52 protein-coding genes and 1 tRNA gene (2 of these 53 only partly in view) are annotated in these 57671 nt (G+C 68.8%); 42 read left to right on the forward strand and 11 right to left on the reverse strand.

Annotated elements, in window-relative coordinates; all coding sequences use genetic code 11:
* The 10 genes from ACWGKS_RS04590 to ACWGKS_RS04635 form a co-directional block, all read left to right on the forward strand.
* Positions 1 to 444, forward strand: the end of a protein-coding gene (locus tag ACWGKS_RS04590) for a histidinol-phosphate transaminase (RefSeq protein ID WP_452521724.1). Its footprint begins 639 nt before the window's first position; 444 of the gene's 1083 nt are visible here — the last part of the coding sequence; its start codon lies off the left edge, out of view; its stop codon occupies positions 442 to 444.
* A 41-nt stretch (positions 445 to 485) separates the two neighbouring features.
* The gene (gene hisB, locus ACWGKS_RS04595; RefSeq protein WP_358510799.1) at positions 486 to 1079 is read left to right on the forward strand and encodes an imidazoleglycerol-phosphate dehydratase HisB; all 594 of its coding nucleotides are present in this window, start codon (positions 486 to 488) and stop codon (positions 1077 to 1079) included.
* Positions 1080 to 1241, forward strand: a complete 162-nt coding sequence (locus ACWGKS_RS04600) for a hypothetical protein (protein WP_358510796.1) — start codon at positions 1080 to 1082, stop codon at positions 1239 to 1241.
* Between the two features lie 16 nt (positions 1242 to 1257).
* Positions 1258 to 1911, forward strand: a complete 654-nt coding sequence (gene hisH, locus ACWGKS_RS04605; protein ID WP_358510793.1) for an imidazole glycerol phosphate synthase subunit HisH — start codon at positions 1258 to 1260, stop codon at positions 1909 to 1911.
* A gap of 43 nt (positions 1912 to 1954) precedes the next feature.
* Positions 1955 to 2713 (forward strand): bifunctional 1-(5-phosphoribosyl)-5-((5-phosphoribosylamino)methylideneamino)imidazole-4-carboxamide isomerase/phosphoribosylanthranilate isomerase PriA, encoded by a 759-nt coding sequence (priA, locus tag ACWGKS_RS04610; protein ID WP_358510832.1) that lies wholly within the window; start codon positions 1955 to 1957, stop codon positions 2711 to 2713.
* Positions 2710 to 3483 carry an imidazole glycerol phosphate synthase subunit HisF gene (hisF, locus tag ACWGKS_RS04615; protein WP_358510790.1) on the forward strand — a complete coding sequence of 258 codons (774 nt, stop codon included), beginning with the start codon at positions 2710 to 2712 and terminating at the stop codon, positions 3481 to 3483. The genes priA and hisF overlap by 4 nt, the downstream gene beginning before the upstream one ends.
* A gap of 152 nt (positions 3484 to 3635) precedes the next feature.
* Entirely contained in the window at positions 3636 to 4370 is a 735-nt protein-coding gene (locus tag ACWGKS_RS04620) for a peptidoglycan-binding protein (RefSeq protein ID WP_358510787.1), read from the forward strand.
* A 203-nt stretch (positions 4371 to 4573) separates the two neighbouring features.
* Entirely contained in the window at positions 4574 to 5311 is a 738-nt protein-coding gene (locus ACWGKS_RS04625) for a peptidoglycan-binding protein (protein ID WP_358510784.1), read from the forward strand.
* A 269-nt stretch (positions 5312 to 5580) separates the two neighbouring features.
* Positions 5581 to 7596: an ABC transporter ATP-binding protein gene (locus ACWGKS_RS04630; RefSeq protein ID WP_358510781.1), complete on the forward strand. Its 2016-nt coding sequence runs from the start codon at positions 5581 to 5583 to the stop codon at positions 7594 to 7596.
* Positions 7593 to 9443: an ABC transporter ATP-binding protein gene (locus ACWGKS_RS04635; protein WP_452456844.1), complete on the forward strand. Its 1851-nt coding sequence runs from the start codon at positions 7593 to 7595 to the stop codon at positions 9441 to 9443. Before ACWGKS_RS04630 ends, ACWGKS_RS04635 begins: the two co-directional genes overlap by 4 nt.
* 26 nt (positions 9444 to 9469) lie before the next feature.
* Here ACWGKS_RS04635 and ACWGKS_RS04640 read toward each other — a convergent pair whose 3' ends face one another.
* Positions 9470 to 10474, reverse strand: coding sequence for a sugar isomerase (locus tag ACWGKS_RS04640; protein ID WP_452521728.1), 1005 nt, complete (start codon positions 10472 to 10474; stop codon positions 9470 to 9472).
* 130 nt (positions 10475 to 10604) lie between these two features.
* Here ACWGKS_RS04640 and hisI point away from each other — a divergent pair, with 130 nt between their 5' ends.
* The 13 genes from hisI to ACWGKS_RS04705 all read left to right on the forward strand — a co-directional run bounded on the left by hisI (position 10605) and on the right by ACWGKS_RS04705 (position 22028).
* On the forward strand, positions 10605 to 10949 hold the full coding sequence (hisI, locus tag ACWGKS_RS04645) for a phosphoribosyl-AMP cyclohydrolase (protein ID WP_067602948.1): 345 nt from the start codon (positions 10605 to 10607) through the stop codon (positions 10947 to 10949).
* Between the two features lie 65 nt (positions 10950 to 11014).
* A complete protein-coding gene (locus ACWGKS_RS04650; protein ID WP_452521854.1) occupies positions 11015 to 11674 on the forward strand; it encodes a Trp biosynthesis-associated membrane protein in 660 nt (219 codons plus the stop codon).
* Entirely contained in the window at positions 11674 to 11961 is a 288-nt protein-coding gene (locus ACWGKS_RS04655) for an HGxxPAAW family protein (protein WP_358510769.1), read from the forward strand. Before ACWGKS_RS04650 ends, ACWGKS_RS04655 begins: the two co-directional genes overlap by 1 nt.
* A gap of 276 nt (positions 11962 to 12237) precedes the next feature.
* Entirely contained in the window at positions 12238 to 12642 is a 405-nt protein-coding gene (locus tag ACWGKS_RS04660; RefSeq protein WP_358510766.1) for a CD225/dispanin family protein, read from the forward strand.
* A 91-nt stretch (positions 12643 to 12733) separates the two neighbouring features.
* Entirely contained in the window at positions 12734 to 13234 is a 501-nt protein-coding gene (locus ACWGKS_RS04665; protein ID WP_358510764.1) for a DUF2752 domain-containing protein, read from the forward strand.
* A gap of 171 nt (positions 13235 to 13405) precedes the next feature.
* The gene (gene trpC, locus ACWGKS_RS04670; RefSeq protein ID WP_358510761.1) at positions 13406 to 14212 is read left to right on the forward strand and encodes an indole-3-glycerol phosphate synthase TrpC; all 807 of its coding nucleotides are present in this window, start codon (positions 13406 to 13408) and stop codon (positions 14210 to 14212) included.
* A 248-nt stretch (positions 14213 to 14460) separates the two neighbouring features.
* On the forward strand, positions 14461 to 15678 hold the full coding sequence (gene trpB / locus ACWGKS_RS04675; RefSeq protein WP_452521732.1) for a tryptophan synthase subunit beta: 1218 nt from the start codon (positions 14461 to 14463) through the stop codon (positions 15676 to 15678).
* The gene (gene trpA / locus ACWGKS_RS04680; RefSeq protein WP_452456851.1) at positions 15678 to 16490 is read left to right on the forward strand and encodes a tryptophan synthase subunit alpha; all 813 of its coding nucleotides are present in this window, start codon (positions 15678 to 15680) and stop codon (positions 16488 to 16490) included. Before trpB ends, trpA begins: the two co-directional genes overlap by 1 nt.
* A gap of 348 nt (positions 16491 to 16838) precedes the next feature.
* A complete protein-coding gene (locus ACWGKS_RS04685) occupies positions 16839 to 17342 on the forward strand; it encodes a MauE/DoxX family redox-associated membrane protein (RefSeq protein WP_358510752.1) in 504 nt (167 codons plus the stop codon).
* Positions 17343 to 17399: 57 nt separating this feature from the next.
* Positions 17400 to 18377, forward strand: a complete 978-nt coding sequence (locus ACWGKS_RS04690; RefSeq protein WP_358510749.1) for a DsbA family protein — start codon at positions 17400 to 17402, stop codon at positions 18375 to 18377.
* Positions 18378 to 18432: 55 nt separating this feature from the next.
* On the forward strand, positions 18433 to 19542 hold the full coding sequence (gene lgt, locus ACWGKS_RS04695; protein WP_452521735.1) for a prolipoprotein diacylglyceryl transferase: 1110 nt from the start codon (positions 18433 to 18435) through the stop codon (positions 19540 to 19542).
* A gap of 102 nt (positions 19543 to 19644) precedes the next feature.
* On the forward strand, positions 19645 to 20817 hold the full coding sequence (locus ACWGKS_RS04700; RefSeq protein ID WP_452456855.1) for a hypothetical protein: 1173 nt from the start codon (positions 19645 to 19647) through the stop codon (positions 20815 to 20817).
* A 176-nt stretch (positions 20818 to 20993) separates the two neighbouring features.
* Positions 20994 to 22028: a hypothetical protein gene (locus ACWGKS_RS04705; RefSeq protein WP_452456856.1), complete on the forward strand. Its 1035-nt coding sequence runs from the start codon at positions 20994 to 20996 to the stop codon at positions 22026 to 22028.
* Positions 22029 to 22131: 103 nt separating this feature from the next.
* Here the strand turns inward: ACWGKS_RS04705 and ACWGKS_RS04710 are convergent, their stop codons facing one another.
* Positions 22132 to 23901: a bis-aminopropyl spermidine synthase family protein gene (locus ACWGKS_RS04710; protein WP_452521738.1), complete on the reverse strand. Its 1770-nt coding sequence runs from the start codon at positions 23899 to 23901 to the stop codon at positions 22132 to 22134.
* A gap of 530 nt (positions 23902 to 24431) precedes the next feature.
* Here ACWGKS_RS04710 and gltB point away from each other — a divergent pair.
* From gltB to pyk, 5 genes are all read left to right on the forward strand, one after another.
* Entirely contained in the window at positions 24432 to 28988 is a 4557-nt protein-coding gene (gene gltB / locus ACWGKS_RS04715; RefSeq protein ID WP_358510735.1) for a glutamate synthase large subunit, read from the forward strand.
* A 29-nt stretch (positions 28989 to 29017) separates the two neighbouring features.
* Positions 29018 to 30472: a glutamate synthase subunit beta gene (locus ACWGKS_RS04720; protein WP_358510732.1), complete on the forward strand. Its 1455-nt coding sequence runs from the start codon at positions 29018 to 29020 to the stop codon at positions 30470 to 30472.
* Positions 30473 to 30544: 72 nt separating this feature from the next.
* On the forward strand, positions 30545 to 30928 hold the full coding sequence (locus tag ACWGKS_RS04725) for a DUF2784 domain-containing protein (protein ID WP_358510729.1): 384 nt from the start codon (positions 30545 to 30547) through the stop codon (positions 30926 to 30928).
* A gap of 72 nt (positions 30929 to 31000) precedes the next feature.
* The gene (locus ACWGKS_RS04730) at positions 31001 to 31894 is read left to right on the forward strand and encodes a prenyltransferase (protein WP_358510830.1); all 894 of its coding nucleotides are present in this window, start codon (positions 31001 to 31003) and stop codon (positions 31892 to 31894) included.
* Positions 31895 to 32493: 599 nt separating this feature from the next.
* A complete protein-coding gene (gene pyk, locus ACWGKS_RS04735) occupies positions 32494 to 33927 on the forward strand; it encodes a pyruvate kinase (RefSeq protein ID WP_358510726.1) in 1434 nt (477 codons plus the stop codon).
* 128 nt (positions 33928 to 34055) lie between these two features.
* On the opposite strand, the gene ACWGKS_RS04740 is transcribed toward pyk, so the two are convergent.
* Both ACWGKS_RS04740 and bla read right to left on the reverse strand, forming a co-directional pair.
* Positions 34056 to 35003 carry a DUF1266 domain-containing protein gene (locus tag ACWGKS_RS04740; protein ID WP_358510723.1) on the reverse strand — a complete coding sequence of 316 codons (948 nt, stop codon included), beginning with the start codon at positions 35001 to 35003 and terminating at the stop codon, positions 34056 to 34058.
* 259 nt (positions 35004 to 35262) lie between these two features.
* The gene (bla, locus tag ACWGKS_RS04745) at positions 35263 to 36195 is read right to left on the reverse strand and encodes a class A beta-lactamase (protein ID WP_358510720.1); all 933 of its coding nucleotides are present in this window, start codon (positions 36193 to 36195) and stop codon (positions 35263 to 35265) included.
* A gap of 139 nt (positions 36196 to 36334) precedes the next feature.
* Here bla and ACWGKS_RS04750 point away from each other — a divergent pair, with 139 nt between their 5' ends.
* Both ACWGKS_RS04750 and ACWGKS_RS04755 read left to right on the forward strand, forming a co-directional pair.
* Positions 36335 to 37201, forward strand: coding sequence for a LysR family transcriptional regulator (locus tag ACWGKS_RS04750; protein WP_358510717.1), 867 nt, complete (start codon positions 36335 to 36337; stop codon positions 37199 to 37201).
* Positions 37198 to 38100, forward strand: coding sequence for a serine hydrolase (locus tag ACWGKS_RS04755; protein ID WP_358510714.1), 903 nt, complete (start codon positions 37198 to 37200; stop codon positions 38098 to 38100). The genes ACWGKS_RS04750 and ACWGKS_RS04755 overlap by 4 nt, the downstream gene beginning before the upstream one ends.
* A gap of 544 nt (positions 38101 to 38644) precedes the next feature.
* Here ACWGKS_RS04755 and ACWGKS_RS04760 read toward each other — a convergent pair.
* On the reverse strand, positions 38645 to 39454 hold the full coding sequence (locus ACWGKS_RS04760; protein ID WP_358510712.1) for a transcriptional regulator: 810 nt from the start codon (positions 39452 to 39454) through the stop codon (positions 38645 to 38647).
* A gap of 84 nt (positions 39455 to 39538) precedes the next feature.
* Positions 39539 to 39614, reverse strand: a tRNA-Leu gene (locus ACWGKS_RS04765).
* Between the two features lie 159 nt (positions 39615 to 39773).
* Between ACWGKS_RS04765 and ACWGKS_RS04770 the strand changes: the two genes are divergently transcribed.
* From ACWGKS_RS04770 to ACWGKS_RS04790, 5 genes are all read left to right on the forward strand, one after another.
* Complete coding sequence (locus tag ACWGKS_RS04770) at positions 39774 to 40343, forward strand: ANTAR domain-containing response regulator (protein WP_358510827.1); 570 nt, start codon at positions 39774 to 39776, stop codon at positions 40341 to 40343.
* Positions 40344 to 40706: 363 nt separating this feature from the next.
* On the forward strand, positions 40707 to 42275 hold the full coding sequence (locus ACWGKS_RS04775; protein WP_358510709.1) for a branched-chain amino acid ABC transporter permease: 1569 nt from the start codon (positions 40707 to 40709) through the stop codon (positions 42273 to 42275).
* An 11-nt stretch (positions 42276 to 42286) separates the two neighbouring features.
* Positions 42287 to 43276 (forward strand): branched-chain amino acid ABC transporter permease, encoded by a 990-nt coding sequence (locus tag ACWGKS_RS04780; RefSeq protein ID WP_358510706.1) that lies wholly within the window; start codon positions 42287 to 42289, stop codon positions 43274 to 43276.
* Positions 43266 to 44144 carry an ABC transporter ATP-binding protein gene (locus ACWGKS_RS04785; protein WP_358510703.1) on the forward strand — a complete coding sequence of 293 codons (879 nt, stop codon included), beginning with the start codon at positions 43266 to 43268 and terminating at the stop codon, positions 44142 to 44144. Before ACWGKS_RS04780 ends, ACWGKS_RS04785 begins: the two co-directional genes overlap by 11 nt.
* Positions 44137 to 44994 (forward strand): ABC transporter ATP-binding protein, encoded by an 858-nt coding sequence (locus ACWGKS_RS04790; RefSeq protein ID WP_358510700.1) that lies wholly within the window; start codon positions 44137 to 44139, stop codon positions 44992 to 44994. The genes ACWGKS_RS04785 and ACWGKS_RS04790 overlap by 8 nt, the downstream gene beginning before the upstream one ends.
* Positions 44995 to 45075: 81 nt before the next feature.
* Here the strand turns inward: ACWGKS_RS04790 and ACWGKS_RS04795 are convergent, their stop codons facing one another.
* The 3 genes from ACWGKS_RS04795 to ACWGKS_RS04805 all read right to left on the reverse strand — a co-directional run bounded on the left by ACWGKS_RS04795 (position 45076) and on the right by ACWGKS_RS04805 (position 48695).
* A complete protein-coding gene (locus ACWGKS_RS04795; RefSeq protein ID WP_358510697.1) occupies positions 45076 to 46308 on the reverse strand; it encodes an ABC transporter substrate-binding protein in 1233 nt (410 codons plus the stop codon).
* Between the two features lie 327 nt (positions 46309 to 46635).
* On the reverse strand, positions 46636 to 47883 hold the full coding sequence (locus ACWGKS_RS04800; protein ID WP_358510694.1) for an ABC transporter substrate-binding protein: 1248 nt from the start codon (positions 47881 to 47883) through the stop codon (positions 46636 to 46638).
* A gap of 383 nt (positions 47884 to 48266) precedes the next feature.
* Entirely contained in the window at positions 48267 to 48695 is a 429-nt protein-coding gene (locus ACWGKS_RS04805; protein WP_358510691.1) for a PaaI family thioesterase, read from the reverse strand.
* A 74-nt stretch (positions 48696 to 48769) separates the two neighbouring features.
* Between ACWGKS_RS04805 and polA the strand changes: the two genes are divergently transcribed.
* The 5 genes from polA to coaE all read left to right on the forward strand — a co-directional run bounded on the left by polA (position 48770) and on the right by coaE (position 55157).
* On the forward strand, positions 48770 to 51532 hold the full coding sequence (polA, locus tag ACWGKS_RS04810; protein ID WP_358510688.1) for a DNA polymerase I: 2763 nt from the start codon (positions 48770 to 48772) through the stop codon (positions 51530 to 51532).
* Positions 51533 to 51558: 26 nt separating this feature from the next.
* Positions 51559 to 52002, forward strand: coding sequence for an alternative ribosome rescue aminoacyl-tRNA hydrolase ArfB (gene arfB / locus ACWGKS_RS04815; protein WP_358510685.1), 444 nt, complete (start codon positions 51559 to 51561; stop codon positions 52000 to 52002).
* A 415-nt stretch (positions 52003 to 52417) separates the two neighbouring features.
* Positions 52418 to 53917: a 30S ribosomal protein S1 gene (rpsA, locus tag ACWGKS_RS04820; protein ID WP_452456859.1), complete on the forward strand. Its 1500-nt coding sequence runs from the start codon at positions 52418 to 52420 to the stop codon at positions 53915 to 53917.
* 106 nt (positions 53918 to 54023) lie between these two features.
* Entirely contained in the window at positions 54024 to 54521 is a 498-nt protein-coding gene (locus tag ACWGKS_RS04825; RefSeq protein ID WP_358510681.1) for a GNAT family N-acetyltransferase, read from the forward strand.
* Between the two features lie 33 nt (positions 54522 to 54554).
* Positions 54555 to 55157 carry a dephospho-CoA kinase gene (gene coaE, locus ACWGKS_RS04830; RefSeq protein WP_358510678.1) on the forward strand — a complete coding sequence of 201 codons (603 nt, stop codon included), beginning with the start codon at positions 54555 to 54557 and terminating at the stop codon, positions 55155 to 55157.
* A 92-nt stretch (positions 55158 to 55249) separates the two neighbouring features.
* Here the strand turns inward: coaE and ACWGKS_RS04835 are convergent, their stop codons facing one another.
* A complete protein-coding gene (locus tag ACWGKS_RS04835; RefSeq protein WP_358510675.1) occupies positions 55250 to 55606 on the reverse strand; it encodes a hypothetical protein in 357 nt (118 codons plus the stop codon).
* 143 nt (positions 55607 to 55749) lie between these two features.
* Between ACWGKS_RS04835 and ACWGKS_RS04840 the strand changes: the two genes are divergently transcribed.
* A complete protein-coding gene (locus ACWGKS_RS04840; RefSeq protein ID WP_358510672.1) occupies positions 55750 to 56187 on the forward strand; it encodes a MarR family winged helix-turn-helix transcriptional regulator in 438 nt (145 codons plus the stop codon).
* Positions 56188 to 56190: 3 nt separating this feature from the next.
* On the opposite strand, the gene ACWGKS_RS04845 is transcribed toward ACWGKS_RS04840, so the two are convergent.
* Positions 56191 to 57282 (reverse strand): hypothetical protein, encoded by a 1092-nt coding sequence (locus ACWGKS_RS04845; RefSeq protein WP_358510669.1) that lies wholly within the window; start codon positions 57280 to 57282, stop codon positions 56191 to 56193.
* Positions 57283 to 57415: 133 nt separating this feature from the next.
* Between ACWGKS_RS04845 and uvrB the strand changes: the two genes are divergently transcribed.
* Positions 57416 to 57671 carry the beginning of an excinuclease ABC subunit UvrB gene (gene uvrB, locus ACWGKS_RS04850; protein ID WP_452456860.1) on the forward strand. Its footprint extends 1838 nt past the window's final position, so 256 of the gene's 2094 nt are visible here — the first part of the coding sequence; it begins with the start codon at positions 57416 to 57418; its stop codon lies beyond the right edge, outside the window.

Genomic DNA, 57671 nt, shown 5'->3' on the forward strand with positions numbered 1-57671 from the left:
CCCCGGATCATCGTCTCGCGCACCATGTCCAAGGCCTTCGCCCTGGCCGGCGCGCGGGTGGGCTACCTCGCCGCGCACCCCGCGGTGGTCGACGCCCTCCAACTGGTCCGCCTGCCCTACCACCTGTCGGCCGTCACCCAGGCGGTCGCCGTCACCGCCCTGGAGTACGCCGACGAACTCCTCGGCGCCGTCGCCGACCTGCGCGCCGAACGCGACGCCCTCGTCGCCTGGCTGCGCGAACACGGCTTCCGGGTCGCCGACTCCGACGCCAACTTCGTCCTGTTCGGGGAGTTCGAGGACCGCACGCGCGTGTGGCAGGACATGCTCGACCGCCGGGTCCTCATCCGCGAGGTCGGACCCCCCGGGTGGCTTCGCGTCACGGTCGGCACCTCGAAGGAGATGGCCGTCTTCCGCGAGACCCTCCTACAGGTCACCGGCCGCTGACCTCGCCCCGACTTCCCACCGCACCACCGAAGAGAGTGACCATGAGCCGCACCGGACGCATCGAACGCGCAACCAAGGAAACCAAGGTCCTGGTCGAGGTCGACCTGGACGGCACCGGCGTCGCCGACATCTCCACCGGTGTCGGCTTCTTCGACCACATGCTCGACCAGCTCGCCAAGCACGGCCTGTTCGACCTGACCGTGCGCACCGAGGGCGACCTGCACATCGACTCGCACCACACCATGGAGGACACCGCCCTGGCCCTGGGTGCCGCCTTCCGCGAGGCCCTCGGCGATCGTGCCGGCATCCGCCGCTTCGCCGACGCCAAGGTGCCCCTCGACGAGGCGCTGGCCGAGGTCACCGTCGACGTGTCCGGCCGCCCCTACCTGGTGCACAGCGAACCCGAGGGCATGGCCCCGACCATCGGCCGCGACTACGACACCACCATGACCCGGCACATCTTCGAGTCCTTCGTCGCCCAGGCCCGCGTGGCCCTGCACATCCACGTGCCCTACGGCCGTAACGCCCACCACATCGTCGAGGCCCAGTTCAAGGCGTTCGCCCGGGCGCTGCGCTTCGCCACCGAGGACGACCCGCGCGTGAACTGGGTGCCCTCCACCAAGGGCGTCCTGTAGATGGACACCGACCTTTGGGGGCTGCTCCTGATCATCCTGGGCGGGTTCCTCGCGGGTGGCGTCTACGCGATGTGGCACAGGAGCCGCTCGGTCGCCATCGGCCTGGCCGTCTGCGTCGTGCTCGCGATCGCCTTCGGCGCGTTGCGGCTCGGCTACCTCTAAGAAAGGCACACACCCGATGTCCTCACGTGTGGTCGTCCTCGACTACGGGTCGGGCAACCTGCGCTCGGCCCAACGCGCCATGGAACGAACCGGAGCCGACGTCACCGTCACCTCCGACCCCCATGTCGCGCTGGAGGCCGACGGGCTGGTCGTGCCCGGAGTCGGGGCCTTCAGCGCCTGCATGGCCAGCCTGAGGGCCGCCGGTGGGGACCGCGTCATCGACCGCCGTGTCGCCGGTGGGCGCCCGGTCCTGGGCATCTGCGTGGGCATGCAGGTCCTCTTCGACCGAGGGATCGAACAGGCCGACGTCAACGCCGCGGACAGCGCCACCGAGGGCTGCGGGGAGTGGCCCGGCACCGTCGAACGCATCAAGGCGCCCGTGGTGCCCCACATGGGGTGGAACACGGTCACCCCACCGGAGGGCACGCGCCTGTTCGCCGGGATCGACCCCGAGGAACGCTTCTACTTCGTGCACTCCTACGGGGTGCGCAACTGGGAGTTCGTCGCGGCCAGTGACCGCATCCCGGCGCCACTGGTGACCTGGTCCGAACACGGGGAGCCGTTCGTGGCCGCCGTGGAGAACGGGCCGCTGAGCGCCACCCAGTTCCACCCGGAGAAGTCCGGTGACGCCGGCGCCCGGGTCCTGGCCAACTGGGTCGAAGGACTCTGAGCAGACATATTTCGTGAACAGAACCGAGAACGAGAAGGCGAGTATGACCGGCGAGCAGATCACGTCCACCCCCGCACTCGAACTGCTGCCGGCGGTGGACGTCTCCGGCGGGCAGGCCGTCCAGCTCGTCCAGGGCAAGGCCGACACCGGCGGTAAGTACGGCGACCCCTACGAGGCCGCCATGGCCTGGCAGAACGCCGGCGCCGAGTGGATCCACCTGGTGGACCTGGACGCGGCCTTCGGGCGTGGGCACAACCGCGACCTGTTGGGCGACATCGTCGGCCGCCTCGACGTCAAGGTCGAGATGTCCGGCGGCATCCGTGACGACGAGTCGTTGGCCGCCGCCCTGGCCACCGGCTGCACCCGGGTGAACATCGGCACCGCCGCCCTGGAACACCCCGAGTGGTGCGCCAGGATCATCGCCGAGCACGGGGACAAGATCGCCATCGGCCTGGACGTGCGCGGCACCACCCTGGCCGCCCGCGGCTGGACCCGCGACGGCGGTGACCTCTTCGCGACCCTGGAGCGGCTGGAGACCGAGGGCTGCGCCCGCTACGTCGTCACCGACGTCAACAAGGACGGCATGCTCAAGGGCCCCAACCTGGACCTGCTGCGCACCGTGTGCGAGCGCACCGAGAAGCCGGTGGTGGCCAGCGGGGGCGTGTCCAGTCTCGCCGACCTGGAGGCCATCGCCGGTCTGGTTCCCGAGGGTGTCGAGGGCGCCATCATGGGCACCGCCCTGTACGAGGGCGCCTTCACCTTGGAGGACGCCCTGGCCCTGGTCGGGGGTGGGCGCCGATGAGCCTCGCGGTACGGGTCATCCCCTGCCTGGACGTGGACGCCGGGCGGGTGGTCAAGGGCGTCAACTTCGAGAACCTGCGCGACGCCGGCGACCCCGTGGAACTGGCGGGGACCTATGACGCGGGCGGTGCCGACGAGCTCACGTTCCTGGACGTGACCGCCTCCAGCGGCAACCGGGAGACCACCTACGACATGGTGCGCCGCACCGCCGACCAGGTGTTCATCCCGCTCACCGTCGGGGGAGGGGTGCGCGCCACCGAGGACGTGGACCGTCTGCTGCGCGCCGGCGCGGACAAGGTGGGGGTCAACACCGCCGCCATCACGCGCCCGGAACTGATCGGGGAGATCGCCGAACGCTTCGGCCGTCAGGTGCTGGTGCTCTCCGCCGACGTGCGCCGCGTCCGGGCCGGTGACGCCCCCACGACCAGCGGGTTCGAGGTCACCACGCACGGTGGGCGCAAGGGCACCGGGATCGATGCCCTGGAGTGGTGCGAGCGCGCCGCCGACCTGGGGGCGGGGGAGATCCTGCTCAACTCGATGGACGCCGACGGCACCAAGGCCGGGTTCGACCTGGAACTGATTCGGGCGGTGCGCGCCCGTGTGGGCGTCCCGCTGATCGCCTCGGGCGGTGCCGGAGCGGTGGAACACTTCGTGCCCGCCGTCGCCGCGGGCGCGGACGCGGTGTTGGCCGCGACGGTGTTCCATTTCGGAGAGTTCACCATCGCGGACGTGAAGAAGAGCCTGCGGGAGGCCGGTTACCCGGTCCGCTAGCACGTGGGTCCCGGGCCGGTCGGTGGATCGTCCCGGGACCCGACAAGAAAAAATTACCAATCGTGGTCAAGGCGTGGCGCTAAGTTAACTCAGTTGTGATTCGTGTGAGCATGAGGCCGTCCCAAGCACACGACACGGGAGTTCGCACCATCATGTCCGATCACTTCAGCGGCGGAGTCATCCGTCGAATCGCGACCCTGGCGACCGCCGGGTTCGTCGCCCTGAGCGGGGCGGCCCTCTTCGCCCCCTCCGCGTCCGCCGACGACCTGGAGCGCACCCCCCGCGAGGTCATCGAGCAGATCGAGGCCCAGAGCTGGCCCAACTACTCGATCGAGAACCCCGGCCCCAGCGTCGACATCCGGTTCGCCCTCTCCTTCCTGAACGACCTCGGGTTCATCACCCCCGACCCCGGTGACGAGTTCACCGAGGACGTCGAGGCGACGATCTCCGAGTTCGACGGTCACTACGACCTCAACGACGACGCCACCCTGGAGTCGCAGACCTGGATCAAGATCCGCAACCTGCACTTCCCGAGTGAGGCCGACGCCTACGAGGTCGGTGACCGCGGCTGGGCCGTCATCGGCATCAAGGCGATCCTCAACGAGAAGTTCGGCGCGGACCTGGACGAGACCAGCGGTCTGTACGACGAGGACACCGCCGCCGCGGTCGAGGCCGCCCAGGAGGAGCTCGGCATCGGCGTCGACGGTGCCTTCGGGTGGCTGAGTTACAAGGGTGTGGTCACCTACGAGGGTGAGGCGGCGGCCGACGCCTCCAGCGATGACGTCGCCGCTGAGGAGGCCCCGGCCGAGGATGCCGAGGGCGCGGAGGGCGCCGAGGCCGGTGTCCTGACCGAGGGTGTCGAGGAGGCCGAGCGCGACCACCACTAGTTCGGCGACTGTTCCTCGCCGTTGCCGCGCCACGCGGGCCCGGACACCCCAGGAGGGGCGTCCGGGCCCCTTTGCTTTCCCGGACACCGCTTGAAACCGGAAAATCTTAATCGTTATTGAAGCGTGGCGCTGCATTGCCTTTTCCGTTATGAGTGTGAGCATGTCCACGTCTCAACCGCACGACAGGGGAGATCACACCCATCATGTCCGAGTACCTCAACAGCGACTTCGCTCGTCGCGTCGTCTCGTTGGCCACCGCCGGCTTCATCGCCTTCGGTGGTGTCGTCATGGTCGCTCCGACCGCTTCCGCCGACGACTACGAGCGCACCCCCGACGAGGTGATCGAGCAGATCGAGGCCCGCTCCTGGCCCGTCTACTCGGTGGACCAGCCCGGCCCGAGCGAGGACATCCGAGCCGTCCAGTACTTCCTGGCCGCCCTCGGGCACAACATCCCGGAAGAGCCGGGGGACGAGTTCGACGAGGAAGTGGAAGCGCTGATCCTCGCGTTCGAGGAGGAAGCGGGGACCATCGAGGAGAACGGGGTCCTGGAGTCCCAGACCTGGGTCAAGCTCAGGAACACGCTCTTCCCCTCTGAGGCCGACGCCTACCAGGTCGGGGACCAGGGCCCGGCCGTCGTCGCCATCAAGATCCTGCTCAACGCCAAGTTCGGCGCCGACCTCGACGAGACCGACGACGTCTACAACGAGGACACCGCGGCGGCCGTTGAGGCGGCCCAGGAGGAATCCGGAATCGGCGTGGACGGCGCCTACGGTCGTATGACCTTCAAGTGCTCCATCACCAAGCCCGAGGCGGGGGCGCCCGGGGAGAAGTGCGTCGACGAAGGGGCCTCGGCCGACGAGGAGTCGGTCGTCGACGAGGAGCTGGAGCCCGTCGAGGAGTCCGACGACGAGAAGACGCCGGCCGGCCACGGCTACCACTAGTACGTCACCGGCGGTTCCCTGACACCGACTCGCCACACGGGCCCGGACACCCTCGAAGGGGATGTCCGGGCCTTCCTCGTGGCAGGCGAACAGAAGTTCGTTTGGACGGAATAGCCCGGATGCGTCCGGCGCTGAAACAATCCGGTGGAGGCTTGTCGGTGCCGCTGGATAGGTTGTGCGGACACCCCACGACCGCACCCGGACACAACCGGGCTCGTCGGGGTGCGAACACACCGGTTCACCGGTCCGGGAACAGAAAGCGGGGGCGCATGGCGCAGGGCACGACTACGGTGGGGCCGGAGGAACGGGAGGACACCCCCGGATCCGATTCCGGGTCCACGTCCACCGGTGACACCTCCGGGCGGGCCCAGTACAAACGGGTCTTCACCCGCGGTCTGCGGGTCCTGTGGGTCGCGGCCCGCACCGAACCCTGGATCTTCCTCCTCGCCGTCGGCGGCGCCATGACGCACGCCGCGGTCACGGTCGCCTCCGCCTCGGTCCTGGGCCACATCACCGACCACACCATCCTGCCCGCCTTCGCCGCGGGCGAGGCCACCCTGGCCGTGCTCACCGGGGCCGCCGGCCTTCTCCTGGCCGTAGGACTCGGCAAGGCCATCGGCCTGGCCATCCGACGCCTGCTCGCCGGCTTCATGCAGTTCCGCATGCAGGCCCGTTACCGACGCTCCGTGGCCCGCAAGTACCTCGAACTACCGCTCTCCTGGCACCACCGTCACCCCACCGGACAGCTGCTCTCCAACGCCAACGCCGACGTCGAGGCCACCTGGCAGCCGCTCGCACCCCTACCGATGGCCGTGGGCAGCGTGTTCATGCTGATCATCGCCGCCGTCGCCATGGTCGTCACCGACCCGGTCCTCGCCCTGGTCGCCTTCGTCGTCTTCCCGGCCCTGGCCATCGCCAACGTCATCTTCCAACGCCGTGTCTCCCCGATGGCCTCCCGCGCCCAGTCGCTGCGTGCCGAGGTCAGCGGGGTCGCCCACGAGTCCTTCGACGGGGCCCTGGTCGTCAAGACCCTCGGCCGTGAGGACACCGAGACCGAACGCTTCGCCGACGCCGCCCACCGCCTGCGCGACGCCCTCATCCAGGTCGGCCGGCTGCGCTCCATGTTCGATCCGTTCATGGAGTCCCTGCCCAACCTCGGCGTCCTCGCCGTCCTGCTCCTGGGCATGTGGCGCCTGTCCACCGGCGCCATCGACCCCGGCGAACTCGTCCAGATCGCCTTCCTGTTCACCCTGCTGGCCCAACCCATCCGCTCCTTCGGTTGGCTCCTGGGCGACCTGCCCCGCAGCGTCGTGGGCTGGGACCGTGTCCAGTCCGTCCTGCGAGCCGGCGGATCCATGGTCTACGGCGACCGGACCCTGGAATCCTCGCCCCGCGGCCTGGCCCTGAGCGCACGCGACGTCACCTTCTCCTACGCCGACTCCTACGACGCCGACGGCGGCGGACGCGACCTCATGGACGACCCCGACGTCCACGAACGCCGCACCATGGTCCTCAACGGTGTCGACCTCGACATCGCCCCCGGGCGCACCGTCGCCATCGTCGGCCCCACCGGATCGGGTAAATCCACCCTCACCACGGTCCTGATGCGCCTGGTCGACCCCGACACCGGAACCGTCGCCTACGACGGCGTCGACCTGCGCGAACTGGCCCGCGACCAGGTACCCCACACCGCCGCGCTCGTCCCACAGAGCACCTTCGTGTTCGAGGACACCGTCCGCGACAACATCACCCTGGGCATCGACGCCGACGACGAACAGGTCTGGGCCGCCCTGCGCCTGGCCCGCGCCGACGGATTCATCGGCGCGCTCGACGGTGGACTCGACGCCGAACTCGGCGAGAAGGGCACCACCCTGTCCGGCGGCCAACGCCAACGCCTGGCCCTGGCCCGCGCCATCGTGCGCCGGCCGCGCCTGCTCATCATGGACGACGCCACCTCGGCGGTCGACCCGCAGATCGAGGCGCAGATCCTCGCCGGCCTGCGCGAACGCGACGACGCCGCCACCGTCGTCCTGGTCGCCTACCGACGCGCCACCATCGAACTCGCCGACGAGGTCCTCTACATGGAGGGCGGTCGCATCCTGGCACGCGGTACCCACGACGAACTCCTCACCACGTCGTCCGGATACAACCGTCTGGTCACCGCCTACGAGCGCGCCTCCGCCGAGAACGAGGCGGAACGCACCCCGATCCCCGAGGAACCGGGACCGGCCGAACCCCACCTTCGAGGACCAGGCACCGACTCCAAGGAGGAGAGCACCCGATGAGCGCACCCACACGGGCCCGTACCGACGACAGGTCGGCCCGGGACACCGAGGGGCCGCGCCCCACGGGTGACCAGGCCCCCGCACTGCACCGCAGCGACGACGGCGCGTTCGGCACGATCAAGCGCGGCCTGCGACTCTCCCCGGAGTTCGCCAAGGGACTGTGGCTCACCCTCGTCTTCGCCGTGGTCGCCACCGCCGGCAAGGTCATCGTGCCCATCGCCGTGCAGCAGATCATCGACAACGGTCTCACCGCCGAGGGCGGCCCCGACCTGGCCTTCGTCACCCGCATGGTCACCGGCTGCGCAGCGCTGCTGGTCGTCACCATGTTCTGCTCCTACCTGATGAACCTGCGCCTGTACCGGGCCACCGAGTCCGGGCTGGCCACCCTGCGCCGCAAGGCCTTCAGACACGTCCACGACCTGTCCGTCCTGACCCAGAACAGCGAGCGCAAGGGCGCTCTGGTCTCCCGAGTCACCGGCGACGTCGACCAGATCAGCCACTTCATGCAGTGGGGCGGGCTCCTCCTGCTGGTCAGCACCGGCCAACTCCTGGTCGCCACCACCCTCATGGCGATCTACTCCTGGCAGCTCACCATCGTGGTGTGGCTCTGCTTCCTGCCGCTGCTGTTCGGGGTCCGTTGGCTCCAAAAGCTCCTGTCCAAGGCCTACCTGAAGGTCCGGGAACGCACCGGTGACATGCTCGGCGCCATCGGCGAGACCGTCATGGGCGCCGCCGTCATCCGCGCCCACGGCACCGAGGAGCGCACCGCCGGCCGCATCGACACCACCGTCCTGGCGACCCGCAAGGCCCAGGTCAGGGCCCAACAGCTCTCCATGGCGGTGTCGCCCTTCGCCGAGATCGTCTCCGCGATCGCCAACGCCGCCGTCGTCATGGTCGGTGTGTGGCTGGGCGTGGGCGGCGACCTCACCGCCGGGCAGCTCATCGCCTTCCTGTTCCTGATGACGCTGTTCGTGCAGCCCATGATGATGGCCACCGAGATCTTCAACGAGGCACAGAACGCCATCGCCGGCTGGCGGCGCGTCCTGGGCGTCCTGGACACCGTCCCCGACATCGCCGACCCCGGCGAGGCCGGCCGCGTCCTTCCCCGCGGCGCCGTCCAGGTCGACTTCGACCACGTCACCTACGCCTACCCCGAGGGTCCCGTCGTCCTGGACGACATCGGCGTGCGCATCACACCGGGCAGCCGGGTGGCGGTCGTCGGCGAGACCGGCTCCGGCAAGACCACCTTCGTCAAGCTGCTCACCCGGCTCATGGACCCCGACGACGGCACCGTCCTCGTGGACGGGGTGGACCTGCGCGAGGTCGCCTTCTCCTCGCTGCGCAGCCGCGTGGTGATGGTGCCGCAGGAGGGCTTCCTGTTCGACAGCTCCCTGGGCGACAACATCCGCTTCGCCCGACCCGAGAGCACCGACGTCGAACTGGAGGCCGCCGTCACCGAACTCGGTCTCGCCGACTGGCTGGGCAGCCTCGCCCACGGCCTGGACACACCGGTCGGCCAGCGAGGCGAGTCCCTGTCGGCGGGGGAGCGCCAACTCGTCGCCCTCGTGCGCGCCTACGTCGCCGACCCCGACCTCCTCGTGCTCGACGAGGCCACCTCGGCCGTGGACCCGCACACCGAGACGCGCATCCAGCGCGCCCTGGACCGGCTCACCCGAGGCCGCACCTCCGTGGCCATCGCCCACCGACTGTCCACCGCCGAGGCCGCCGACCGGGTTCTGGTCTTCGACGACGGCCGCATCGTCCAGAGCGGATCCCACGACGAACTCGTGGCCCGCCCGGGCGTGTACGCGGACCTGCACGCCTCCTGGGTCAGCTCTTCGGCCTAGATCGTGTGTGAGCGGGCACCACCCGGTCACCCGCTCGAAGAAGCACGTCCCCACCAGTGGGCGGCCAGCAGTTCGGCCACCACCGGTTCGGTCAACAGGCGCACGTCCGGGTCGCCGTCACCCGGATAGCGCAGGGTCAGCGCCGCCCCCGGCACGCGTTCGCGGTCGGGGGTGGCGCCCACCGCCACGAACGCGCCCCGCAACTGCACCAGGTGCTCGGCGAACCTCTGGTCGTACAGGGAGCCGGCGAACAACAGCGCCCGGTAGTCCGTCACCGCCGCGAGGTGCCGATCGGTGTGCGACCACTCCCCGGTCTCCGCCTCGTACGCCGGGCGGACCGGACCCCGGCGCAACACCTGGACCCCCTGCCCGGCCGAAGCGATCCGCTCCGCCGGCGCCACCAGGTGCACACCCGTGGGGGAGTCCAGCACCTCCGCGACCTCGGGCACCCAGTCGGGGGCCTTGTCCAGCAACGTCCCCACCGCGTTGGCCACCCGGAGCAACAGGCCGGGGAAGTTCCCGCTGCCGCCCACGGGAGCGCCCAACCGATGCCCCAACAACAGCAACAAGGCCAGGGCGTGCTGATAGGCGCGACATCCCAGCCCCGACGCCTCCGTTCCGGCGTGCAACGGCACCAGAAGGTCCGCGTAGCGCGCCACCACCGTGTCGGAGTCCGGCGCCAGCACCACCACGGGAGAGCGCCCCACGTAGCGGTCCAGGACCGTGCTCAGCTCCCGCTGACCATCGCCCAGGGTCACCGCCACCACGAGGGTCTCCGCGCCCGCGGGTGGTTCCTCCACCGAGGTCGACGGGTCGGCGCTCGCCCCGATCCCCGCCCGGCGCAGCCGCGCCGCGGCCACCTCGCACGCCCGCCGCGCCGGACCCAACGCCAGGAACCGCACCGAGGCGGGTTCGTCGTCCAACAGGGCCGGCAGCGCGGAGTAGGGGTCCCAACGGGGGAACCTGCGGGCCAGCGCGGCCAGCGCGTCGGGCTTGCCCGCCAGATCGGCGGCCAGGGACTCGGCGGTCAAAGTGGGAACCCTCCAGGTCGTCGAGGCGAGGGGCGCCGTCGCGCACGATCGCACTCTAGAACGTGTGAGCCCGCACCCGTTGGCCGGTACCCGGTGAACATCGCCGGCCGAGCGCCCATAACCTGGTGGCATGAGCGTCACCAACCTCGACCCGGACATCGCCGCGCGCCTGAAGCGGAACCCGGACGGACTCGTCCCCGCCATCGTGCAGCAGCACGACACCGGGGAGGTCCTCATGCTCGCCTGGATGGACGACGAGGCCCTGCACCGCACCCTCACCACCCGCGAGGGCACCTACTGGTCCCGCAGCCGGGGCGAGTACTGGGTCAAGGGCGCGACCTCCGGCCACACCCAGCGTGTGGTGTCGGTCGCACTCGACTGCGACGGCGACACCCTCCTGGTCCGAGTCGACCAGACCGGTGCGGCCTGCCACACCGGAGACCACACCTGCTTCGACGCGGGACGGCTGCTGTGACCTCCACCTCCACATCCACCCGGTCCACGGGCAGCGGACGCGAGTACGGGATCGTCACACTCGCCATGGCCGCCGGCGCCGCCCTCATGCTCGCCGCGTCCGGCCGCGTGTGGGTGACCGGCATGCTCGGTTCACCCGGCCCCGTCGCCCCGGTTCCCGTCGAGGTCATCGGCGGCGACCTCACCGGGGCCCTCAGCGGCCTGGGCTGGGCCGGACTCGCCGGCATCGCCGGACTCTACGCGGCCCGCTCCTGGTCCCGACGCGTGGTGGGCGCCCTCATCGCCGCCTGCGGCGCGTTCGCGCTCACCGCCCTGTGGTCGGCGACCCGGCCCGGCACGCTCACCTCGGCCATCGTCGAGTTCGCCACCGACACCGCGGGCACCGGCGAGGTCGTGGGCGCCCCCGAGATCCACGCCCTGGGCCCCGTGATGGGAGCGGCCGGCGCGGTCCTGCTGATTCTCAGCGGCCTCGTCGCCGTTGTGCGCGCCCCCTCCTGGCCCGGTATGGGAAACCGGTACGATCGGGACGCCGCACCGCGCCCGCAGAAGGCGGAGACGCCCGCCGACCTGTGGAAATCCTTGGACGCCGGTGACGACCCCACACTCGACTCCCCGGGCGACGGCACGCCCGCCCAAGAGCCACGGGCGGACCGAGCCGAACCCGGTGACGACACAGAACCCGTAAAGCCGTCCGACCGGCCGGCCGAACCGAAGGAGAACCACTGATGGCCGACGCGCACCTCGAAGAACACGACGACCACGGCAACACCGTCTCCGCCTGGTTCCTCACCCTCTCCTGGATCGTGGCCTGGACCGTGGCCGCGGTCATCATCATCATGGGCGGCTCCCTGGTCACCTGGACCGTCATCGCCCTGGTCGCCAGCGTCGTGTTCGCCGTGATCGCCGGTGTGATGAAGAAGGCCGGCCTGGGCCGCAAGACACCGCGTCCGGTGCCGCCCACGCGCGAGGAGTGGGAAACGGGTCGTGAGTCCGCGGCCACGAGCGGCAACTAGCGACAGTGCGGGACGGGTCCGGGAAAGCGCAGCTCACAACGGATGAGTAACGTAAAATGGACGTAGGTCCCACCGGGAAGGTACATTTTCAGCACCGGCCCTTCCCGCCGTTTTCGAAGACGGTCGGCGCTGTCTCGCCGATCTGTCATGATTCGAATTCGCCGGCCTGCCGAGTCTGGTGATTTCCAACCTTGTCCCTCGTTGGGAACCACGTGTGCCCAGGCCGCATCACACCAGACAGAACCCCTTGTCCTCTTCCGGAAAGACACTCCACTCATGAGCTATGGTCCCCCGCCTCCCGGCAACCCCGGCCCGCCTCCCGGTGGCTACGGCACCGGTGGGTACGGTCCGCCTCCCGGCGGCTACGGTCCGCCCAGTGGGGGCCAGCCCGGTTTCGGGGGTCAGCCCCCCGTCGGTGCCGAGCCGCCCAAGACGTACCTGTGGATGAACATCGTCGGCATCTTCACCTGCACCGTGGCCGGCATCATCGGCCTCATCTTCGCCCTCCAGGTGAACAGCAAGTGGCAGATGGGCGACTACGCGGGCGCCGAGTCCTCGTCCAACACCGCCAAGATCACCGGCATCATCAGCCTGGTCGGCCTTGGTCTGTGGATCGCCTACTTCATCTTCTGGATCATCATGGTGGTCATCGCCATGAGCACCACGCCGTCGTACTACTAGTCGACCACGCGGCATCCTCCACTCCGCCCCCGGCATCGCCGGGGGCGCAGTCGTTCCACCGGTCCCTCGGGGCCTCGATAGGCTGGATCCCGTGCAGCACGACGACACCCCCACGACGCCCGCCCGCTCCTCCCTGGCCGACCGGGTCGGGGCCCTCGGCGCGCGCGTCCACCCCGGCACCTGGCCGATCGCCCTGGGCGTCCTCGGCCTGATCGGAGCGGCGATCCTGCACACCCTCGACCCCAACGACCCCGGCAACGGCTATCCCGGTTGCCCCTGGCTTGCGCTCACCGGCACCTTCTGCCCGGGCTGTGGCACCACCCGGGCCCTGGCCGCCCTCACCCACCTGGACGTGGTCGGCGCCGCGAGCATGAACCTTCTGCTCATGCTGTGCCTGCCCTACATCGCCTACGCCTACGTGACCTGGCTGACCCGTTCCCTGCGCTCTGCCCCCGGGCCCAGACGCGTCGTCGTGGTCAGACCCTGGCTCGCCTGGGCCATCCTGGGCGCCTTCGTCGCCTTCTGGGTGCTGCGCAACCTGCCCTGGTTCTCCTTCCTCGCGCCGGGCACCCCGCTCCTACCCACCTGGTGACCACGAATCCTCCGACCTGCAGGGGGCGGCGACCCCCACGCGGACCGGGATGGATACCATGACCACCACACGGTGTGACGGCGACGCGTCCCAAAGCCCGCCGAGCCGACCCGCGCCCCAGGAGCCGGATCGGTCACCGTGAACCGATACTTCACGAGGGAGCAAGAACTGGTGAGCGTGCTCGACGAGATCCTCGAGGGAGTACGCGCGGACCTGGCGCAGCGGCAGGAGGCCCTTCCGCTGGACCGCCTCAAGGCCAAGGCCGAGACGGTGCCCGTCCCCGCGGACGCCGAAGCCGCCCTGCGCCGCCCCGGCGTCCACGTGATCGCCGAGGTCAAGCGTGCCAGCCCCTCCAAGGGGCCGCTCGCGACCATCGACGACCCCGCCGACCTGGCCCGCGACTACGAGGCCGGTGGAGCCACGTGGATCAGCGTGCTCACCGAGAAGCGTCGCTTCAACGGCAGCCTTGAGGACCTCCAGAACGTCCGCGCCGCGGTCGACACCCCCTTGCTGCGCAAGGACTTCGTGGTCAGCTCCTACCAGCTGTGGGAGGCCCGCGTCTTCGGCGCCTCGGCCATCCTGCTCATCGTCGCCGCCCTACCCCAGGAAGCCCTGGTCTCCCTGGTCGAACGGGCCCGCTCCCTGGGCCTGACCCCCCTCGTCGAAGTCCACGACGAGGCGGAGGTCGCCCGCGCCCTCGACGCCGGCGCCACCGTCATCGGCGTCAACGCGCGCAACCTCAAGACCCTGGAGGTCGACCGGGACACCTTCGCCCGGTTGGCCCCGCTCATCCCCGCGGACCGCGTCAGAATCGCCGAGTCCGGGGTTCGAGGCCCGCATGACCTGCTGGCCTACGCCGGAGCCGGAGCCGGAGCGGTCCTGGTCGGAGAGAGCCTGGTGCGCGGACGCAATCCGCGCGAGGCCGTCGCCGACCTGGTCACCGCGGGAGCCCACCCCGCTCTGCGCGACCGGAACTGACAGGGAACCACGACCGATGGGAACGACGACCACGCACGCGGAGCGGCACACGCACACGCTCCCGCGCAGATGGCGATGGCTCTAGGGAGCCCGTGGACACACCTGTCCGCGGGTTCCCGCCGCCGCGTTGACCCCTGACCATCCCGCCGCCGGAGCCGGCGGCGCACACCGGTCGACGCGCGGCACCTCCGCGGCGCGGACGCCGGCGGGGGAACGCCGCGGTCGGCCTCCTTCCAGGAGAACTTCCCATGAGCCACGCTCTACCGGTGCCCGACGACGGCGGACACTACGGCCGTTTCGGTGGCCGTTTCGCGCCCGAGTCCCTCATCGCGGCCCTCGACGAGGTCGAGGCCCAGTGGGCCAAGGTCAAGGACGACGCCGACTTCCAGGCCGAACTCGACCACCTGCTCAAGTCCTACGCCGGACGACCCAGCCTGCTCACCGAGGCGCACAACTTCTCCGAGCACGCCGGCGGCGCCCGCGTCCTGCTCAAGCGCGAGGACCTCAACCACACCGGCTCGCACAAGATCAACAACGTGCTCGGCCAGGCCCTGCTCGCCAAGCGCATGGGCAAGACCCGCATCATCGCCGAGACCGGGGCCGGACAGCACGGCGTGGCCACCGCCACCGCCTGCGCCCTGCTGGGTCTGGACTGCCGCATCTACATGGGCGAACAGGACACCGAACGCCAGGCGCTCAACGTCGCCCGCATGAACATGCTCGGTGCCGAGGTCGTCCCCGTCACCATCGGCAGTCGCACCCTCAAGGACGCCATCAACGAGACGTTCCGCGACTGGGTCGCCAACGTCGACCACACGCACTACCTGTTCGGCACGGCCGCCGGCCCGCACCCCTTCCCGAAACTGGTGCGGGACCTGCACTTCGTCGTGGGCGCCGAGGCCCGTGAACAGGTCCTCGAACTCGTCGGGAGGCTGCCCGACGCCGTCGCCGCCTGCGTGGGCGGCGGATCCAACGCCATCGCGATCTTCGCCGCGTTCATCCCCGACGAGAGCGTCGCGCTGTACGGCTTCGAGGCCGGGGGAGAGGGCGCCGACACCGACCGGACCGCCGCCTCCATCACAGCGGGCAGCCCCGGCGTCTTCCACGGCGCCCGAACGTTCGTCCTGCAGGACGAGTACGGCCAGACCCTGCCCAGCCACTCCATCTCCGCCGGACTCGACTACCCGGCCGTGGGCCCCGAACACGCCCACCTGGCCGCGACCGGTCGCGCCAAGTACGAGCCGGTCACCGACGCCGAGGCCATGGAGGCCTTCCGGCTTCTGTGCCGCACCGAGGGCATCATCCCCGCCATCGAGAGCGCCCACGCCCTGGCCGGCGCGCTGCGCCTGGGCAAGGAACTGGGCCCCGACTCCGTCATCCTGGTGAACCTCTCCGGGCGCGGGGACAAGGACGTCAACACCGCCGCCGACTACTTCGGCCTCGTCGACTCGGAGGGACAGGCGTGATGCCGACCACCACACTGCAGAGCAAGCTGGCCCAGGCCCGAGAGGCCGACCGCGCCGCGCTCATCGGCTACCTGCCCGCCGGGTTCCCCGACGTGGAGTCCTCCATCCGGGTGGTCCAGGCCATGGTCGAGGGCGGCTGCGACGTCGTCGAGGTCGGTCTGCCCTACTCCGACCCCATGATGGACGGCCCCACCATCCAGCGCGCCGCCGGCCGGGCCCTGGACGCCGGCACCACCACCGACGACGTGTTCCGGGTCGTGGAGGCCACCGCGGCCACCGGCGCCGCCGCCCTGGTCATGTCCTACTGGAACCCGATCGAACGCTACGGCGTGGAGCGCTTCGCCACCGAACTGGCCAAGGTCGGGGGAGCCGGGGTCATCACCCCCGACCTCATCCCCGAGGAGGCCGACGAGTGGATCGCCGCCTCCGACAAGGCCGGGATCGACCGCGTCTTCCTGGTCGCGCCCTCCTCCTCGGACCGTCGTCTGGCGCTGACCACCGAGGCCTGCGGCGGCTTCGTGTACGCGGCGTCCCTCATGGGCGTCACCGGTACCCGCACCCAGGTCTCCGACACCGCCGAGGTCCTGGTCCGCCGCACCCGCGAGGTCACCCGTGATTCGGGACTGCCGATCTGCGTGGGACTGGGCATCTCCAACGGGGCCCAGGCAGCGGAGGTCGCCGCCTACGCGGACGGGGTCATCGTGGGTGCCGGGTTCTGCCAGCGGATCCTGGACGCACCCGACCTGGAGACCGGTCTGGTCGCCGTCCGCTCCTTCGCCGAGGAACTGGCCGAGGGCGTTCGGTCCCGTTAGGAAGGCCCTTCCGAGGTCATCCAGGGACCCGGGTCCCTTGTGATGGGCCGCACCGTCATGGTGCGGCCCATCTTTTCTCTCGCCCGGTCAAGGCCCGGGTTAAGAGGGTGAGAATCGGGTGAGAAGAGGCCCCGAAAGAACGTGAACCCGCCCCATGGCGGCGGATTCGATGGTGGGATGACGGGAGCCCCGAGTATCCGAGAGCGCCCTTCTGGCACCCGGATGCCACAGCCCTGTGTCACGCGTGAACTACAGACAGTAGGATCTGTTTCGACGTGAAGAGCGGCCGGACGCGGAACCCGCGCCAGGCTCGCGGTAGACCGACCCCCTCCCTTCCGAAGGCGCCAGATGACGGACACACTCGACGACACCCCGAAGGCACCCACGCGGTGGGAGAACATCCAGCCCTGGGTCAGCCTCGCCTGCCGCCTCGGCCTGGCCGCCGTCCTCATCACCGCCGCCGTCACCAAGTACCCACCGGCCCTGTCGATCCAGGCCGTGGAGGCCTACGACCTCTTCCCGACCGAGGTCGCCCGACTCATCGGCTACACCCTCCCGCTCTTCGAACTCGCGCTGGCGCTGCTGCTCCTGCTCGGCCTGGCCACCCGCTACGCCGGGGCGATCGGCGCGATCCTCATGGTCGCCTTCATCGCCGGGATCGTCTCCGCCATGGCCAGGGGCCTGTCCATCGACTGCGGCTGCTTCGGCGGTGGCGGCCAGGTCGACCCGGGGGAGACCACCTACGGGCTCTCCATCGCCCGCGACATCGCCTTCGGCGCCATGGGGGCCTTCATCGCGATCTGGCCCCGTTCACCCTTCGCCCTCGACCGCGTCCTCGGCCTGTACCGGTGACCCCGACGAGCACCGAGACGACGATCGACCACCCGAAAGTCAGAAACAGAGGAAAGCATGGGGAGTGAAGCGCGCAAGCGCTCCCGCGAGAAGCTCAAGGAACAGCGAGAGAAGGAGAAGCGGGCGGCCCGACGCAAGAAGAACCTCCTCGTCGTCGGTATCGCCGCCGCCGTGGTCCTGCTCATCGTGGGGATCGGCTACGCCGTCATGACCTCGGGCGAGGACGAGGGCTACGACGGCGAACTGGCCGCCCAGGTCCTCCAAGAGGACGGCAGCGTCGTCATGGCGAACGAGGGCGTCTCCGCGCCCGTCGTCGAGGTCTACGCCGACTACCAGTGCCCCGCCTGCCGCCAGTTCGAACTCCTCAACGGAGACCTCCTCAAGGAACGCGCCGCGAGCGGCGAGGCCATCGTCCACTTCCGGCCGGTCAGCATCTTCGCCCAACAGCCGACCCCCATCAGCAGCAACTCGCTGCGCGGTGGTGTGGCCGCTCGGGCCGCGGCCGACCACGGAGTCTTCGTCGAGTACAACGACCTGCTCTTCGAGAACCAGCCGGCCGAGGGCCGCGAGGGCTTCACCGTCGACGAACTCAAGGAATGGTTCCGCCAGACCGACGCCGACGAGGCCCAGGCGAGCGAGTTCGACGAACGCGTCGACGCCGAGGCCGAGGTCGTCACCGAGTTCACCGAGGAGTTCCTGCCGGCCCTGACCGCGGACGCCACCGAACAGATCGGTGAGGAGACCCTCGGAACCATGGTCCTGACCGACCTGCTCGCCTGGGGAGCCGACAACGGACACGACCCCGCCTTCCTCGACGGGACGTACACGGGCGAGATCATCGACGCCACCGGAACGGCTTACACTCGCTACAGCGGAGACAACATGTTCCGCGGCACCCCTGCCGTCTACATCAATGGCGAGTTGCTCGACAACAACTCCGCCATGACGGCACGCGGTCTCTCCGAGGCGATCGCCTCCGCCGGCGCGGGCGAAGTCGAGACCGAGCCGGCGGGCGACGGGGGTGACACGGAGTAGAACCCCTGAACAGACTCCCCGCACGCGGGGCGGATCCGAGAGCAGAGCAGTGACATTGTCGTCGACAGCTTCGGAGGGCGCGGCCGAGTACGGCCGCGCCCTCGCGGCCATTCCCAGCCCTCAGGTCAACTCGATCCCGATCGGGCCCCTGGAGATCCACTTCTACGCCCTGTGCATCCTCGCCGGTGTCATCGTCGCCGTCTTCTGGAGCGAGCGCCGCTGGAAGGCCATGGGCGGTGAGCCCGGCACCATCATGGACATGGCGGTCTGGGCGGTCGTCCTCGGGCTCATCGGTGGCCGTCTCTACCACGTGATCAGCGACGCGCAGCTGTACTTCGGTCCGGGCAAGGAACCCATCCGAGCCCTCTTCATCTGGGAGGGCGGGCTCGGTATCTGGGGAGCCGTTCCCCTCGGCGCGGTCGGTGTTTGGCTGGTCGCCCGCAAGCGCGGACTGTCGATGTCCAAGCTCTCCTTCGCCATCGCCCCCACCATCCCCCTCGCCCAGGCCATCGGCCGCTGGGGCAACTACTTCAACCAGGAGCTGTTCGGTCGCCCCACCGACCTGCCCTGGGCCGTGGAGATCAACCTCACCCCCGAGGGTTACCTGCGCGCCGGCATGGAACCCGGCGTGACCACCTACCACCCCACCTTCCTGTACGAATCCCTGTGGTGCCTGGGTCTGGCCGTCCTCCTGGCCTACCTGGGCCGACGCTTCGAGAGCTCCCTCCAGGGCGGGCGCCTGTTCGCCCTCTACGTCATGGGCTACTGCGCGGGCCGCTTCTGGATCGAGTACCTGCGCGTGGACCCGGCCAACGACTTCTTCGGTCTGCGCCTGAACAACTGGACCTCCATCGTCGTGTTCCTGGGCGCCCTGGCCTTCTTCGTGTGGGCCGGTACCCGTATCGACCGCTTCTCCACCGCCGTGGTTCCGCACGGCCAGGACGCGGGCACCCAGGTCTTCGGTGACACCGGCGCCAGGACCGAGGAGGAGGGCACCGTCTACAGCGCGGTCGACACCGAGGGATCTGCGTTCGACCAGGACAGTGGCGTGTCCAACGAAGCCGGTACGGAATACCACCCGAGCCCTGAGCGATCTAGTAGCGAGGGCTCGACGGAGGACGACGCCAAGGGCGCGGGAGACGACTCCGGGTCGAAGCCCGAGTAACGCGGGACGCCGAATTTCGGCGCCGCGGCCCGTGGCCGCAGGCGCCGCGGGCCATTTCCGCACCAGTCGAGCAGACCACGGGTTGATGATTTGAGAAAGACCGTGAGCAGAGCCGAGTCCGGTTTCGGACGCAAGAAGCGGCGCGGCGGTTCCCGTCGCGCCGCCGGCACCCACACCGAAGAGCACGCCGACTACGGGCGTGACGACGACGGGTACGACCAGGGTTACGACCCGGAGGAGGACTTCTCCGCCGAGTACGGACACACCCAGGACCGGTCGGGTGACCAGGACTCCTACGAGGAGTACGACTACGACGACGCCGACTACGACGACCGCGACGGGGACGACCCCCAGGCGGACGGAGCGGTGGGAGGTCGTCGGGGTGGACGACGCAGGAGCAAGGAGAAGCGCGGCGTGGGCCGCGTCTCCGCCTTCTCCGCGTCCGCGATCAAGAAGGTGTCGGTCCTGGGGGACCGGCCCAACCAGATCGTCTACACCCTGGCCGAACAGAGCAAGCGCAAGCGTGGCACCGCCGTGCTGGGCATGCTCCTGGGCGCCTTCGGTATCGCCCTGGTCGCACTCCTGGGGGTGCTGGCCTACCAGCTCGTCAGCGGGGGCGGCGGAACCAGCGGAGGCGACCAGAGCGTGGTCGCCCCACCCGATGGCCACAGCACCCTCACCCCGGAGCAGTACCGCTTCCAGGAGAACGACCCGGAGGTGTTCGGTCCCATCGACGAACGTCCCGCCGAGGCCGAGCCCATGACGGAGGAGGCGGTCTTCGGTTCCGTGGGCGAACTGGAACTCGGGGACATGCAGCTGGAGCTGCGCGACTCCGCCGTCACCGACTCCTGCACCTCCATGGTGTGGGGCGACGAGCTCGGACAGAGCCTGATCGACGGTGACTGCGTCAACGCGGCCTCCGGCGTCTACACCGACTCCGACAACGAGTACGTCGCCCAGGTGACGCTGTTCGACCTGGCCGACAGCGAGGCCGCCACCGACGCCGCGGCGGCCCTGGACCCGACCAACTCCGAGACCGACCTCGGCTTCCTGCTGAGCCAGACCGGCGGGGACATCGAAGGGTTGCAGGAGGGCTACAGCCAGGCCAGCACCCAGGTCATGGGCCACTACCTGGCCGTGTTCTGGACGGCCAAGGCCGACGGCTCCGAACCCGGAGACGACTCGGACCTGGCGACCCTGGACGTGGCCTCCATGAGCGCGTTCTCCTTCGTCTACGACGAGGTCGTCGCCTACCGGGGCGAGGAGGGCGAGTAGCGCGAGCCGAACCTCGGGCCTGTCCGGCCCTGTCGGACGTCCCGATAGGATCTCGGACAGATCGACCCGCCCGCCGGGGTCGTGTCCGAGGTGGAAGCTCCCTCCTCTCGTAACCCGAGCGCAAGCGGGCCGGTCACCACAGGTGACCGGCCCGAACCCACGGAAAGGTCCTTTGGGTGTCCTCTTCTGAACCCTCGACGCCTGGCAGGCCGGGCCGCCGGAGGAAGAACAACGAACCCGACGAACAGCAGACCCCCGCCCCCTCCCAGGAGGGTGGGCGTCGACGAAGCGGTGGACGACGCAAGAAGGAACCCCGACGCTTCGGTCGGACGCTGGTCATCCTCGTCGGGACGCTGGTCGTCGCCCTCATCGCCTTGGGCGTGGTCCTGTTCTTCCAGCTGTCGGGGGACGAGGGGAGCGACGCGGCCGCCCCGCAGACCCGCCCGGCCGACTACAAGGTCCGCGACGCCGGGAACATGAACGAGGTCCTGGCCTCCCGCGAGATCGACGGCCGTGTCCTCAACGAGGGTGAGCTGTTCGAACGCCGCAACGCCGAGATCTCCAGCCAGAGCATCGACTTCACCCTGGAGGAGTCGGAGCTGACCGACGACTGCTCCAGCGCGGTGTGGGGCGAGCAGGCCACCCAGGCCCTCGCCGACGCCGACTGCAGCCAGGCCGGACGCGCCGCCTACCTCTCCGACAACTACTTCGGTGTGGCCACCGTGTTCAACCTGGCCGACGTCGAGGGCAGCCGCGCGGTGGCCGAGGCCCTGAACCTGCCCGAACCCGAGGGAGGCGATCCCGAGGAGGAGGTCGTCGACCCCGGGTTCGTGCTGCCGCCCTCCGGCGCCGAGCCCTTCGATCGCCTCGGTTCGGGCTACAGCGCCGCCGACGCCATCGTCAGCGGCCACTACCTGGTCGTGGTCTGGGTCCAGCCCACCGACTCCGACTCGGTCGACGAACGCGTCACCCTGTCCACCCCGCTGGTGGCCCTGGCCAATTTCCGTGACCCGCTCTTCCGTCGCATGATCGAGTACGACGACGATGAGAGCACGGGAACCGAGGGCGCCGAAGGCACCGAGGAGACCGGCGGCGAGCCCGGAACGGAACCCGGTACCGAGCCAGGCACCGAAGAGGTCCCCGGCGAGGTCCCCGGTCAACAGGAGGGGCTGCCCGGCGAGGGTGAGGTCCCGGTGGCGCCCGGGGAGTAGGACCGGGGTCACACACCCACCGAACGTGCGGCGGGCCCACGGAGAGTCGTTCTCCGTGGGCCCGCCGTCCTACTCGGGAGCCGTCCTGCTCGGGAGGGGGACGTCAGCCGGCCCTGACCTCCTCCACCCTGGCCAACAGCTCGGAGGACAGGACCCGCAGATCCGAGAACCGGTGCTCGGGCAGGTCCAACAGGGTGTGCCCGGGCAACCACGCCGGGGCCGAGGCCACCGCCTGCCGGGCCGTGCGCTTGTTCACCGGCCGCCCGCCCCAGGCCGTCACCTCCATCAGACCGGTCCGCAGCGTCGTGGTGAGCGACCCGTGCGCACGCCCCTGGACATGGGCCAACAACCGGCCCGAACTCCCACCCGGTTCGGGGTCGCGCTCCAACCGGATCGCCGTCAGGTCCGAGGCACCGAACCCGCGCAGGAACCGCACCCGCATCCCCGGCTCCACCATCGACCGGAACGCCCCCTGCCCGGCCTCGTCGCGCACCCACTTGGACGACGACGGCACCAGGACGTAGGCGTTGTCCGCGGTCGTGGCCAACGCCACCCGCGCCGCGATCCGGTCCCAACCACCGGTCAGGTCGATCACCGCGCACGGGCCCACCGCGGTGGGGGAATCCATCCAGGTGGACAGACGTACCCGGACCTCCTTGCACACCTCGCGAGGCCAGTCGCCCACCAACGCCGGAGAGCTCCCGAGCTCCTCGTGACCCCGCCCGGCGCTGTCCTCGGTGACCCGATCCAGCACCGCTCGGGCCCGCTCCACGTCCGTTCCGCCCCGCGCCTCCTTGGCGTTGACGCCCTGGCTGTACACCCGGGCGCTTTCACCGGCGGGGGCGGGCAACGTCTTCGACAACGGCCGGAGCACGTACAGGTCGCTGGCGGCACCGATCGACTCCCCGCCCAGGTAACGATTGAAGTCCGGCAACACCGCCTCCATGAGCAGCCCCATCCGCACCAACCGCGTCTGGACGGCGGCCGCCAGCTTCGGGGTGGTCTCACTGGCCCCGTAGGCCACCAACACCCGGCCCTTGCGCGGGTCAGCCAACCCCTCCACGCCCCGGCGCACGAACAACTCCACGCCGTCCGGGGTGTAGGGCGGGTCGGTGAAGACCACGTCGGCGCGCTCGCGCAACCTCTCGGGCAGCCCCAACCGCAGGTCGGCGCTGTGCGTGTGGATGGTCACACCCAGGCGCTCGGCCACCGTGTCGATGTGCTCCAGGACCCGCTCGTCCAGGTCCACGACCCCCACCTTCGCCCCGGGCAGTACCAGCGCCAAGGCCAGCGACGTCAGGTCGTGGTCGCCCACGCACAACAGGGTGCGCCGGGTCAGGTCGAAACGGGTGGTCAGGAACAGGGCGCGGCGCAGGGCCGTCTCCGCCGTCGCCGCCACGTGGTCCAGGTTCAGGTCGGAGGCCGGTCCCTCGGCCACCGCCCGCACCAGCTCCGTGGCGGCCCGCGGGTGCTCGGGCAACATGTGCGCCACCGGGTCGGCGAGCATCGGCGCCGTCGCACCCTGGTAGTGGGAGGGACGCAGCAACCGGTAGCGGTCTCCGTCCCTGGCCACCTCGTCGGCCTCGTCGAGGACCCGCAGTAGCGAACGCACCACGGAGTGGGCGATGCCACCGGCCCGCACCAGGTCGTTGGTGCTCCACCAACGTCCGTCGGAGAGCAACGCCAGGATGAGGCGCGGGCGTGGGGCGTCGATCCCGTACTCGGTGAGGAACGTCTCCGCCACTTCGGGCAGAGGAGGGCCCGAACCGGCGCCGGGCGCCGCCAGACCGTCCAGGACCGGGGTACCCGGTGCACGTTCGGGGTCGATTGAGGTCCCGGAATCCGGGCCGGGGGAAGTCGGGTGTCCTGCCATTCGGCGATCCTCCCACGGTGTGCGGACCACACCGGTGACGCAGGTCAGGGTGGTTCGTCACCGATGAGGGAGATATCACTCCCTGGTCATGTTCATCCCCCCTTGGGAAACGCGTTAACAGCGACATAACCTGGGATCACGCCGGTGGGCGCCGCCCCGCCACGGTGAAAATCGGACCATGGTCCGGTCTTCACCGCGCCCGGGAAGGTTTAGCGGGGTTCGCGCGTGGAACAACGGGCAAGGCCGGCCGTCATCGGAAAAAGCGCGATCGCGCGGACCCGAGAGGGACACGAGCGGGAAACGCCGGACACACGACGATTCGCATCGTCACCGGGCCGGCGTGTATAAGAGAACCTGCCCGAAACCGGGCGACCCGAACACCACCGGCGTCACGAGGACGTGAACGCGACACGGCGGGTGCCCCGGGGCGCCCACAACGGCGGGCCACAACTCCATCACGTACGCAGCAGGGCCAATGTCGTCCCGAATGCGCTTTTCACAAAGCCGACTTCAAGACGACAGGAGGGTAGATGCCTGCTGGAAACGTGCGGCGTTCGTCCGTCCGAACGAACCCCGAAGCCACACCCCAGGGCCTGTACGACCCCGCCCACGAACACGACGCCTGTGGTGTCGGGTTCGTGGCCGACCTCACCGGCCGCCGCAGCCACGACATCGTGGACAAGGCGCTGACCGTCCTTCGCAACCTCGACCACCGAGGCGCCTCCGGGGCCGACCCCGACGACGGCGACGGCGCGGGCATCCTGACCCAGGTCCCCCACGAGCTCTACGCCGAGGTCTGCGACTTCGACCTTCCCGAGGCGGGCGCCTACGCCACCGGCATCGGTTTCCTCCCCGCCGACGCGGCCGCACGAGCCGCCGCCGTGGAGCGGATCGACGCCATCGTCGCCGAAGAGGGCCTCACCCTCCTCGGCTGGCGCGAGGTCCCCTTCGAGCCCCGCTACAGCGGTCCCGCCGCCCGCGAGGTCATGCCCTACTTCGGGCAACTGTTCATCACCGGCCGCGAGGGCGGCCCCACCGAGGGCCTGACCGGTATCGACCTGGAGCGCCACGCCTACTGCGTCCGCAAGCGCGCCGAACACGAGACCGACGTCTACTTCCCGAGCCTGTCCCCGCGCACCATCGCCTACAAGGGCATGCTCACCACGCCCCAACTGGAGCCGTTCTTCCCGGACCTGTCCGACCGGCGTTACACCTCCGGCCTGGCCCTGGTCCACTCCCGGTTCTCCACCAACACCTTCCCGTCCTGGCCGCTGGCCCACCCGTTCCGCTACGTCGCCCACAACGGTGAGATCAACACCGTCAAGGGCAACCGGAACATGATGCGCTCACGCGAGGCCAAGCTCGCCACCGACCTCATCCCCGGTGACCTGGACCGCGTCTTCCCCATCGTCGACCCCGACGACTCCGACACCGCGTCCTTCGACGACGCCCTGGAACTCATCCACCTCGGCGGCCGCTCCCTGCCGCACGCCGTCCTGATGATGATCCCGGAGCCCTGGGAGAACCACACCGAGATGGACCCGGCCGTCCGGGCCTTCTACGAGTACCACTCGACCCTCATGGAGCCCTGGGACGGACCGGCCTCGGTGTCCTTCACCGACGGCACCCTCGTCGGCTCCGTACTGGACCGCAACGGTCTGCGCCCCGGGCGCTACTGGGTCACCGAGGACGGCCTCGTCGTCCTGGCCTCCGAAGCCGGCGTCCTGGACATCGACCCCGCCACCGTCGTGCGCAAGGGCCGCCTACAGCCGGGCCGTATCTTCGTGGTCGACACCGCCCAAGGGCGCATCATCGAGGACGAGGAGATCAAGGCCGACCTCGCCGCCGAACACCCCTACCAGGAGTGGATCGACGCCGGAGTCCTGCGCCTGAACGACCTCCCCGCAGCCGAACCCACCCCGGTCACCGAACCGGACCTCGCCCAGAGGGTGTTCGGCTACACCGAGGAGGAACTGCGGATCATCCTCACCCCGATGGCCCGCACCGGCGCCGAACCCATCGGCTCCATGGGCACCGACACCCCGGTGGCGGCCCTGTCCGACCGCCCGCGCCAACTCTTCGACTACTTCTCACAGAACTTCGCGCAGGTCACCAACCCGCCACTGGACGCCATCCGCGAGGAGATGGTCACCAGCCTGTCCACGCTCCTGGGCGCCGAACACAACATCCTGGGCGCCGGCCCCGGCGACAACCGGCGCCTCGTCCTGCCCACCCCGGTCGTCGACGAAGCCGAACTGGCCGCCATCGTCGCCGCGGGACAGACCGACCCCGCGCTGAAGACCTTCACCGTCGACGGCACCTACCCCGTCGACGGCGGCGGTGACGCCCTCTCCGCCCGCCTGGCCGAGATCGAAACCGAGGTCTCCGCGGCCATCGCCGACGGCGCCCACATCCTGGTCCTCAGCGACCGCCGCGCCGACGCCACCCGCGCACCCATCCCGTCACTGCTGCTGACCGGGTCCGTCCACCACCACCTGATCCGCGAGAAGACCCGTACCGAGGTCGGACTCGTCATCGAGGCCGGCGACGTCCGCGAATGCCACCACGTCGCCCTCCTGCTGGGCTACGGCGCCTCCGCGGTCAACCCGTACCTGGCCCTGGAGACCGTCCGCGACCTGGTCCGGCGCGGCACCCTCGCCGACGTCGACGCCGACACCGCCGTGCGCAACACCCTCAAGGCCTACGCCAAGGGTGTCCTCAAGGTCATGTCCAAGATCGGTGTCTCCACCGTCAGCTCCTACACCGGCGCCCAGATCTTCGAGGCCCTGGGCCTGGGCCAGGAGGTCATCGACCGCTGCTTCACCGGCACCACCTCCCGTCTGGGCGGCGTCGGATTCGACGTCCTCGCCGAAGAGGTCGCCATCCGTCACCGCCGCGCCCACACCGCCAACCCCAACGCCCACCGGCGCCTGGAGGTGGGCGGTGAGTACCAGTGGCGCCGCGAGGGCGAACCCCACCTGTTCAACCCCGAGACGGTCTTCAAGCTCCAGCACTCCACCCGGAGCCGCAAGTACGAGATCTTCAAGGAGTACACGAACAGGATCGACGACCAGGCCGAGAAGCTCATGACCCTGCGTGGGCTCTTCCGACTCAAGGAAGGCGTGCGCGAACCCATCTCCATCGACGAGGTCGAACCCGTCTCGGAGATCGTCAAGCGCTTCTCCACCGGAGCCATGTCCTACGGCTCCATCTCCGCGGAGGCACACCAGACCCTCGCCATCGCGATGAACCGCCTCGGTGGCAAGTCCAACACCGGAGAGGGCGGCGAGGACCCCGACCGCTTCACCCGCGACCCCAACGGGGACCTGCGACGCAGCGCCATCAAGCAGGTCGCCTCCGGTCGCTTCGGCGTCACCTCGCACTACCTCAGCAACGCCGACGACATCCAGATCAAGATGGCCCAGGGCGCCAAGCCCGGCGAGGGCGGACAACTGCCCGGCCACAAGGTCTACCCGTGGGTGGCCGACACCAGGCACTCCACCCCCGGCGTCGGCCTCATCTCGCCGCCGCCCCACCACGACATCTACTCCATCGAGGACCTCGCCCAGCTCATCCACGACCTCAAGAACGCGAACCCGTCCGCACGGGTCCACGTCAAACTGGTCTCCGAAGCGGGAGTGGGCACCGTCGCCACCGGCGTGTCCAAGGCGCACGCCGACGTCGTCCTCATCTCCGGCCACGACGGAGGAACCGGCGCCTCGCCGCTGACCTCCCTCAAGCACGCCGGTACCCCCTGGGAGCTCGGCCTCGCCGAAACCCAGCAGACCCTGCTGCTCAACGGACTGCGCGACCGCATCGTCGTCCAGGCCGACGGCCAGATGAAGACCGGCCGCGACGTCGTCATCGCCGCCCTGCTCGGCGCCGAGGAGTACGGCTTCGCCACCGCACCCCTGGTCGTCTCCGGCTGCGTCATGATGCGCGTGTGCCACCTCGACACCTGCCCGGTCGGCGTCGCCACCCAGAACCCGCTCCTGCGGGAACGGTTCTCCGGCAAGGCCGAGTACGTGGTGAACTTCTTCGAGTTCATCGCCCAAGAGGTCCGCGAATACCTCGCCCGGCTCGGCTTCCGCAGCCTCGACGAGGCCATCGGCTCCGTCGACCTGCTCGACACCGCCGACGCCGTCGACCACTGGAAGGCACAAGGCCTGGACCTGTCGCCCATCCTGCACGAGGTCGAACCCATCGCCGGCGACCACCGCTCCCGGCGGCGCGACCAGGACCACGGCCTGGAAAAGGCCCTGGACAACACCCTCGTCCAACTCAGCGAGGGCGCCCTGGACTTCGGCCGGCCCGTCGCGCTCCAACTGCCGGTCCGCAACGTCAACCGCACCGTCGGCACCATGCTCGGCCACGAGGTCACCAAGCGCTACGGGGCCGAGGGCCTGCCCACCGACACCATCGACGTCACCTTCACCGGATCCGCCGGACAGTCCTTCGGTGCCTTCATCCCCAAGGGCGTGACCCTGCGCCTCCAAGGCGACGCCAACGACTACGTCGGCAAGGGTCTCTCCGGCGGACGCGTCATCGTCCGCCCCGACGAGAACTCACGCCTGGTGGCCGAGGACCACATCATCGCCGGCAACGTCATCGCCTACGGCGCCACCTCCGGCGAGATCCACCTGCGCGGCATCGTCGGCGAACGCTTCTGCGTCCGCAACTCCGGAGCCACCGCCGTCGTCGAGGGCGTCGGCGACCACGGCTGCGAGTACATGACCGGCGGTCGCGCCGTCGTCCTGGGCCGCACCGGCCGCAACTTCGCCGCCGGCATGTCCGGAGGCGTCGCCTACGTCCTCGACCTGGACCCCGAACGCGTCAACGGAGAAATGGTCGAGATCGAGGAACTCACCGACGACGACCGCGACTTCCTCACCGGAGTCCTCGCCCGACACCACGCCGAGACCGGATCCACCGTCGCCGAACGCCTCCTGGTCGCCGGACACCAGGGCCTGGACCGCATCGCCAAGGTCATGCCGCGCGACTACAAGCGAGTCCTGCTCGCCAAGGCCGAGGCCGAACGCGAAGGACGCGACGTCGACGAGGCCGTCATGGCCTCCGCGCAGTCCTGAAAACCCGGTCCACGAAAGGAGGAAGAACCATGGCAGACCCCAAGGGTTTCCTGAAGATCACCGAGCGAGAGCTCCCCGCGCACCGGCCCGTCGACGTGCGCATCCAGGACTGGCGCGAGGTCCACGAGGACTTCGACCGAGGAACCGTCACCAAGCAGGCCTCACGCTGCATGGACTGCGGCATCCCCTTCTGCCACAACGGATGCCCGCTCGGAAACCTCATCCCCGAGTGGAACAACCTCGTCCACACCCACGACTGGGCCGAGGCGATCGAACGACTCCACGCCACCAACAACTTCCCCGAGTTCACCGGCCGCCTCTGCCCCGCACCCTGTGAATCGGCCTGCGTGCTCGGTATCGACCAGCCCGCCGTCACCATCAAGAACGTCGAGGTCTCCATCATCGACCGTGCGTGGGAGGAAGGCTGGGTCAAGCCCCTGCCGCCCACCCACCGCACCGGCAAGAAGGTCGCCATCGTCGGCTCCGGCCCCGCTGGCCTGGCCGCCGCACAGCAACTCACCCGCGCCGGACACGACGTCACCGTCTACGAACGGGCCGACCGCATCGGCGGCCTGCTCCGCTACGGCATCCCCGAGTTCAAGATGGAGAAGCGGCACATCGACCGCCGCATCGCCCAGATGACCGCCGAAGGCACCACCTTCCGCACCGGCGTGAACATCGGCGTCGACCTCACCGTCGAACGACTCAAGAGCGACAACGACGCCGTCGTCCTCACCGGCGGCGCCACCCGGTGGCGCGACCTGCCCGCCACCGGCCGCGAACTCGACGGTATCCACCAGGCCATGGAGTACCTGCCCCTGGCCAACAAGGTGCAGGAGGGCGACCTCGACCGCGCACCCATCCACGCCCAGGGCAAACACGTCATCGTCATCGGCGGCGGTGACACCGGCGCGGACTGCGTCGGCACCGCACACCGCCAGGGCGCCGCGTCGGTCACCCAGCTGGAGATCATGCCCAAGCCCCCGACCACGCGCCCCGACCACCAGCCCTGGCCCACCATGCCCATGCTGTACAAGGTCACCAGCGCGCACGAAGAGGGCGGCAAGCGGATCTACTCCGTCAACACCCTGGAGTTCCTCGGCGACGAGAACGGGCACGTCCGCGCCCTGAGACTCGTCGACGTCGAACGCGGCCCGAACGGCTTCGAACCCGTCGAGGGCACCGAACGCGAGATCCCCGCGGACCTGGTCACCCTCGCCATGGGCTTCGTCGGCCCCGAGACCAAGGGCATGATCGAGGACCTGGGGGTCGAACTCGACGGCCGCGGCAACGTCGTCCGCGACAGCGACTACAGGACCACCGTCGACGGCGTCTTCTGCGCCGGCGACATGGGCCGTGGACAATCCCTCATCGTGTGGGCCATCGCCGAGGGCCGCTCCGCAGCCGCCGCCGTGGACCACCACCTCACCGAGGACGGGACCCTGCCGGTCGCCATCGCGCCCACCGAGCGCCCGCTCGTCTGACCGAGAGGCCCCAGAATCCGCCCGGGCGCGGGGGCTACCCCTCGCGCCCGGCACGTCTCTAGGCTCAAGGACATGATCTACCGACTGATCGGTGAAGGCGCGATGGCCCTGCACATGGCCTTCCTCGTCTACGTCGCCGTCGGCGGATTCCTCGCCTGGAAGTGGCCACGCGCCTTCTGGCCCCACCTGGCCTGCGCCCTCTACGGTCTCGGCATCACCTTCATCGGATGGGACTGTCCCCTGACCCACGTCGAGAACTGGGGACGAGAACGAGCCGGGCAGGAGGGCCTCTCGGACACGGGGTTCGTCGACCACTACCTCACCGGGGTCGTCTATCCCGCCGAACACCTGACCGGCATCCGACTCCTCACCGCCCTCATCGTCGCGGTCTCCTGGGCCGGGCTCCTCGTCATCCACCTACGTCGTCGACGAAGACCATCCTCGGACACGGCGTAAAGATCGCGAATGGATCCCGCGCACGTCCTTCACCCGCAGGTCACACGGGTCTACGGTCGAGACATGACCGTTATGACCTGGGACTCGTACCGCGCAGCCGACCACTTCATCATGCGCAGCGCCCGGCTCATCGACCGGCACCGCTTCGCCTTCCACTTCCAGTCAGCGTCCGCACAACCCGTATACGCGTCACTGGCCGCCCACCGAAACCTCGACGGCGGCTACGGCAACAGCCTCGACCCCGACCTTCGGGGGCACGGCAGCCAACCCGTCGCCACCGAGACCGCCCTGCGCTACCTCGACGAACTCGGAGCCATCCCCGAGGACGTCGGACAGGGCATCTGCCTCTTCCTCGCCGGCAACGCCAACGACGACGGCGGAGTACCCGCCGTGCTGCCCACCGTCCGCCACACCGAAGCCGCGCCCTGGTACCGGGAGACCCGCGACTTCTCCAGCCGCCTCGACGTCACCGCGATGATCATCGGGCTGCTCCACAAGAACAACGTCGCCCACCCGTGGCGTGACCGGGCCACGGCCTACTGCTGGAAGACCATCAACGGGCTCCACTGGACCGACCCGCACGAGGCCATCGGCATCTGCACCTTCCTGCAGTACGTGCCCGACCGGCCCCGAGCCGTGGCCACCATGAACCACCTGGCCACCATGATCCGCGCCGTCATCGACGTCCGACCGAGGGCCACCGGCCACGTGCACACGCCACTCGACCTGGCCTGCCACCCCGCCCACATCGCCCGACCGCTCTTCACCGACGCCGAGATCACCCGCAACCTCGAAGCCTTCGAGGAGGAGCAACGCCCCGACGGTGGTTGGGACGCCTGCTGGGAGCACTGGGACACCACCGCCACCCTCGAACGCCAAGGCATGCGCACCATCCAACGCATGCGCATCCTGCGCGCCTACGGTCGCCTGGTACCCGACCTGCCCCGCCCACGCCGGTCCCTCTGACGGCCCGCGCACCTGGCGCCCCGTACCGCACGCGGGGCGCCACACGATGACGTGGCCTCACCCCAACGCCAGGACCCGCACCCCCGCGCCCGACCCGCGCTGAAGCGCCGTCGACCCGGGTCCGGTTCACCTCCGGCGAGAAACGCACTCGCGGCGAGTAATACCCGGCCGCCGGCACCAGAGCGGCGGCCGGATCCGCCGTGCCCCCGTCCAGGGCCACCGATACCTGGTGCAACGAGCCCACCGTGTGCACCGACAACGCCGTCACGTCCCACGGCACGCACCGTGTCGCCTTCACCACATCCGACTCCGACAATCCCAGCAGCACCTCCTCCAAGGCCGCCACCTCGTCCACCAGAGCCGCCATCACCACGCCACGCCCGAACAACCACGCCCACCCTTCACCGACGGCGAAACGCCCACACGACAACGACCCGGAGAAACCCGCGCCGGCCCACCGACCCCACCCTCGACCACCCGATCACCCCACGAAAACGGTCACCGAGGGTGACCGAATTCGCTCCCACTCCACCTCGCATACGTCCGTTCGCAACCTGGTTTAGACCACTCCATCCCCCAGACGCTCTAAAGTGATACATGTGACACGTCGAGCAAAGATCGTTGCGACCCTTGGCCCCGCCACCTCGAGCCCGGAGACCCTCCGGCAACTCGTGGATGCGGGCTTGGACGTCGCCCGCCTCAATCTCAGCCACGGAACCCATGACGACCACTACGCGAGCCTGACCAACCTCCGGCAGGCCGCACAGGACGCCAACCGCGCGGTCGGCGTCCTCGCCGACCTCCAAGGGCCCAAGATCCGCGTCGGAACCTTCCCCGACGGGCCCATCGAACTCGAAGCCGGTGACGAGTTCACCGTCACCATCGAGGACGTCCCCGGCGACCGGAACAGGGTCTCCACCACCTACAAGGGACTCCCCGGCGACGTTCGCCCCGGCGACCGCGTCCTCATCGACGACGGCCGCGTCGTGCTGGAATGCACCAAGACCACCAGCACCGACGTACAGACCCGCGTCATCTTCGGCGGCACCGTCTCCAACCACAAGGGACTCAACCTCCCCGGAGTCTCCGTCAGCGTCCCCGCCCTCACCCAGAAGGACGAGGACGACCTGCGCTGGGCCCTGCGACACAACGTCGACATGGTCGCCCTCTCCTTCGTCCGCAGCCCCGCGGACGCCGAGGAGTGCCACCGCATCATGGACGAAGAGGGCCTCACCGTCCCCCTCATCGCCAAGATCGAGAAGCCACAGGCGGTCGAGCGCCTCCAGGACATCATCGAGGTCTTCGACGGAGTCATGGTCGCCCGCGGCGACCTCGGCGTCGAACTGCCCCTTGAGAACGTCCCCATGGTGCAAAAGCGCGCCGTGGAACGCTGTCGCGACAAGGCCAAGCCGGTCATCGTCGCCACACAGATGCTCGAATCCATGATCAGCGCGCCCCGGCCCACCCGCGCCGAGGCCTCCGACGTCGCCAACGCCGTCCTCGACGGGGCCGACGCCGTCATGCTCTCCGGTGAGACCAGCGTCGGCCAGTACCCCATCGAGACCGTCGAGACCATGGCGCGCATCGTGGGGGCGGCCGAGCAGGAGTCCCTGCGCGCCTCGCACATCCTCAACCGGGTGCCCGAGACCACGGGTGGCGCCATCGCCCGTGCCGCCGCCGAGATCGGCGCGACCGTCGGCGCCAAGGCCCTGGTCGCCTTCACCATGTCCGGTGAGACCGCCCGGCGCCTGGCCCGCTACCGCTCGCCCATCCCGCTGCTGGCCTTCACCACCGAGGAGAGCACACGCGGCCACCTCTCCCTCACCTGGGGAGTCGAGAGCAACCTGGTGCCCTGGGTCGACAACACCGACGACATGGTCCGCCAGGTCGAGAGCGAGCTCCTGGGACTCGGCGACTACCACAAGGGCGACAAGGTCGTCATCGTCGCCGGTAGCCCGCCCGGAACCACCGGTTCCACCAACTTCCTGCGCGTGCACCGAATCGGTGACGCCGTCGCCTTGAACAACAACTGACGCGGGGCGCCCACGGCGCCCGCACCCACGGGCCGCATCAGGTCCGGCCCGGAGCCCGGCGGAATGAGTCACGCCGGAGCGTTCCGGGCCGACCGGTGCGGCGGGGGAGTGGACGGGCCGGCCTCGGCTCAGTCCTGGTTCGAGGAAGCGCCTTCGAACGGAACCCGCTCCAACGGCATGTCCCACGGCAACAGGTTCCACGGGCTGCCCGAGTCGTCGTCCAACAGACCCAGCGCCACCCACAGCCGGTCCTCGTCCCCGTGGTCGCCGCCCACGCCCTTGTCGGGCCACAGCAGATAGCCCGCGTGGAAGGCCGACGACAGCTGTCCCCACGACGAGTACCGCCGCTGTAGGTCCGAGGCCACCCGCCGCAGGAGGGTCTGCGTCTCCACCGGGCTCAACCAGTCCAGCGACGCCCCACCGCACACCAGTCGGATGACGTGCACCGACTTCCACCACTGGTAGGCGCCGATCATCACCGTCTCGTCGCCCTCGGCGACCCCGGTGACCGACCGCAACCGCGTCACCTGTTCGTCGGACAACCGCACCATCGCGCCGGTGTCCTCACCGCCGTCGGGCAGGCGCGAACGCGCGATCCCCGACCGCAGGTCCACCGCCAGGTCCAGACTCGGGCCGGAGTGCAGCTCCTCCAGCAGACGCTCGACCGCGGCCAACAAGGACTCGCGGTCCACCACCGACCACTGCTGCTCCAGCATCCTTCGGTAGCGGCGTCGCAGACTGGGCCGGGCCACCACGTCCCAGGGTTCGGCCAACGCGACCCGGAACGGGGCCGCGACCGCCGCGGCCCATCGTTCGGTGCTCAACGGGGCGTCAGGCGACTTGGTCCGGATCGTCGGTTGTTCACGCGAGCCCACCACCAATTCGGCGAAGGAACCGGTGGCCAGCGCGAGCGTCGGCACGAACGACCAGCCGGGAAGATCCAGGGCCACCAGCACGACCGCGAGCAACGCCACCGGAGTCCACAGCCACGGCTGGCGACGGCGGGATCCCCAGGCCACCACGACCCAGGCCCCGATCACCAGCGCGCCGATCACCCCGGCCAACGCGGTCAACACCCGATGCCCCTCTCCTCGCGCCAAGCCCGTTCGGGCAGGGCTACACGACATCAAGGATCAGGGACGGCGGAGCTCCACCGCGACCGAACCCACGGGTTGTGCTCAGGTTGTGGCCGTGATGTGACCGGTTCAGCGTGCCTGTGCCCCCAGAAAGTGACAAAAGACCTATTTGGGGTCTAAATGGTCGGGTAGTTACGGAGGTTCTGGCCAGTCTGTCCCACAAAGGCCAGAACCCCCGAAAAACCACCCGGGACGCAGGTCAGCCCAGTGCGTCCACCACTACTTCGGAGGCCTGCGCGATCAACGCGTCGTCGTGCTCGGCGCCCTCGACATCCATGCTCGACATCACCGCCAGCACGATCGGCTCACCCTCCTCGGGCCACAGCACCGCGATGTCGTTCCGGGTCCCGTAACCACCGTTGCCGGTCTTGTCACCCACGACCCAGCCCTCCGGCACACCCGCCCGGATCAGGTCGTCCCCCGTCACGTTGCGAACCATCATGTCCGTCAGAACCTCACGGCGGTCGTCCGGCAGGACGTCCCCCAGAATGAACGCCTCCAGGCTCCCCGCCATCGCCTTCGGAGTACTCGTGTCCCGCACCTCACCCGGGACCGCGTCACTCATCTCCACCTCGTACCGCTCCAACACCGTCACATCGTCACCGGTCAGCTCACCCAGCGACTCCGTGAACCCCGCCGGACCCCCGATCTCGTCCAGCAACAGGTTCGCCGCCGCGTTGTCACTGAACCGCGTCGTCGCGTCACACAATTCCAGCAACGACATCCCCGAATCCAGGTTCTCCTCCACCACCGGCGAATGCGGCTGCAGCACCCCCTCGTCGAAGGTCACCACCCGCTCCATCTCCTCCAACGAGTTCTCCGACAACACCACCCCCGCCAGCAGCGCCTTGAACGTCGAAGCGAACGCGAACCGGTCGTCCGCCTGGAACGCCACCTCCTCACCCGACCCCGTGTCCAAGGCGTACACACCCAGCCGCGCGTCGAACTCCTCCTCCAACGCCTCAAATTCCGCCGCGTAGTCCACCACCGCGGCCGACTCCGTCGCCGACAGTGAAGACGCCCCCGAAGGACCCCCCGCGCCCTCCGAGGCCCCACAACCCACCAACGGCACCAACAACGCCGCCGCCACGAACCCGCGCACCCCGAAACCCCACACCCTGGACCCCGACATCACGACCCCCATCGAAAACTCCCGACACTCGACGAACACGAACCAGGACCGGCCCGCTCCCGCAGTCTCGCCGGCCCCCACCCATGCTGTCCAAGACGAAAACGACCAATCCCATGCCAGAAGCGCATAACCTCAGGTCATGGACCTCGTAGGAGCCTGCAACGCCTTCGTCCACGTCAGCGACAGAGGCAGCTTCACCCACGGAGCCGCAGCCGCACACATCCCCCAACCCGTCGCCAGCCGACGCATCGCCGCCCTCGAAAAACACCTCGGCGCACCCCTCCTCGACCGCACCGGACGCCACCCCACCCTCACCCAGTTCGGCCACGCCGTCCTCCCCACCGCCCGACGCCTCGTCGACCTCGCCCACACCCTCGAACACGACGCCGCCACCGCCCGCCTCACCCCACTCCGCATCGCCGTCCCCACCACCTGCACCACCCACGACCTCGCCCACCTCACCGCCCGAGCCCGCCACCACGACCTCAACCTCGACCCCCACCCCGCACCACCCGCACAGCGCACCCACCTCCTCCACACCCACCAGGTCCGCGCCGCCCTCACCGCCGTCGCACCCGACCAGGCCACCTGGACCGCACCCCTGGGCCTGGCCACCCACCACCCGCCCACCGCGCACACCCACTACCTCGAAACCCTCAGGGCCGGACGCGCCCCCACCACCCCACGCCGACGCGTCTGGATCCAACCCGAGGACGACACACCCCACATCCGCGACCCCCTCACCCGTACCGGCCACGCCCTGGGACTCCACCCCACCCAGATCACCGTCGCCACCAGCCTCACCACCGCCACCGCCGAAGTCCTCACCACCCACGACCTCCTCCTCTGCACCCCGCACCAGGCCGAACGACTCGACCTCCACTGGCGTCCCATCGGAGAAATCCACCCCACCCGCGACCACACCGCCACAGGAGAACAAGCCGAAACCCTCCGCACCCACCTGCACGCACACATCGCCCGCTGCCTCGGAGCCACCCACCCGTGATCACCCACCGCCTGCGCGCCGAACTCCACGAAGCCGGACTCCACGGCTCCTTCCTCGTCCGCGACCTCCACACCGGTCACGAGATCGGCATCGAACCCGACACCGAATACGCCACCGCGTCCCTGGTCAAAGTCCCCCTCGCCCTGGCCACCCTCCACCGCATCCACCAAGGCGAACTCGACGGCGCCACCCCCATCCACCTCACCCCCACCCACATCGACGCCGGACCACCCGGCACCGGCCCCTTCGGCATCAGCAAGTTCCGCCACCCCGTCACCATCGCCATCGACGACCTCCTCCACCTCAGCACCTGCCTCAGCGACAACATCGCCGCCGACGCCCTCTTCGACCTCACCCCGCCCACCCACGTCAACCGACTCCTCCACGAGCACCGGATCCAGGGCCTCACCGTCCGCCACGGCATCGGCACCCTCAACGCCACCCCCGCGGAACGGCTGGCCCCCGACGAGACCCACCTCGCCCACACCCTCGCCATCCAGGCCGGCACCGACGGACGCGGCCACCACATCCCCCAACTCGACGTCACCATCGCCAACTCCGGCTCCGCCCGCGCCCACGTCGACCTGCTCCACGCCCTCTGGCGGCCCACCCACATCCACCCCGACGTCGCCCACGGCGTCCGCGCGCTCATGGCCGACAACATGATCCGCCACCGTCTCGCCCCCGACTTCACCAGCGACGCCGCCACCTGGGCGTCCAAGACCGGCACCGTCCTCAACCACCGCCACGAGATCGGCGTCGTCGAACACACCAACGGTGAGGCCTACGCCATCGCGGCCCTCACCGCGTCACAGGTCCCCGCCCGCCACCAACCCGAGGCCGAAGCCCTCATGGGCCGCGTCGCCCGCGCCCTCCGTGACCACCTGCGCTCCACCTGAACGCATCACAAGTCGGGGCGTTCCGGGCGGTTACCGGCGCCGATTCAAAACCCGCATCGCACAGAATCCCTGTTTCCCCCACACGAGGGCCTCCGATCCCATAAGAATGTTGGTGAAGGAACCCCCTCATCTCCTCCTGAGGGTGGCTCCTGGACCGAGCCCACGGGATCCCCTCCCCGAGGCTCGGTCACACGTGGCGCGGAACTCGACCCCATCGCGATTCGCGCCGCCACAGGGCCGTCCCGGCCGGTGCCCCCACCGGGACGGCCCCTTCCGTTGCTCGTGCCGGGACCGACGAAAGTCCTTCGGGATTCTGGTTCTGCTCACATGAGCGCCCTGTATCCGCTAGAAATGGCGGTGAAGGAACCCCCGCCCCTCCTCCTACGGGGGTTTCTGAGTCGGTCGTGCCCGGATATCCCCCTTTCCGGGGTCCGGCCGTGTGTGCCTGACGCGAAGTCCCCACACGCTTCGGGCGCCACTCGCCCTTCGGGGCTCCGGGGCCGTTCCGGTGAGCACGTTTCGTCCACCGGAACGGCCCCGCACATCAGTGCTTGGGCCCCACGAAGGCGTCCAACCTGGCCACGGCCTCCCTCCGGGAGACCGAGACGACGTGCGTGTCCCTGCGCCGTGGTTCGGACGGCTTCCTCACCTGTGCCTTCCAAGCCACATCCAGATGGTCGAGGGTGGTGGTGAGCAGCCCGACGATGTCCGTCGAGACGTTGGTGAATTGGTAGCGGGGGTATTCGTAGGACTTCACCTCGCCGTCCGGACGCTTCTTGCGTATCCGGTTGATGAGCCGGCACCCGTCGGAGTGGATCAACCCGCGAACGAAGGCCTTCGGTTCCGCGTCCACGATCTCCTGCTGCCACCTCTCCAAGAGGATGCGCCGGTCATGCTTCTTACCGGGGCCGTGCTGGGGGAAGACGCACGGCCAGTGCTTCCAATCGCCGTGCACCTCGGTACAGCCCTGGGAGGGAACCCGGGACACCTTGTGGTGGGGGCGGATCGAGGACAGGGCCAGGACACACTCGTCGATGAGCCCCGGCCAGTCGTCGCCGCACATGATGCGGAGCCGCCACACGCCCTTGGTCGGGTCACCTGCCGGGGTGATGCAGCCGTCGCCGAGATAGAGACCCAGGAGATAGGCGTAGGAACGCCCATCGGTGGGCGGTCGGGGGATGGGTTCGCAGCGCGGACAGAGGTCGGTGTCCTCGTACTTGTCCACCAGGGATCGGTCGGTCATCCAAGTACGAAGAGTGGACCGGTTGATCCCGGTGCGCTGAGCGACCTCCGAGTAGGAGATCCCCGAGTCGAGAAGGGAGGTGGCTTGACGCCTGACATGCGGTGAGTACATGCAGTGCATGTTCGCTCACGCTTCGGACATTCTCGGGTCGCGTGGTCCTGGGCAGCAAGAAAGCCACCCGATTGGATGGCTTTTTGGTGTCCTGGGTGGGATTCGAACCCACACTGGATGGTGTTTGAGACCATTGCCTCTGCCGTTGGGCTACCAGGACGGGTTCACTTTGTCAAGTGATTTTCCGGGGCCTTCAATAGTCGGTTAGGCGATGCTCGGTCAACAGTGGTGTCACGATTGACCGGCATTGCCGGGGCCAACGCACAGCATACTAGCGGATCTCTGTAACCTCGTGTACGTGACGAGGACGCAGAGCCGTGTGGTGATCGCGGAAGACGAGGCCCTGATCCGCCTGGATCTCAAGGAGATGCTGGAGGAGGACGGCTATGCCGTCGTGGGTGAGGCCGGTGACGGCGAAGCCGCCATCAGGCTCGCCCGCGAGCTCAAGCCGGATCTGGTGATCACCGACATCAAGATGCCCGTGCTCGACGGCCTCACGGCCGCCGAGCGTATCGCGGGGGAGCGCATCGCCCCCGTGGTGATCCTGACCGCCTTCTCTCAGCGAGAGTTGGTCGAACGGGCCCGGGAGGCCGGGGCCATGGCCTACCTGGTCAAACCCTTCAGCAAGTCGGATCTGGTGCCGGCGATCGAGATGGCGACCTCCCGGTACGCCGAGCTGTCGGCGTTGGAGGCGGAGGTCGGTGACCTCCAGGACCGGTTGGAGACGCGCAAGCTGGTGGAGCAGGCCAAGGGGCTGTTGCAGAGCCGGCACGGCATGAGTGAGCCGGAGGCGTTCCGCTGGATCCAGAAGAACTCGATGGATCGCCGTTTGACCATGCGCAAGGTCGCCGAGACCGTGGTCGAGACCCTCGGTGGACAGCAGGGCTGATCTTTCCCGCTTAGGAGAACTGAACAATCGACGTAAGGGGCCGCGCCCAAGGGGGCGGCCCCTTTGTCGTGTCTGGAATCGGGTCTCAAGTGTGGTCATCCGGTCACTACAGGTAGGACCAAGTGACAGATCGGCTGGGGTGTGGGCGGAAAACCTGGACGCCTGTACAGATTCAACTCGCATCTCATACCGGTTTGATCTCGGTTGCGCACAATGGGGTGACGGTTGTGTCACGTGGCTTTAGCTGTGCTGAATGACCACCATAAACCGGGCTAAACTCGGCGCACCGAACAGCTAAAGGACAGTGGTGCCCGAATGCTCACATCCGGGTGTCACGTGACCTCAGATGCGCAAGGAGCGCGCGTGCGCACACGTCTCGTGACCGTGTTGCTCGCCCTGATCACCGCATTCCTGGTGATCCCCGGGGCGGCGGCGACGGCAGACGAACAGGGCGGTGAGGCGCTGCACGGTCAGATCACTCAGCCCGATGATCGGGATCTCGGTGTGGAAGGCATCGAGATCACGGTCTTCGAGGGTGACGACGAGATCGAAGCGGCGGCGACCGACTCTGATGGAAATTGGGAAGTGGTGTTGCCCGGACCGGGCGACTACCGCGCAGTGGTGGATCAGGAGTCCATCCCCAGCGAGTACGAGGTCCGCGAGACGGTTCTCCTCGTCGGTGGTGAGGCCGAGGTCACGGTCGAGGCCGATGAGCGGCGACCGCTGATCGTCGCCTTGGACGAGGCCGGTACGGCCGCGGAGGAGCCGGAGGAATCGGAGAGCCCCGCGGAGGGTGACGGCGCCGCGGAGGAGGACGAGGAGGCCGCCGCCGACGACGAGGCCCTGGAGGTCGAGGGGGTCAGTGGTGGCTTCGGTGATCGCTTCGCCCAGCTGACCGCGGCCGGTCTTCTCTTCGGCCTGGTCATCGCGGTTTCCGCGATCGGTCTGTCGTTGATCTTCGGGACGACGCAGATCATCAACTTCTCGCACGGTGACATGGTCACCTTCGGTGCGATGATGGCGCTCCTCTTCAGCACCGGCGCGGCCGGGATGGGCAACTCCCTGCTGGCGATCTTCGCCGGTCTGGGCGTGGCGATCCTGTTGGGCGCGTTCATGGAGAACAGGCTCGGCCGGACCCTGTTGATCGTTCTCCAGTGGACGGCGATCTTCGGTGGTATCGCCCTGGCGACCCTGTTGGGTGTGCTCGGTGACGCCTTCGAGTGGCAGGTGCCGCTATGGGCGGCGGCCGCGATCGCGGTGGTCATGGGCGCGGTGCTGGGCGGCACGATGGAGCGCTACCTGTGGCGTCCGTTGCGCAAGCGCAACGTGGCCCTGATCCAGATGTTCATCGTGTCGATCGGTGTGGCGCTGGTGCTGCGGCACGTGCTCCTGGTGCTGTTCGGCGCGAACCGGACGCGGTACGCGGGCTTCCAGGTGCAGGAGTTGGTGCACCTGGGTCCGGTGTCGATGCCGCCTCGCGACCTGGTGATCATCGCCGTGGCCATCGTGATCCTGGTGTTGGTGGCGTGCCTGCTGCAGTTCACCCGTATCGGCAAGGCGATGCGCGCGGTCTCGGACAACCGGGACCTGGCGGAGTCGTCGGGTATCGACGTGGACCGCGTGACGATGTACGTGTGGCTGCTCGGTGGTGGTCTGGCCTCGCTGGGCGGTGTGCTCTTCGGCCTGAACCAGGTCGTGGACTACGAGATGGGCTTCCGTCTGCTGCTGCTGATGTTCGCCGCGGTGATCCTCGGTGGTCTGGGCACGGCCTACGGCGCGATGGTCGGCGGTCTGGCCGTCGGTCTGGTGGCGATGTTGTCCACCCTGTGGTTCCCCGCACAGCTCATGAACGCGTGGGCTCTGGCCCTGATGATCCTCATGCTGCTGATCAGGCCCCAGGGTCTGCTCGGTTCGCGTGAGCGGGTCGGCTAGGAGAGGTAACGATGGATATTCTCATGATCCTCGCCGAGGCCGCTCGATCCGCGGTCGGCCCGGTCGCGGCGATCTACGCGTTGGCCGCCGTGGGGTTGAACCTGCACTTCGGTTACACGGGTCTGCTGAACTTCGGTCAGGTCGGCTTCATGCTGGTGGGCGCCTATGGCGTGGGAATCAGCGTGGCGGTGTTCGACCTGCCGGTGCTGGTCGGTTTCCTCGTCGGCCTGGGTTGTGCGCTGGTGTTGGCGTTGCTGCTCGGTATCCCGACTCTGCGGTTGCGGGCCGACTATCTGGCGATCACGACGATCGCGGCGGCGGAGGTGCTGCGCCTGGTGTATCGGGCGGGGTTCGCCGAGCCGGTGACCAATGGTGTCTACGGCCTGCAGAACCTGTCCTCGGGCTTTCGTGAGGTGAACCCGTTCGACGCGGGTGGGCGTTACGGGGTCGGGGCGATGACGTTCACCGGTAACCAGATGTGGTTGATGACGGTGACGTGGGGCCTGGTCGCGGTGTTCGCCGTGTTCACGTGGATGTTGATCCACAGCCCCTGGGGCCGGGTGATCAAGGGCGTTCGCGAGGACGAGGACGCGGTGCGCAGCCTCGGCAAGAACGTGTTCGCCTACAAGATGCAGGCGTTGGTGCTGGGCGGCCTGATCGGTGCGTTGGCGGGCGCGATGCTCGCGGTGCACCAGGGGGCGATCCAGCCGGACCAGTTCAAGCCGCAGGTGACCTTCTTCCTGTGGGTGATCCTGCTGTTGGGCGGTGCGGGCCGTGTGTTCGGTCCGATCATCGGTTCGATGGCGTTCTGGTTCCTGATGAACTTCACGGACGGGTTCTTGAAGGGCTTGGGCCGTGAGGGGTTGTTGCCCTTCCTGGAGGGGCCCGACTACGGCGCGATCCAGTTGGCCTTCGTGGGGCTGTTGCTGGTGCTGTTGATCGTCTTCCGGCCGCAGGGGCTCATCGGTGACCGCAAGGAGATGCTGATCAATGTCAAGTGATGAGGTGGACACCTCCGCGGCGGTCGAGGTCGACCGGATGGCGGACGCGGTGGCCGAGCCCGGGTCGCCGAAGTCGGACCCGATCCTGGTGGCCGACAGCGTGAAGCGTTCCTTCGGTGGTCTGACCGCGGTGGACGTGAACCACTTGGAGGTGCAGCGGGGGACGATCACTGCGCTGATCGGTCCGAACGGTGCGGGCAAGTCGACGTTCTTCAACCTGTTGACCGGGTTCGACCGGGTGGACAAGGGCCGGTGGACGTTCGAGGGTAAGCCGATCAACGGTCGTCGTGGCCACCAGGTGGCGCGGGCCGGCATGGTGCGGACGTTCCAGTTGACCAAGGCCCTGACCCGCATGACGGTGCTCGACAACATGTTGTTGGGTGCTCAGGGCCAGTTGGGCGAGCGGATGGTCGGCGCGTTCCTGCGGCCGATGTGGCGTTCGCAGGAGAAGGCCAACACCGAGCGCGCCATGGAGTTGTTGGAGCGGTTCAAGCTCGTCGACAAGCGTCAGGACATGGCGGGTTCGTTGTCGGGTGGTCAGCGCAAGCTGTTGGAGATGGCGCGCGCGTTGATGACCGATCCGAGCATGATCATGTTGGACGAGCCGATGGCGGGTGTGAACCCCGCTCTGGTGCAGTCGCTGTTGCAGCACATCACGTCGTTGCGGGACGAGGGCAAGACGGTCCTGTTCGTCGAGCACGACATGGACGTGATCATGGGCATCAGCGACTGGATCGTGGTGTTGGCGCAGGGCGGGGTGATCGCGGAGGGTCGTCCTTCGGACATCCGGTCCGACCAGCAGGTGATCGACGCCTACCTGGGAGCCCAGGAGGTCGAGGGCGAGTCCGGGGAGAGTGGCGATGAGTGAGGAGAACGGCGGGTCGCGCCCTGAGCCGGAGGAGGTTCCGGTGGAGGCCGAGGAGGCCGCCGCGGTCCAGGAACACCGTGAGGAGGTCTTGGAGCACGCCGGTGTGGCCTTGGAGGTGGGTGGTCCGGAGGACTATCTGCTGTTGGCCCAGGACATGGTGGCCGGTTACGTGCCGGGGGTGAACATCCTGAACGGGTGCACCCTGACCCTCTCCGAGGGTGAGGTCGTGGCGATCATCGGTCCGAACGGCGCGGGCAAGTCGACGTTGATCAAGACGATCTTCGGGCTGATCCCGGTACGCGAGGGTTCCTTGACGTTGCGGGGTTCGAGTATCGCGGGTCTGCCGGCGCACGGTCTGGTGGAGCGTGGTGTGGGGTACGTGCCGCAGACGCGGAACGTGTTCCCTTCCCTGACGATCGAGGAGAACCTCCAGATGGGGGCGTTCCTGCGGCCGAAGTCGTTCGCGGAGCGGTTCTCGGTGGTCTCGGACCTGTTCCCGTTGTTGGGGAAGCGGCGCCGGGCCAAGGCGGGTTCGCTGTCGGGCGGTGAGCGTCAGATGGTGGCGATGGGTCGGGCCTTGATGATGGACCCGTCGGTGCTGTTGTTGGACGAGCCGACCGCGGGGTTGTCGCCGATCTACCAGGAGGAGGTCTTCCAGCGGGTCAAGGAGGTCAACTCCACGGGTGTCTCGGTGATCATGGTGGAGCAGAACGCGCGACGTTGTCTGCAGATCTGTGACCGCGGGTACGTGTTGGACCAGGGCCGGAACGCGTACACGGGTACGGGTCGGGACCTGTTGAACGATCCGAACGTGATCGAGTTGTATTTGGGGACGCTCGCCAAGGCGTGAGCGGTGGGTCTTGGGACCCGGGCGAAGAGGGGGTGGGGCCGCGCGGCCCCACCCCCTCCGTCGTGTTCGTGGTGTGCGGGGTCAGCCCTGGAGCGAGTACTCGGTGTAGCCGAGGATCTCGTAGCCGTCGTCTCCGAAGTGGAAGAGTTCGAAGGTGGCGGAGGTGGGGTCGCCGTTGTCGTCGAAGTCGATGTCGCCGCTGGTGCCCTGGTAGTCGATGCTCTCGCCCTGGTCGAGGAGGTCGCGGCATTCCTCGAAGGAGTTGCACTCGGTGCCTTGGGGACGGCTGATCTCGGGCAGGTGTTCGACGTAGACGGTCGGGTCGGGTGACTCGGCGGATTCGGCGGCCAGGGCGATGGCGGTGACGCAGTCGAAGATCTGGGGCGCGAATTGGAAGGCTTCGAGTTCGGGGTCGAACTCGCGCAGTCCTTCGTTGAACTCGGGGTTGTCGGCGCTGGGGGCGACCCCGGTGGTGCCGAGGACGGCCTCGGGCCGATTGTCCGCGACGGTTTCGGCCAGGCCGGGGTCGTTGAGGCCGTCGGTGAGGTAGAAGGTGCTGCGGACCTCGCTTTCGATGAGGGCGGCCATGAGCTGTGTGCCCTCTTCGAAGGAGATGAGGGCGATGGCGTCGGCGTCGGCTCGGAAGACCCCGTCGATGACGGCGCCGAAGTTGGTGCTGTCGGGGTCGTAGGTCTCGCTGACGAGGACGTCGACGCCGAGGGAGTTCAGTTCGTCCTCGACGGCCGTGAGATAGCCGGTGCCGTAGTCGTCGGCGCGGGCGACGATGGCGGCGGAGGTGTGGCCGTCCTCGACGATCTGTTGGGCGAGGACGGGGCCCGCCATGAGGTCGCTGGGGGCGGTGCGGAAGAAGTAGCCGTCGTCGTTGATCTCGGAGAGTTCGGGGGCGGTGTTGGAGCCCGAGCACTGGACGATCTGGGAGCCGGTGATGGTGTCGTAGGTGGCCTGGGTCATGGCGGAGGCGGCGGCGCCGATGACGGCGTTGACGTTGTCGTTGACGAGGGTGTTGGCGGCTTCGTTGGCCTGGGCGTTGTCGCCGGCCTCGTCGGCCTGGACGGGTGGTGGTACCTGTTCGCCGAGGATGCCGCCGGCGTCGTTGATCTGGGATATGGCGTATTCGACGGCGGAGAGCTGGGGCGGGCCGAGGAAGGCCAGGGATCCGGTCTGTGGGTAGAGCAGGCCGTAGGTGAAGGCGCTGTCGTCGGCTTCGGAGGCGTCGGAGCAGGCGCTGAGGGTGAGTACGGCGGCGAGCGCGGTGGCGGTGAGCGCCAGGGCCGGGCGCGTGTCGGTGGTCATCGGGTCGGTCCGTTCGGGGGTCGGGGGGCGGTGTGGGCTCGGCGCGCGTGTGGGTGGGCGCCGGCCCGGCGTGCGTGGGGTCGGCCGTCGTGGGCGGCGGGTGCGAGGACCATCGCGGTGGTCGTGGCGGTCGGGCCGAGTGCTTTGGTTCGTGCCACGGACTCGGTCATTTTGTACGGATATGACGAGGCACGGCGCGCGGGTGGCGGCCGTGCCGGTCGGAGGAATGGCGCCGGGGGTGCGGGGCGCGGGCCCCGCACCCCCGGCGCGGTGTTGCGTGTGCGTCGATGAGTCCGCTACTTCGGGACGTGGCGTCCGGTGTGGGGACTACTCGTCGGTGGAGTACTCCTCGTAGCCCCGGACCTCATGGGTGTCGCCGTCGAAGCCGAAGACCTCGAAGGTGGCGGAGGTGGGGTCACCGTTGTCGTCGAAGTCGATGTTGCCGCTGGTGCCCTGGTAGTCGATGTCCTCGTCCTCGTTGAGCAGGTCGCGGCATTCCTCGAAGGAGTTGCACTCGGTGCCTTCGGGGCGGCTGATCTCGGGCAGGTGTTCGACGTAGACGCTCGGGTCGACGGAGCCGGCGGACTCGGCGGCCAGGGCGATGGCGGTGACGCAGTCGAAGACCTGCGGGGCGAACTGGAACACGTCCAGTTCCGTGTCGAACTCACGGATCCCGTCGTTGAACTCGGGGTTGTCGGCTCCGGGCGCGATGCCGGTGATGCCGTCGACGATGGACGGGTCGTCCTCGTTGACGGTGGTGCCCAGCTCGGGGCTGTTGAGGCCGTCGGTGATGTAGAGCTGGTCGCCCTCGACGCCGCTTTCGAGGAGTTCGGCGATGACCTGGGCGCCCTCTTCGAAGGAGATGAGGGCGACGGCGTCGGGTTCCTCGTTGGCGACGGAGTTGACGACACTGTCGAAGTTGGTGGCGTCGGGGTCGTAGGTCTCGGTGAGCGCGACCTCCGCGCCGAGGGCCTCGAGTTCGTTCTGGACGGCTTCGAGGTAGCCGTTGCCGTAGTCGTCGGCGCGGGCGACGATGGCGACACTGGTCTGGTTGTTGTTGACGATCTCGCGGGCCATGACGGGGCCGGACATCAGGTCGCTGGGCGCGGTACGGAAGAAGTAGCCGCCGTCGTTGATGTCGCTGAGGTCGGGCGCGGTGTTGGAGCCCGAGCACTGGACGATTTCGGCGCCGGTGACGGTGTCGTAGATCGCCTGGGTCATACCGGACGCGGCGGCGCCGATGACGGCGTTGACGTCGCTGTTGACGAGGCTGTTGGCGGCCTCGTTGGCCTGGGCGCCGTCGGCGGCCTCGTCACCTTCGACGACCTCGGGGACCTCGGTGCCGAGGATGCCGCCGGCGGCGTTGATCTCGGAGACCGCGTACTGGGTCGCGGTGATCTGCGGTGGGCCGAGGAAGGCGAGGGCACCGGTCTGGGGGTAGATGATGCCGTAGGTGAATTCCTCGCCCGCGGAGTCTCCGCCGCTTCCGCCGTCGTCACCGTTGCCACACGCGGTCAGCCCCAGCACTAGGGCCGCGGTCGCGGCAGTGAGTCCTAGGACCTTCTTGCTTGCCATGATCGTGGTCACTCCGTTCAACCGGCGGTGCACGTACTGCGTGGCGCAGCCGTGCCGATGATGCATATGCGTCCTGAAGTCCGCGATGTGTGGCATGACTTAATCAGGAGCGTTAGTGGAGCTTAATCATGGAAGTTCCGTTACGTGAAGCTGGAGGGGACGGTTGCGTCCGACTCGCTTTCATGCCGTTATGAACCTGTGGTCAAGGTGAGGGCCATTGGGCCTGGTTCCTGGACGAATGTGACTGATAAAGGTCGGTCGGCTGCAATCTGTCATGACGGCGGGGCATGGCACGGGCCGACCGTCAACGTGTGACGGCCGGCCCGTGTAGTGCGCCTATGTTCGCCCGTGAAGGTGGGCTTGTCGTTCGGGTCCGGTCCCGCTCAGTTCTGGGGCGCCTCACGGAGCATGCAGGTCAGACGGGAGGTGCACACCTTGCGACCGGCGTCGTCGGTGATGGTGATGTCCCAGGTGGTGAGGGTGCGTCCCAGGTGGACCGGGGTCGCGACACCGGTGACGTGGCCCTCGGTGGCGGAGCGGTGGTGGGTCGCGTTGATCTCGATGCCCACGGCGATGCGTCCGAATCGGCGCGCGTGGATGGTGGAGCCGATGGAGCCGAGGGATTCGGCCAGGACGCAGGAGGCTCCGCCGTGCAGCAGTCCGAAGGGTTGGCGGTTGCCCTCGACGGGCATGCGACCCACGACGCGTTCGGGTGAAGCCTCGGTGACCTCGATGCCCATGGTGTCGCCCAGGCCGCCGGTGAGTGTTCCGGAGTCCAACATTTCCTTGAGTTCCCGGGCCTGCGTGCTCATGGTGGTGCCTTCCGATCCGCTGTTCCCGTGGTGATGGCCACGGAGTGTCCCCAGCGCATCCTAAGATTTCCCTTGTGGTGACCAAGCGAGAGACCCCCGAACAGACAGCCCCGGCCGATGGCGGGCGCCCCCGACTGCTTCTTCTGGACGGCCACTCGATGGCCTTCCGCGCGTTCTTCGCGTTGCCGGTGGAGAACTTCGGTACCAGTACCGGGCAGTCGACCAACGCCGTGTACGGGTTCGCCTCCATGTTGGTGAAGTTGTTGCGTGATGAGGAGCCCACGCATGTGGCGGTGGCGTGGGACCTGTCCGGCCCCACGTTCCGGGACGAGGAGTACGACGGTTACAAGGGCGGCCGTTCGGAGACCCCGCCGGAATTCCCGTCCCAGGTGCCGTTGACCCAGGACCTGATGCGGTTGATCGGCGTGACCAACCTGTCCGCGCCCGGTTTCGAGGCCGACGACGTGATCGCCACGCTCGCCCACCAGGGTGGCGAGGCGGGTATGGAGGTGCTGATCGCCTCCGGTGACCGGGACGCCTTCCAGCTGGTCACCGAGAATTGCACGGTGCTGTACCCGGGCAAGAGCCTGTCGGATCTGCGGCGGATGGATCCGGCGGCGGTGGAGGACAAGTACGGGGTCTCGCCCGAGCGTTATCGGGACTTGGCCGCGTTGGTGGGGGAGAAGGCCGACAACCTGCCCGGTGTGCCCGGGGTGGGGCCCAAGACCGCCGCGAAGTGGATCGCCAGGTTCGGGTCCCTGGAGGCCCTGGTGGAGCGCGCCGACGAGGTCACCGGTAAGGCCGGGCAGAACTTCCGCGACCATCTGGCCGACGTGCTGCGCAACCAGCGTCTCAACAAGCTGGTCACCGACGTGCCACTGGACGCCGAGGTGGGTGCGCTGGGTCTGGGCGAGACGGACCGGGCCGGGGTGGACGCGCTCTTCGACAACCTGGAGTTCGCCTCCAGCCTGCGTGAGCGCCTGTACACGGTGGTGCGCACCGCGGACCAGGGTGAGGGCGAGGGCGTCGACGGCTCCGGTGAGGGTTTCGAGGTGGACGTGACCGTCGCCGGCACCGGCGATGTGGCGGCCTGGCTCACCGAACACGCCTCCATCGACGGTGTGACCACCGAGGCTCCGGCCGGACTGGCCCTGGAAGGTGCCTGGGGGCGGGGGACCGGTCGGGTGGACGCGCTGGCGGTGACCGTCGCCGGCGGTGCCTCCCTTTACCTGGACCCCACTCTGCTGGACGTCGCCGACACCGATGCGCTCGCGGCCTTCCTCGCCGACGCCGATCGTCCCAAGGTGGTGCACGAGTACAAGGGCGCCCTGCTGGCCCTGGGCGCGCACGGGTGGTCCCTGGGCGGCGTGGTGAGCGACACCGCGCTGGCCGCCTACCTGGCCCAGCCCGGGCAGCGCCGGTTCGATCTGGTCGACCTGACCCGCAAGTACCTGGGTCGGGAACTGGAGGAGGACACCGACGGCGATCAGTTGGCCCTGGACCTGGGCTCGGAGGGCGAAGGGGGCGGGCGCGGCCGTGTGCTGTCGGTGCGCGCCGCGGCCACCCGGGACCTGGCGGTCGTGCTCGCCGCGGAGTTGGGCAAGCGTGGTGGGTCGCACCTGCTGCGCGAGGTGGAGCTGCCGCTGGTGGACGTGTTGGCGCGGATGGAGCGGGCCGGGATCGCCGCGGACCGCCCCTATCTGGAGGAGTTGCAGGCGGAGTTCGCCTCGGCGGGACGCGCCGCGGTGGAGCGGGCGCACGAGATCGTGGGCCGTGAGTTCAACCTGGGTTCGCCCAAGCAGTTGCAGCAGGTGCTGTTCGAGGACCTGGAGCTGCCGAAGACGAAGAAGATCAAGACCGGGTACACCACCGACGCCGACGCGCTGGCGTGGCTGGCGGGGCAGACCGTCAACGAGCTGCCGGGGGTGCTGTTGCACCACCGGGACCAGACCAAGCTGCGCACCACGGTCGAGGGTCTGATCAAGACCGTCGCCGACGACGACCGCATCCACACCACGTTCAACCAGATGGTGGCGGCGACCGGGCGGCTCAGCTCCACCGAACCCAACCTGCAGAACATTCCGGTGCGCACGGACGTGGGTCGGCGGATTCGGCGGGCGTTCGTGGTCGGTGCGGGCTACGACGAGCTGTTGACCGCCGACTACAGCCAGATCGAGCTGCGGATCATGGCGCACCTGTCCGGCGAGCAGGCGCTGATCGACGCGTTCAACAGCGGTTACGACTTCCACGCGCAGATGGCGGCGCGGGTGTTCGACATCGCGGTGGAAGAAGTCGACGGCGAGGCGCGTTCCAAGATCAAGGCGATGAGCTACGGGTTGGCCTACGGGTTGAGCGCCTATGGGCTGTCGCAGCAGTTGGGGATCGCTCCGGACGAGGCCAAGCGGCTGATGGAGGACTACTTCGCCAGCTTCGGCGGGGTGCGCGACTACCTGAACGCGGTGGTGGAGCAGGCCCGCAAGGTCGGCTACACCGAGACGATCCTGGGCCGACGCCGCTACCTGCCGGACCTGACCAGCGACAACCGGCAGCGCCGGGAGATGGCCGAGCGGATGGCGTTGAACGCGCCGATCCAGGGTTCGGCGGCCGACATCATCAAGGTCGCGATGTTGCAGGTGGACGCGGCGCTCACCGAGGGCGGACACGACTCCCGTGTCCTGCTGCAGGTGCACGACGAACTCGTGGTGGAGATCGCCCCGGGTGAGCGCGAGGCGGTGGAAAACCTCGTGACGCACGAGATGGGCTCGGCCTATGATCTGCGTGTTCCGCTGGGCGTTTCGGTCGGCAGCGGACAGAACTGGCACGACGCCGCGCACTAGCGCGGAAGATCGAGAGGGTGGGAACGGTGGCGGGGCAGGACGAGACCACGAAAGGTCTGGCCGTGGGGCCCGTGACCGTTCCCGCGGACGCTTTGACGTGGCGGTTCTCCCGGTCCTCGGGGCCGGGAGGGCAGCACGTCAACACCTCCGACACCCGGGTGTCGTTGTCGCTGGACGTGGCGTCCTGTCGGGCACTGGGAGAGACTCGCCGGGCCCGGGCGTTGGAACGTCTGCGGGGGCGCCTGGTGGAGGGTGTGCTGACGGTGTCGGCGCAGACCCACCGGTCGCAGGTGCGCAACCGGCTGGAGGCCCGGGAGAAGCTGGCGTCGGTCCTGGCGGAGGCGATCGAGCCCCCGCCGCCGGAACGGCGCGAACGCAAGCCCTCCAAGAACGCCAAGCGGCGTCGGTTGGACGCCAAACGGCGCCGGAGCGAGGTCAAACGGGCACGTTCGCGGCCTTCGATGGAGTGATCTTCGGCTCCTTCGGGGACGGTTCGGGCCCGTGGGAAGGCCATGAGGTTACGGGTGGGTAAGCACCGTCGGACATGCGACGTCGTCCAGTTGATCTTGACCGTCCCGCTCGGGTAGGTTGCGGCCAATATGCCCTTCGTCGGGTTGGCGGTCCTGGGTTCCGATTGACCAGGACGCCCTTGTCTCATATTCTGGCCAGAGCGTTGTGGGTTTCGTGCGTGCCGTCTGTCGTCCCCGTAGGGGGCGAAGGGTTGCACCGCATCGGTCACCACTCTGGACTCAGGTAGTCGGCGGTCACGGACGGCTCGTTCCGTACATGTGCCCCTGCTCCTCACATCTGGACGACGGATCGAACAGCCCGAGCCCGCGGCGTGCCCATTTCCTGAACCTGTCCGTATCCGGAGTCCACCCACAAATGACGAGCAGCACCGAGGCCACCTCGACACCCCAGGTAGCGGTCAACGACATCGGGTCCGAGGAAGCCTTCCTCGCGGCGATCGACGAGACCATCAAGTACTTCAACGACGGTGACATTGTCGAGGGCACCATCGTGAAGGTCGATCGAGATGAGGTCTTGCTCGACATCGGCTACAAGACCGAGGGTGTCATCCCCTCTCGGGAACTGTCGATCAAGCATGACGTCGACCCCGGTGAAGTGGTTGCCGTCGGCGACCAGGTCGAAGCCCTCGTTCTCCAGAAGGAGGACAAGGAAGGCCGTCTGATCCTGTCCAAGAAGCGCGCTCAGTACGAGCGGGCCTGGGGCACGATCGAGAAGATCAAGGAAGAGGACGGCGTCGTCACCGGCACCGTCATCGAGGTCGTCAAGGGTGGTCTCATCCTCGACATCGGCCTCCGCGGCTTCCTGCCGGCCTCCCTGGTCGAGATGCGCCGCGTCCGCGACCTCCAGCCCTACGTGGGCCGCGAGCTCGAAGCCAAGATCATCGAGCTGGACAAGAACCGCAACAACGTGGTCCTGTCCCGCCGTGCCTGGCTCGAGCAGACCCAGTCCGAGGTTCGCCAGACGTTCCTCAACACCCTCCAGAAGGGTCAGATCCGCAAGGGCGTCGTCTCCTCGATCGTCAACTTCGGTGCCTTCGTGGACCTGGGTGGCGTCGACGGTCTGGTGCACGTCTCGGAGCTGTCCTGGAAGCACATCGACCACCCGAGCGAGGTCGTCGAGGTCGGCCAGGAGGTCACCGTCGAGGTTCTCGACGTGGACATGGAGCGTGAGCGTGTCTCCCTGTCGCTCAAGGCGACCCAGGAAGACCCGTGGCAGCAGTTCGCCCGGACCCACCAGATCGGCCAGGTCGTTCCCGGCAAGGTCACCAAGCTGGTTCCGTTCGGTGCGTTCGTGCGCGTCGAAGAGGGCATCGAGGGCCTGGTCCACATCTCCGAGCTGGCCGAGCGCCACGTCGAGGTGCCCGAGCAGGTCGTCCAGGTCGGCACCGAGATCTTCGTGAAGATCATCGACATCGACCTTGAGCGTCGTCGCATCAGCCTCTCGCTGAAGCAGGCCAACGAGGCCGTCTCGCCCGACCAGGTGGACTTCGACCCCACCCTGTACGGCATGGCCGCGGACTACGACGAGCAGGGCAACTACAAGTACCCCGAGGGCTTCGACCCCGAGTCCGGCGAGTGGCTCGAGGGCTTCGAGGCTCAGCGGGACGAGTGGGAGCGCAGCTACGCCGAGGCGCAGGCTCGCTTCGAGGCTCACCGCAAGCAGGTCGAGGAGGCGCGCGCGGCCGAGGCCGACGCCGCCAACGCTCCTGCTCCGGAGGAAGAGGAAGAGTACACCGGCGGCGGCGGTGCCCAGAGCACCGGTTCCACCGGCACCTCCGACTCCGGCAGTGGCGCCCTGGCCTCCGACGAGGCCCTGGCCGCTCTGCGCGAGAAGCTCGCGGGCGGCGAGGCTTAAGCCTCTGGTCGTTCGAGGGGCCGTTCCCACTTCGGTGGGGGCGGCCCCTCGCCGTGTGTCAGGCTCTAGGTTGAAGCCCGTGAAGGGGAGCGCACCAGGAGGCGACGTGTTCGAGATCCACCCGGCCACCGTGGCGGACGCGGGGGAGCTGTTCACCCTCCAGCGTGCCGCCTACGTCGATGAGGCGCAGACCTACGGGGACCCGTTCATCCTGCCGCTCACCGAGGGGTTGTCCCGGATCGAGGGACTGTTGGCCTCGGGGGACGCGCTGGTGCTCAAGGCGGTGGTGGGTCATCGGCTGGTGGGCGCGGTGCGCGCGGCGACCACCGACACGACCGGGGTGGTGGGTCGCCTGGTCGTGGCCCCCGACGTGCGCGGGCGCGGGATCGCCCGGGCGTTGATGGAGCGGCTGGAGGAGGACCTGCGGCGCCGTCGCCCGGAGCTTGCGGCGTTGACCCTGTTCTCGGGGGCGCAGAACACCACCGAACAGCGCCTCTACCGTCGGCTGGGCTACGCCGAGACACACCGGGAGCGCGTCGCCGACCACCTGGTGATGGTGCACATGCGCAAGGAACTGGGGCGGGTGACGGCGGGGTCGGTGTGACGATCGCGCACTCCGACCTCTAGGGTTTGGCGCATGCTGAAAGTGGGACTCACCGGCGGGATCGGTTCGGGCAAGAGCGCGGTCTCGGCCGCGTTGGCCTCCTATGGGGCGGTGGTCATCGACGCCGACGCCATCGCCCGCGAGGTGGTGGAGCCGGGGACCCCCGGGCTGGCCGAGGTCGTCGCCGAGTTCGGGGAAGGGGTGCTCACCCCCGAGGGTCGGCTGGACCGGCCCAGGCTGGGTGAGCTGGTGTTCGCCGACGAGACCCGGTTGGCTCGGCTCAACGCCATCGTCCACCCCAGGGTGGGCGAGCGTAGCGGCCGGCTGATGGAGGAGGCGTTGGAATCCGGCGCCAAGGTCGTGGTCTACGACGTCCCGTTGCTGGTGGAGAACGGTCTGGAGTCCCTCTACGACGTGGTGGTCGTGGTCGACGCCCCCGACGAGGTACGGGTGGAACGCGTCTCCCGTGACCGCGGCATGCCGCGTGAACAGGTATGGGCCCGCATAGCCGCCCAGGCCGATCGCGAGACGCGCCTGGCCGCCGCCGACTTCGTGGTGGACAACTCCGGTACCCGTGAGGAGCTGGCCGAACGCGCCGCCGAACTGTGGAGTGAGCTCCTGGACCGCGCCGGCTAGGCGGTGTTCCCCGGGCCCGAACCGACGACCTCCCGTGGTTCACCGAACAGGACACCGGTGCCCGGTGCCTTCGGGTAGGGGCTCGTGCCCGATCACTGCCAGAGCGCGGCGACCAGCACGTTCACGGTCGCCAGCCCTCCCGCGGTGTGGAACATGGGTTTGACCCTGCCTTCGCGACTCTGAGCGCGTGCGGCCAGGAGGGCCGTGACGAGCACGGTGACCCCGATACCGAGCTTCACGGCGATCTTGGCGTGGTTCACGTCGGCGCCCGTCGCGTAGCCGACGCCGACCAACGCCATGCCGGTGGCGACCTGGACGACCGCCCCTCCGAGCATGAGACCGGTGGCGAAGCCCGTGCTCCGACGCATCTGCACGAAGAACGTGCCGACGATCGTTGCCATGCCGAACAGGTGAGCGGTCAGGAGAAACGACTGGATGACTTCGAGCATGGACACGAGTTCCGTTCGGATGAGAGGGGCGGGTCGGGAACGGTGGCTCGCGTGTTCGCCACCACCAACCTTCAGGCAAGCTGAAGGATAGCAGCGCGGCTCATCGGAGACGGTCGGGGTTCACCTTGGAGGAGAATGGGGCCATGGTGGACGAAGAAGTGTGGCCGGGCGCCCCTGTGACGAGCACGTCGGTGCTGTTGCTCACGCTGGCCCGGACGATCGAGTCGGAGCTGAGCGATGCCCTCTCGGAAATCGAACTGACGGTGGGTCGGCTCGGGCTGCTCGGGCACATCGCGAGTGTTCCGGGTGCCTCGTTCAGTGACCTGGCCCGGATGTCGAACATCACGGTCCAGAGCACGCACACCGCGGTGAAGGCGCTCAAGGCCGCCGGCCTGGTACGGGACGACACGGCCCGCGCCGGTGCCGCCTCCAGGATCACGCTCACCGGCGAGGGGCGGCGGATCCTGGGCGAGGCGATGCGAGTGGTCGGTACCGTCGACGAACGGCTTTTCGGTGCCGAGGCCGATCCGATCCAACGGCGGATCGGCGAGACCGTACAGGCGGCCTTCCGGGCCGCGTGACCTCTAGGGTTCGGGTTCCTCGTCCAAGGTTTCGGAGAGTGAGGTGCCCGCCGCCACGGCCTCGCGGACCAGGTCCTCTCGCACGCTGAGGGCGGCGCGCACGCTCAACAGACTGGAGTCGAGTTCCTCGGTGGGGGTGGGGTCCTGGCCGGAGGTGAGGGCCAGGTCGGCGTAGTCGGCGGCCCGGTCGGCGATCTCCTGGCACTGTTGCCACTCGTGGTGGGCGAGGACGGCGGCGTGGACGCGTTCGCCGTAGGCGGCGAGTTCGTCGACCCGGCGGGAGAGCGCCCGGTGGGCGCGGGAGACGGCTTCGGACTGCGGGGCCAGGGCACGGGTGACCTGGTCGGAAACGGCGTCCTTGCGGCGTTGGACCAGTTCCCGGCGTAAGGAGCGCAGCCGCAGCAGTTCCTGGGACAGGCGCCATTCCTCCTGGCGTAACAGGGGCAGGGTCTGAGAGGCGTCGAAGGAGTGGCCGAGGACGCGTCGCCCCTCCTCGACCCGGTCGGTGGTCTGTTGCAGGCGTGCGAAGAGGTGCGCCTCGGGTTCCTCGCGGCGGGTGGCGAGGGAGGAGGGACGGCCGAAGTCCTCGGGCAGTACGTATCGGCCGTGGTGTTCGGTGGCCAGGCGTGCGGGCATACCCGGGCGCATGATGGCGGCGCTTCCGGCCGCGCCGGTGACGAGGTAGAGCGCGGCCAGGGCCGGGTCGCCCGGTAGAGCGGTGCCCAGGGCCTCGGAGGCGATCCAGTGCGCGCCCAGGACCCCGGCGAGCGAGGTGGGCAACGCCCAGAACGCGTGCATGATCAGGTCGGGCCAGTCATCGGCGACGCCGCCTCGGCGGGCGACCAGCCCGAGAAGGAGAACGGTCCCTCCCAGACACAACAGGACCGTCAGCGGAACGACGAGGGAGTCGACGAGGAGGGCGAGGGCGGCGGCGGAGGTACTTCCCAGGAGCAGGCCCAGGGCGCTCTCGCGCCAGGTGGGGCGGCGTGGTCGGGCCTTGGTGGCGGGGACGAGCCGGTCGGTGTGGGCGCGCAGCCGTTCGATGGTCCTGGCGGGAAGTGCCGGGTCGAAGGTGGGTCTGGAGGGGTGGGACACAGCGCGTACCTCACTTTTCGGGCACTTTTCGCTTCTTTCGATGGTAACGCCGAGGAGTCGTTCGGCCAGGGATGTCAGAGGCGGTCTGTAGCGTTGGGATGAGGGGACGGTTCGACGGGAGATTTGAGGGCTAGTGAGACCGGTCAGCGACATCAAACGCAGTGAGGCCCCGTTCGAGGTCGTCTCGGAGATGACCCCCGCGGGCGACCAGCCGCGCGCGATCGAGGAGATCAGTGAACGGGTGCGGGACGGGCGCGAGCACACGGTGCTGTTGGGCGCGACCGGTACCGGTAAGACGGCCACGGTGGCGTGGACGGTGGAGCGGCTGCAGCGGCCCACGCTGGTGATGCAGCCGAACAAGACCCTGGCCGCGCAGTTCGCCAACGAGT

It is taken from the genome of Nocardiopsis sp. NPDC055879 (assembly GCF_053615935.1).

What these genes read in the sequence shown, in the direction of transcription:
- priA (WP_358510832.1), top strand. Translation starts at nt 1,955, where the DNA reads ATGACCGGCGAGCAGATCACGTCCACCCCCGCACTCGAACTGCTGCCG.
- ACWGKS_RS04720 (WP_358510732.1), top strand. Translation starts at nt 29,018, where the DNA reads ATGGCAGACCCCAAGGGTTTCCTGAAGATCACCGAGCGAGAGCTCCCC.
- ACWGKS_RS04795 (WP_358510697.1), bottom strand. Translation starts at nt 46,308, where the DNA reads ATGACCACCGACACGCGCCCGGCCCTGGCGCTCACCGCCACCGCGCTC.
- gltB (WP_358510735.1), top strand. Translation starts at nt 24,432, where the DNA reads ATGCCTGCTGGAAACGTGCGGCGTTCGTCCGTCCGAACGAACCCCGAA.
- ACWGKS_RS04760 (WP_358510712.1), bottom strand. Translation starts at nt 39,454, where the DNA reads ATGTACTCACCGCATGTCAGGCGTCAAGCCACCTCCCTTCTCGACTCG.
- ACWGKS_RS04635 (WP_452456844.1), top strand. Translation starts at nt 7,593, where the DNA reads ATGAGCGCACCCACACGGGCCCGTACCGACGACAGGTCGGCCCGGGAC.
- ACWGKS_RS04780 (WP_358510706.1), top strand. Translation starts at nt 42,287, where the DNA reads ATGGATATTCTCATGATCCTCGCCGAGGCCGCTCGATCCGCGGTCGGC.
- ACWGKS_RS04685 (WP_358510752.1), top strand. Translation starts at nt 16,839, where the DNA reads ATGACGGACACACTCGACGACACCCCGAAGGCACCCACGCGGTGGGAG.
- hisH (WP_358510793.1), top strand. Translation starts at nt 1,258, where the DNA reads ATGTCCTCACGTGTGGTCGTCCTCGACTACGGGTCGGGCAACCTGCGC.
- ACWGKS_RS04690 (WP_358510749.1), top strand. Translation starts at nt 17,400, where the DNA reads ATGGGGAGTGAAGCGCGCAAGCGCTCCCGCGAGAAGCTCAAGGAACAG.
- ACWGKS_RS04625 (WP_358510784.1), top strand. Translation starts at nt 4,574, where the DNA reads ATGTCCGAGTACCTCAACAGCGACTTCGCTCGTCGCGTCGTCTCGTTG.
- ACWGKS_RS04750 (WP_358510717.1), top strand. Translation starts at nt 36,335, where the DNA reads ATGGACCTCGTAGGAGCCTGCAACGCCTTCGTCCACGTCAGCGACAGA.
- trpB (WP_452521732.1), top strand. Translation starts at nt 14,461, where the DNA reads ATGAGCCACGCTCTACCGGTGCCCGACGACGGCGGACACTACGGCCGT.
- trpA (WP_452456851.1), top strand. Translation starts at nt 15,678, where the DNA reads ATGCCGACCACCACACTGCAGAGCAAGCTGGCCCAGGCCCGAGAGGCC.
- ACWGKS_RS04620 (WP_358510787.1), top strand. Translation starts at nt 3,636, where the DNA reads ATGTCCGATCACTTCAGCGGCGGAGTCATCCGTCGAATCGCGACCCTG.
- ACWGKS_RS04710 (WP_452521738.1), bottom strand. Translation starts at nt 23,901, where the DNA reads ATGGCAGGACACCCGACTTCCCCCGGCCCGGATTCCGGGACCTCAATC.
- ACWGKS_RS04790 (WP_358510700.1), top strand. Translation starts at nt 44,137, where the DNA reads ATGAGTGAGGAGAACGGCGGGTCGCGCCCTGAGCCGGAGGAGGTTCCG.
- ACWGKS_RS04840 (WP_358510672.1), top strand. Translation starts at nt 55,750, where the DNA reads ATGGTGGACGAAGAAGTGTGGCCGGGCGCCCCTGTGACGAGCACGTCG.
- ACWGKS_RS04805 (WP_358510691.1), bottom strand. Translation starts at nt 48,695, where the DNA reads ATGAGCACGCAGGCCCGGGAACTCAAGGAAATGTTGGACTCCGGAACA.
- rpsA (WP_452456859.1), top strand. Translation starts at nt 52,418, where the DNA reads ATGACGAGCAGCACCGAGGCCACCTCGACACCCCAGGTAGCGGTCAAC.
- coaE (WP_358510678.1), top strand. Translation starts at nt 54,555, where the DNA reads ATGCTGAAAGTGGGACTCACCGGCGGGATCGGTTCGGGCAAGAGCGCG.
- hisI (WP_067602948.1), top strand. Translation starts at nt 10,605, where the DNA reads ATGAGCGTCACCAACCTCGACCCGGACATCGCCGCGCGCCTGAAGCGG.
- ACWGKS_RS04630 (WP_358510781.1), top strand. Translation starts at nt 5,581, where the DNA reads ATGGCGCAGGGCACGACTACGGTGGGGCCGGAGGAACGGGAGGACACC.
- ACWGKS_RS04660 (WP_358510766.1), top strand. Translation starts at nt 12,238, where the DNA reads ATGAGCTATGGTCCCCCGCCTCCCGGCAACCCCGGCCCGCCTCCCGGT.
- hisF (WP_358510790.1), top strand. Translation starts at nt 2,710, where the DNA reads ATGAGCCTCGCGGTACGGGTCATCCCCTGCCTGGACGTGGACGCCGGG.
- ACWGKS_RS04785 (WP_358510703.1), top strand. Translation starts at nt 43,266, where the DNA reads ATGTCAAGTGATGAGGTGGACACCTCCGCGGCGGTCGAGGTCGACCGG.
- ACWGKS_RS04725 (WP_358510729.1), top strand. Translation starts at nt 30,545, where the DNA reads ATGATCTACCGACTGATCGGTGAAGGCGCGATGGCCCTGCACATGGCC.
- ACWGKS_RS04655 (WP_358510769.1), top strand. Translation starts at nt 11,674, where the DNA reads ATGGCCGACGCGCACCTCGAAGAACACGACGACCACGGCAACACCGTC.
- bla (WP_358510720.1), bottom strand. Translation starts at nt 36,195, where the DNA reads ATGTCGGGGTCCAGGGTGTGGGGTTTCGGGGTGCGCGGGTTCGTGGCG.
- hisB (WP_358510799.1), top strand. Translation starts at nt 486, where the DNA reads ATGAGCCGCACCGGACGCATCGAACGCGCAACCAAGGAAACCAAGGTC.
- ACWGKS_RS04730 (WP_358510830.1), top strand. Translation starts at nt 31,001, where the DNA reads ATGACCTGGGACTCGTACCGCGCAGCCGACCACTTCATCATGCGCAGC.
- ACWGKS_RS04600 (WP_358510796.1), top strand. Translation starts at nt 1,080, where the DNA reads ATGGACACCGACCTTTGGGGGCTGCTCCTGATCATCCTGGGCGGGTTC.
- ACWGKS_RS04835 (WP_358510675.1), bottom strand. Translation starts at nt 55,606, where the DNA reads ATGCTCGAAGTCATCCAGTCGTTTCTCCTGACCGCTCACCTGTTCGGC.
- ACWGKS_RS04650 (WP_452521854.1), top strand. Translation starts at nt 11,015, where the DNA reads ATGGCCGCCGGCGCCGCCCTCATGCTCGCCGCGTCCGGCCGCGTGTGG.
- ACWGKS_RS04800 (WP_358510694.1), bottom strand. Translation starts at nt 47,883, where the DNA reads ATGGCAAGCAAGAAGGTCCTAGGACTCACTGCCGCGACCGCGGCCCTA.